The sequence below is a fragment of the Erwinia artemisiae genome (genome assembly GCF_051400835.1).
Classification (GTDB): domain Bacteria; phylum Pseudomonadota; class Gammaproteobacteria; order Enterobacterales; family Enterobacteriaceae; genus Erwinia; species Erwinia aeris.
Genome location: NZ_JBLFFM010000001.1, coordinates 263,182 through 316,631 on the forward strand (window position 1 = coordinate 263,182; position 53,450 = coordinate 316,631).

The following is a 53,450-nucleotide window of genomic DNA, read 5'->3' on the forward strand; positions in this document are numbered from 1 at the left end:
AGATATTTAGATATTTAGATATTTAGATATTTAGATATTTAGATATTTAGATATTTAGATATTTAGATATTTAGATATTTAGATACCCATTACTCTTTTGATTCGATCAAGTGCCTGTTTTCTGCACAATAGGCCGTTATTCCCACCGTTTACAGCATACGTTACGCCCCGAAAGTCGTCTTTATCTGCATAAGGATTAACATGTCTCATACGCCAGAATTCACAAGCCGTTCTTACTGCAATATCAAGATCGACTGCTACTCCATCCGGATTGTTAACCAGATCTTCATGTAAGGTTTTATCATATTTGTCATAATTTCTCGGCCGGTTAAATGAAACATTACCCGACCCATATATTTAATACTGATAAATTTTTAAATGGTTTAGGAATGCATAGACGGATGAGTGTCTATGCTGGATGTAGAACTGGAGATGGAAGCGAGAATTTGACACGACTGCCCGCATTGCTGTGGGCAGATATGCTAAGTAAAATTTTTTATGGGAGTAAGGACAGTATAACGGCAGCGAATAAAGAAATCAGGTAAAGTACAGTTGCAGTCATCCACATTGCAGATAAATACTTCATCCACGGTTGAATTTCTAAACGATTTTCTTCAAAAAAACTATAAGCTGGATCGTTCTGCTTGAGTAAGAAAATCTTTTTTTTCTTGCTCAATTTAATAAAAAATCTACTCATTGGGAAAACACCAAAAAAACCTGTCATGTGGTTAAATGAGTTTGGAGCAGGGAAAGTGTATTTTTCCTTAAACAGCGAAACTAAATTTTCATAATTATTTTTGTTAGCCAGGTAGAGAAAAAAAGATAAAAAAATAAGCCCACTGGCAAATAACCCTGAAAATAATCCTGTTCTGGATAATATATATTCAATCACCGATTTACTCCAAAAACATATCGACCATTTTTTCGCCTGCCACGCTACCAGCGTAGCCTCCGGCGATAGATCCGACGGCCGCGCATGCAACGCCACCAACTCCTACTGTAGCCACACCGACTGCGGCACAAACCCCAATCATAGCGCCACTTCCCCATGCACCACCGGCCATCCCCCCACCTGTACTGAAAACAAACTTTGCATATTCTTTGAAAGCCACTTTCCTGCATTTCACTTCTCGCCCTGTAGTACAAGCCTTGACCACTTCGTTTGTTGTACCTAAAAATGAAAAGCCTATTCCAATATAGCCTCCAGCTTTGAGGAAACGTGCCGCTCTGGCCGCATTACCAACATAGTAAGAATAACCCGGGATACCACTCATACCCACAGTTGACCATTCATGCACAATTGAACGGCTGGAGAGATTCAAAGCCCGCTTCATATTTTCATACTGCCGGAATTTCACGGTATGTCGGGCAAGGGATTTTAATAGCGGCTTGTTGACCAGCTCCTTTAACTGATTCAGCAACTGATTACGCTCGACAAAAAACTGCTGGCTGATTAGCGTTCCCTGCGTCCTGAACTGATTCTGGTAACTGGCCTCGATTTTTTTCAGCGTTTGCTCTATTTGAGAAAAATATTTTTCTCCCGCATCGCCAACCGTGCCGAAAATTTTATCACCGGCATAGGTCAGACCTGCAATCATACCATAGTGTTTTTGCATGAATTTTGCCTCTTCAACACTGACGGCCGCAACAGCGTCACTGGTCTTTTGCCGCGCCTGTTGCAAAGGCTGCAACATCTGATTAGTCAAAGGAGATTCCGGGTCGGCTACAATCAAAATCTGGCCAGGTTTCAACCATTGAGTACCGGCGTTTAGCTTCATAAACAGGCTTGCTGCCGGAGAGCGGACATTTCTGAACAATTCACGCGCCTGAAAATCAAGATTTCCAGGCCTCTCAACTACACAATATCCAGGGGTGACATTACGTGCCATGCTTCCTTGCTCCCTCTAAGTGATTGCTACAGGCGTGGCAACGCCATCGCCTTTGAAAAATCTGTAGGTAATATAAGTAATTCTACTGCGTTACGCAAAAGGTGTTACAGCCTGCCAGAAGTGGTTAATACGGCATGTGTTGTTAATCATCAAAAGCTGGCTTTGGCATTTTTTTGCTTTTAGCCCTGTGGCAGACGTGCCGGGATACGCTTGCGCATTAATTCTTGGTCGGTTTAATATATGATGGCGGGCAGTTTTTTTGTTATCATTTGATTTTCTTTGGAAATATCCTTTTGCAGTTTTAATATTGTTGTTAACTTATTTTATTGAAATATGCATGAACAACAAATAACTAATTGAAATATTTGAAGAATACCTGACCTGAGAGTAGATTTATTGGTGCTTTTTTAAGTACTAAAGGGCAAAAATATATGTTGTTTAAAAAACGATTTATAATGACTATCGTTTTATTTTTTTGCAAAAAAGCGGCAGCAGACGACCGTTGCTGGCCTGCCTGGCGCTGGATGAGTGTCATTATCGTATCAACTATGGTGCGTGATAAAACAGTTCCTACAGTCGCCACAGGCAAGTTGCTTACGTCGCATGAATTTCTTAACGCTACGCGGATAATAGCCCCTGGTAACAGCACGCGGTTTGCTAAGGATCGGGAGAATGCCGAATAAACATGTAGCCAAAGTCGCCGATATCAACGCCAGGCGGCGACTCTGGAGCCAGGCCAGTAAAAGCGGGATTACTTAACTAGTTTAATGGAACACTTGCATAATAGATTTTATCAACACCCGCTATTTCTTTAATGGATCTGTTATGTATTCAACAGGCCATTTGATGAATGCGAAAATTATATAAGTTATAAAGTTTAATCCTGGAAAAGCCAGCATCACTCCCATTTTCCAGTCAAAGCCAGCTTTTCTGGCAATTTTAAATGAAGGTATTGCCAGTAAGGAATATACTACCAGCATTATTAGCAAGCTTATTGGTGAGCCTTGATGTGCCTCTTGCATTTTATTATCTCCATGTAATTGTAGAAATCCTTAAATAACTGACAGGTGGTAATTTTATAACTATCAGAAGATTAAATAATGTCAAATACCTCCATGCCACTCACGCTACCCGTCCAGCACTGCACTATGCCGCGCCAGCTCGTGCGTAACGGCAAAAAAGCCGATAGCCGACGATAGATTATAACGCCCTACGTTGCACCGCACACAGTTAATTTAGGTGCGTTAACTAAAGGTAAAACACACTTTCATTAATGTGTACATGAAAGCATGTTTTTAAGGGCTTTAAATGCAGTGAAATTTAATATCTCATTGAATTGAAAGCCTAAAGTTTTAATAAACCAACGCCCTATCGGAGGGCATACTATACCCCTTTATACTGTTTTGGTTTGATGGTGTTCTCATTATTTTTTGTCTTCATATCAGCCATTTGCTCAGATTTAGGGCTTTATTGCGCTTTATCGGTTTTTACTTTTATCGCCCCCAATTTAGGGTTTTTGTGTACACTAATGTGTATACGGAAAGAGGGTGTACACATTGCTTACAGACACAAAACTTAGAAAGTCACTCGGTAAACGTCGCGATAAAGTTGAAATCATTTCTGACTCTCACGGGCTTAACGTCAGACTAACCATTAACGGTGGCGTAACATTTTTTTATCGTTATCGCTGGCAGAACAAGCCCGTACAATTAAGCATAGGAGATTATCCTTCTATATCCTTATCGCAAGCAAGGGAGCGGAGGCAACAATTTCGCTCATGGATAACAGAAGGTTACGATCCGCGCAGACAAGTTGTAATGGAAAGAACAAAAAAAGTTCACGCTCTTACTGTGAACGAGGCTTTTGAATATTGGGAATCGCACTACTGTAAACCTGAAGGCCTCATTAAAATCCATAAAAACAGGCAAAACTTTGAAAACCATATAAGCCCTATCCTTGGCGATATGGTTGTTAATCAAACAACCAAAGCTCACTGGCTCAGCTTGTTCGACGGAATGGGGCGGCGCGTAGTTACCGGAGAAATGCTGGGCCTGATGTCCAGAGCTTTCAGATTCTGCTCAAACCGCGGCGTTATTGAAACGAATCCTCTCGAATCGTTAAAGCGGTCAGATGTCGGTATGGCTGCAGCAATGAAAGATCGCAAGCTCTCAGATGATGAGTTGCGCGCGCTCTGGGATGCTCTGGCTGATATGCCTGCAAGACAGCAAATAGTGATGCGGTTTTTGATCATCACTGGCTGCCGCAGTACAGAAATACGCACATCAAAATGGGAGTGGTTCGATTACAGAGCTAAAACCTGGACGGTTCCAGCGAGTGAGTATAAAACCGGGCGAACTGTCCGCCGCGCTCTTCCACAGGTTGCTGTCGATCTGTTAAGGGAACATCAGAAAACGTCCGTCACCAGACACGTCCTGACCCGATCTCGTTACAAAGGTCCGGAAGACGATAAGCCGCCAGCGCAGCCGAATATTGCTTTTTTTTCTGCTCAGATAATATCTAAAACAGGAATGAAGGCCTGGTCACTACATGATCTAAGAAGAACGGTTGCGACACGCCTTTCTGAATTGGGCGCGCCGCCTCACGTCATAGAAAAACTGCTTGGCCATCAGATGGGCGGAGTTATGGCTCGCTATAACCTTCATGATTACCTTGATGATCAGCACCACTGGCTAGAAGTGTGGACTGAGCATCTTGAGAAAATCATTGGTCGTCCTTTGGTGGCGCGTTAACCTCTTCCTCCCATTTCAATACATCAGATGTCCGCCAGCGTTTAGGACTTCCGCCGATTGTAGGTTTTGGAAACGGACGCTTAAAACTAGCCGGCATTCGCGCTGGTGTACTCCAAAAATAAAGGGTGCTACGGGAAATTTCGTACCGCTCAAGCACATCTCTGGTAAGCATTATTTCTTTAAAAATCATTTTTTATCTCCTTATCCACCACGCGCACGAAGTAGACCAGCCATTGACGGGCCGGGTATCTGCCAGGCGGCAGCGCGGTGATGAGTTTGGTGTATTTGTCTAACAGAAGGGTGGTAATGCGGTCGTGCTCGGATTTGGGTTTGCCTTTCTTGGCGCTGATAATTTCCTGTCTGCAACTTCGGGCGACTGACCGCAGGGCATTTTCAGTCGGCGCGTCCATTAAGCAACTCTCCGCTGCCTCTCTGCCCGCGCCAGCCGTTCTGCATCTTCCCGGCACTCCGGCGAGCAATAGCTTGTGCCTGGCTGCGACTTCTCACCACAATCCCCATTCCGACAAACCGGCGACGGCGGATCTGGCAGCTTGCGATTCTTCAGCGCCAACGTGCGCTCCCATTCTTCACGTTCAAATGCTTCATTTGCGATATCACACATGGGTAACCCCTTCATTTGTCCGTAAAAAACCGCCAAACGGCGGCTGAACAGTTATCTTTTGATAGTGCTTTAGTCAATATCAAGGTCAGTAAGATCTTTGATTCTTTTCTTGGCATACCCCATCGCAAGCGACTTAGAAATCTCCATTAGCGTGGTTAATCCTTCATTCTTGAAGTTAGTTTTAATCGTTTGCCAAACCTCTTGCTGCCTAAGATCAGCAATAAAGTCATGCCCGCGTGAAGTCAATCGCAGAGGAACATTTATAGTAAATGCTATTCTTGCGCTTGGATGCCCAGATTTTACAATCTTTTGAAAGCTTTTACCTTCACTCCCATCAGTCCGCGCTATCAAATCATTGTCGCCAAGAATCCTCATATGGAAAATGAATTTAGCAGATTCTATGTCAATGCCAGCTTTTTTTATTTCTTCCAAAGTAGTATCTGGGCCTTCTGAATCTTCAAAAGTTATGAGTAAGTCTTTGAGGAATTGTTGATCGATTTTCATATTCATTCCGATGTGAAATGTCGTGACATTTATATCACCAAATTAGTTTCGTACGCGCCACCTTTTTCAATGACGCCTAACACATAGTATTCGATCATTTCATAACTCCTGTTGAGTCAACGGCGCTGACTGCTGAAATTTAGGCAATGAAAAACCCCGCCGAGGCGAGGTTGCTTCGATCTATGAATGCTTACAGGATTTCACTAGCTCTTGTTTTGGGGTTTTCGCTTTCCATAGCATTCAACAGAGCATCAGCATATCTGATAGAATCAGATGCACAATTTTCCGCAGTCATACTACCTTCTGCATCTGAAGCTAAAAGACCTTGCATAGCCATACCAATTAGCCACTGCCTGTAATTCATATCGGCGACATTCGTTTTTTTATGACTCACGTTGCACATTCCTTACGGTAAGGCGGGGCATTCCCGCTTAAAAAACATACTCCAAACTGCTCAGTCTTTCCACACAGCCCACGCTATCAGGGCTATGAATGCGAGGTTGATAGCTATCATTCGCACAGGCCATAGCGAGATGAACAAACCTCAGTGTCAAGACTGGCCTTCACTAAGTCGTAAACCTTTCCGCCTCGTCCCGTTTTCGCCCATTCGACAACATCATCAACTGAGGGCGCGCCCATGCCGCCACGGGTTCCATAGAATGCTGACCAGTCGATGTTCTGTACGTCAGGTGTTTTGCCGTAGAGCTGTACTGAACGGCCAAGCGGCAATGAAAACTGTTTCATCCACGCCGGGCTGAATGTTCCAACACTCATCCAGTGAACCCAACGGCTGACCAGCCTTACTTTCTGCTCCCACTGCCTGTGCTTCTCAATGTGCTCCGGATAGCGTGCGGCGGTTTGCGAAATTTCCTCTTTGTTGCACAGCACGCAGTTCATGCATCCGACGCGCGCAGCACCTTCGAGATACAGCGGGTTAGGCTTGATACCGAAATATTTGTGAAGGGCGAACACGTCCGTTGCCGTCCATTTATGGATGGGCAGGAAGTTATAGAGGAAATCCGGGTCACGGCGATCGCCTTCAAACCTGTTATAAGCAGCGCGCTTGCTGGATTCGTCACCGCGCACACCTGACCATTGAACAACGACTTCTCCGTCGTTCAGTAGTGGGGCGATGGCCTGGTCAAATGCCACCTGAATTTTCAGCTCGTCCGTACAGAAGCGGTCGCGCAGCATTGGGAATTTGCCGTGTAGTAGTGCTGCATCAAGAAAGCTGTTGCCGCTGGGGTGAAGCACTGACAAAGCAGCTTCTAATGGGCTCGCCGCATCAATGCCCCAGCGCTGAGCCGACTTGCGCCAGGCGTCTGCGAATTTTGTATCGGTTGCCGCCAGAGATGGCATGATGATCCCGCGATACGCGCCCATTCGTATTGCCTGCCGCTTCGGCCAGTTCTTCTGAAGCGACGCACGTCGTTTATCGAAATCCTGCTGGCTATAAGTCTTCTTTACTATTTCAACCGGCTGGCAGCCAATTTGCTCGTGGATTTTGCTGGCAAAGTCGATCGTGTATTCGTGCTCGTTATCGGTATCTGCCATCACAGCTCTGACCTTGTCGCCGAACAGGTGATGAGCGATGGCCAGTGTTGCAGTGGAGTCCTTTCCGCCAGAGTAGTTAACCCTGATTAAGTGGTCATCCGGGATGCGATGTTTCTGCAAATATCCGGAGTATGCGGTTTCTACTTCACGTACCATTGATGATATGTCATTAGGAATAATGAGTGCTGCGGAGGCATTGCTCATGCCACTCTCCTTTGTTGTTCTATACATGACGGCTCGCGCTCCCACTCTTCACGTTCAAAGGCTTCATCTGCGATATCACACATGGGCAACTCCTGAAATTTGGGCAATAAAAAACCCCGCCGGAGCGAGGTTATTAAAAATTCAATTAAGCTAAATTTTTACTGGCCTTACATAGACCCCAAAAAGATAAGGCACACTATTAACAAATCCCGTTGGTGATAAATCAGTTACTTCAAATTCTTCTTCTTCACCATTAACGTTAAGAATAAGTATTTCACCTATCTGAGGTTCATTATCCAATGTCATAGGCAGCGTTTCTTCTATTTCAGCAACTGCGACTAATACCTGTACACTCATATTTTTCTCCTTTGGATGACCGGGATAGTACTGAGCCATTTACATACGCAATGCTGCTCATTTTTGCCAGCAAGTCACACCGCCAAGGGCTAAAAATGCTGTGATATCACACATGGCATACCTGATATGTGGGCGTTAACAAAACTGCCGCAATGGACGATCAAGGGATGAGTATTAAATTTAAGCATTCATAAATATAAAGTGATTAGGAGACTCTTCAATTAAAAAAAGATCTTGGAAACCATCGTCATCGAATTCAAATGTGATGCCTTGATCTTTCCTCCAACCTGAAAATAGCTTGGTTGTTAACTCGTTTTTAGAGACAATCAATGTGGTTTCCACTCTTTTCGCGGTATCTGAACCGACAACAGATTTGGTTAAATCTGCATTAAATTCAAAACCGCTCACTTTAACTTTAATTACACTCACGTATTTATTTCCTTATTAGGATATGGCGAAGATTATATTTTTCGACTTGTCTATAAAAATTTTACCGCCTTTTCGCTCCTTTGCCATAAATAAAGGTAAAGTTGGGACGGCGATCAATAATTTGCTCTTTACTCAGCTGCTACATGATTTTCTCTTTCAGGCCAGCATTAGCGCAGCCATCGCGGCCGCGCCGGTACATTGCGATTTTCTTCATCGTTGCCTCATTACTTGATGATTAGCGATGGCTTGCCGATTTTTATCTGTGCGCCCGGGACGTCTTTACCTGCGTCCAGCAAGTGCTTAATTGCAAGCTTGTCGGGCTTGATGGTTGTCTCGTATTCAACGAGTTCGGCGGGCAGGGCGCCCGCGTCGGTGATATCGACAGATTTAGATGGCGCGCGAACCGATACTTGATGCAGGCCGGCAGTAACCTTTTTCTTTCCGGCCAGCTCCAGCGATTTGGCGATGTACTCTTTGATGCTGGCGATCTGGTTATCAGCGGTTTTGGCCCGGGCGGCCAGCGATGCTGATTCTTTCTTCAGTGCCTCAGAGTCCGCGGACAGGTTTTTGCAGATGGCCAGCAGCTGGCTTATTTTGTCGGCCAGTTCGCCTTCAATGCCTTCCAGCGTGTCGGCAATCATCTCCGGCTCCATGTCAGAGTCCATCAACCGGGCGTAGTCGTTGGCTACTTCATACAGTTTGGTCATTGGTAGCCGCCTCTAATTTAGCTTTGCACTCGGCATAGATTTCTTGCACGTTGCGTTGCAGTGGGCTGCCGGTCGTCATTTTGTAGGCCTGCTGGAAGAGGGTTTTCAGCTCTGTCATGCCTTCAGCCAGCGGCATCTGATCGCACAGTTCGCCAACCTGATTCTGGAAAGCTTCGGCGCGCTGCTGTTCATCCATCACCACTTTTTCCTCCGGCACATGCTCCATTACCGGCTCCGCATGAATGCCTTCATCCTCGTTCAGGACGTGAATAGCAGTATCCAGACGATCTGCGCGCGGCCAGTATTTGCTGGCGCGTTTAACAATGGTCTTGCGGGCCATCTCTTCCCAAAAGTTTTTCCACGGCCCATTTTTCGCCTTGCTGGTTGCCTCTGTGGCTTTGATTTCTGCCAGGCTCATTTCTTCCGTTAGATAGTCACCGCCCGGTGTTTTCACCGTGCAGTAACCGCCAACGACCACGCCACGATCGCCGAAAGCGTTATATTTGTGCGTAGGCGCCGTATCCAGCCCGTTCGATTCGTAGGTGTCGTTGGAGTAAACCAGCTTGCACTGGCCCCACAGGATGCAGCCTGCCGCTTGGGCGAGATGAAGCAGGCCCATATAACTGATGTCGAGGCAAACCACACCCTTTCGTGGTACCAAATATGCAAGCTTGCTGGCCGGGTTCAGCGTGATACCGATGGCGGCCACGTTGATAATCGCGTTCTGTGCGCTAACTGGGTTAGAAAATGCCGTCTCGGCAAGGTCGTTATTTTTTTGGAAGGCCTGTATAGCAAACTGGCTTTCTTTAGCCCATGTGACGTTTGGCGCTGTAAGGGCGCCACAGAAGAAAGGTTCCTGCTGCTTTACGAATTCAACAATATTCACGCTACATCTCCCATAAACTTCGCCTCGCCATAAAGCTCCTTCGCTTTAGCCAGGCATACTGATTCAACAAAAATTGCATAGGCATCCTGCGCGGCGTCAGAGTCGAGGCCGACACGGTAGGGCGACATACGCAGCGATGGCCGGTAGAACTCCATAGCGCACTCAGGGAAATCACGGGCCAGCTCGTCGGCCTTATCGCGGATCCAGTCGTCTTTATCCACCTGTGCTGCTTCCGCGTTTTCCTGAATTTGTTGAACGCGGTCGTACATTGAAAATCTGCTCACGGGCGGCCCTCCGCGCGGAGGATTTCCCACAGCCGCTGCAACCAGCTTTTACGCGGCGGAGGGGTAAAGCTGGCGCTGGTCAGGATGTTGGAACGGTGAAACTGGATGGATTTAAAAGCGTCGAAAGCAGGGCCACCCACGCGGGCAGCCCCAGCAGTTGCAAATTGCATGGGGGACTCCTGAATTTTAGTTAAAAAAATGCCCCAGTGGTTTAGGCCGGGGCGGTGCGTTTAGATGAACAAATGCAGCTGTAATGTTTAGCAACAGCTCAAGCGTATTTTTTCCCATAATGTTGGTATGGTCTAACTTATTCATGAAAATTTGACTTAATTACCGCTTACGCTTGCTGTTATTTCAAGGGCTGCCATGATTGACACTCTTGCAAATTTGCACGGCCAAAATAAGGAATATTTATGTGCCGTATAGAATTTAAATGCCCTTACTGTGGGGCAAAAAAATTTATTTTTACGACTAACAGTAAAAAGAAAAATACTGGTCATGGGGCTATTTGCTGCGGCTGTGGAAGGCGGGCAACTCCCCGTTGCGTCCTCCTCAACGACCAGCCTCAACACACTGTTTAATCGATAATATCATGTGGCTTGGTTACGTCTTATTTGTAATAAAACGGGCGTGGTATAACGGTATTACGCCAGCCAACAGGCTGTTGATGCAGGTTCAAGTCCTGCTGCCCGTTCCATTTTTATACTCCTGTTTTAGGATTGTTTTATCTTGTAACTATTGGGCTGTAGCGTAAAATTGCTCTTTTGCAAGGGGGTTTTATGAAAAATGTCGTTCTAAGCATGTTGGCTAAAATTTCAAAAATAGATGCCGAAACTAAACAGCTTACGGCTCGTGTAGAAGCACAATCGCTACTGATCAGTGCCCTTGTATTGGCTGTCAGCAAACAGGGCGGCGTCACAGAGATGGTTGAAAGCGCGAACAAAGCTATCAACACAGTGATTGAATCCGCTGACTCCGATGATGTTCTCAAATCTGATGCAGCCATCCTGCTAGCAGAGCTTCAAGATTTACTCACCATATCAAGAGCTGTAGACCGGGCCGAGCCTGAAATAAATCACGATGGGCTTACCGAAATTGCAGGTCTTTCCACACCATCTAAAATTAGCCAGTAGAAAATTTCCGCTGCCATAGCTATTTGCATTAGATGAGCGGGATTGATTTACCGCTCATTTTCTGGCGGGCATTCGTGATCTGGCCGTAAGGGTTATTCACCTTGCGGTAGGCTGGATTTTCCATACTGACGAACTCGGCTTCCTTATCAGTTTTCACTCGCCAGTTCGGCGCCTGGTTAACCGCTGTCAGTACTCGATCGGAGCAGCCAGATAGAGCTGCTTCAACCTTGCGGCCTAACCGTGCGTCTCTCTGTTTTTCAGCCCGGTGCGCTGCTGCGCGCGCCAGATTCTTTTGCTTATTGCGTGGCATGGTTGCCTCCTGTAATTGGCTTAGGTGGTTCAACCAACCCGCCCTGGTGTTGGCGTTCTGTTGGTCAGTTGAACCCCAAAGCCAACTTCACTTTGGTGGGGTGTATCACCCTCAGTTCTGATTGTTAAAGAGCGTAACTTCCGTTTCGTAACTGCCAGCGTCCTGCTGTTGAGGTAAAGAATACTAAGGGTATTTAAAATAGTAAATACCCTTAGTATTTATTTTTGCTATGCTGGATGAATACTGTTGATATTAAAAGCAATTTATTTTTCTGATGGGCACATCACAGGCAAGAGGCAAATCACAGACGTAAAAAAACCCGCCGAAGCGGGTCTATCCATACTCATGCTGTGTGGAAAAAGCCAAAGGCTAAAGCAGAACAATCTCTCTTGTAACTACAACTCGTCAATGTGTAGTGCGAGAAATATAGACCATCTGATAAAAAATTCCGGGAATTTACAGGCTTTTTTTAAATACAGTGCCATTAACTAGTAATTTAATTTATATGATTTATTCTATTTTTTTAGCCACGAGATAGAAGCATTAACTACTACCCATAATGTATCGCAGGCGCAAAAAAGCCCGCGCGAGGCGGGCAAACGGTAGCTGTCATCGTTTTTTGTAGGTCGTATGATAAGCGTTCTGGCCGGGCAGGCATTGATTTTCGTCAAACAGATTCAGGGATGCGCCAAAAGGATACAAAAAAGCCCACTCGGGGCGGGCTACAAGGGTGTAAAATCTGCGCGGTTGCTAGGGTCGGCTGCTATTTAGCATCAACAATATATAGCCTATTTATTTGACCCTTTTTCACAGTAGCCTTCGCAGTAATCGTGAAGGCAGATGAGGGATCACCTTTCGTCGAAATATAGGCACTTAATGCATTGAGGTAGGGATTATTTTTTTTGTTGGCCGCAGGATCGCTGATCTCAGAAGTTATCCGCTTTCCGGATTCATCCCCCTCTAGTAATATTTTTGCGGTCATATTCTGTGCATCAAATTCTGTAAGGTAAGCGCGGTACTCTGTCAATCCTAAAACTTCATCATCATCAAGTTTGTCGATCTGAGATTTGTCGCTCTCATCTACACTCAAAAGGCATCCATCTTTGTTAGTAGAAATGCTAATTTTATCACACGTATTACCAATCGGAGAAACTGCCTGCCGGACGGCTGGACGCAGCTCTACAGCCATCTTATCAATCACAGAGATTAATTTATCGATGGTGCCAGAATCCTTGTTACCAAGCGCCTCAATGGCTTTTTCCAGAACCTGCTGTAGAGCTTTCATTTCATCTTTCTTATTAGAATTTCTCGCAAAAATATACTGAAGTATTGCTCCCAGTATAGTTGCCGCGATCCCTGAGAACAACTGGTTCTGGGTTACAAAATTTAAGGCGGCTTCGAGGGTGAAGCAATTTGCTTTAGCCTCTCTCGCGTACACCTTAACTTCCTGATAATTGGATAATTTACTATATTTTTGTGTGGCTGAAAAAGACGCAGCAGTAGATAAAACTTTAGAGAACCCTTTAAGAGACTCTCCTAGACAGTTGAGGTCAATTTCATGATTTTCAGCATCCTTACCGTCGTACCGCAATGATATTTTTATATCCTGTAAAGCACTGTCTTCCATAACTTATTCCTCAAATATATGTTGTTTTGTTTACCCGAACGTCTCTCCCGGTCACTGAGCATAAGCTTCAGGCTTTACGTTTTCGATACAGCCATAAGGCTACCAGAGCGGCCACGGTAGAGATTGCAGCTTTAGCAGCAATGACCGTAAACTCAAAGTTGTCCATAGCTTCCTCACCATCCCCACTGATGTGGATGTGATGATCAACGAAGCTGCCTACTAAACTATCAGGCATAAGAAACATTACGGCGAAAAAAACGACAAAGAAAATGATAACTTTCATCTTGCTTCACACTTAGAGAAGTCTGGTACACCCCGAACATCAATCCGACCATAAGCCATGAGGCCTTTGCCACCTGGAACACGAAATTTTTTACGGTTAAGCAATGATTTTCTTAAGACTTGAAATTCAGACGATTTGTAAAAAGTAACACATCCCCATGATACGCCGGAGCCATCAGTATTAAGAGGATGTAGTCGGAAGCTTCCACGGCGGACACCGTTTACAAAAACATAGTCGCTCATGGTTTCTGCACTATATAGTCCAAACCATTCGGAATGGTGGTTTTTATAAAGGTGGTATAGATCAATTGCTTCTGCGCGTAACTGATTCAGGACGCTCCCCGTTGGCCTGTCGACAATCCAATAAGTGCCGGGTGGAATTGCAGCCTTTTCTATGTCTGAACAGTTGGGTTTGTTAACAAACCGCTCAATGCCTGACAGAACGTCAAAAGAGCCAACACCATAACAATTTAGCTTTAAGGTTTTACCATCTTTAGAAAGCTTTCCATAATCCATCATGCAAATCTGCACTTTAATGCTCCTCAAATTAGCTGTGTACCTATATCCTTTAACGTAGCTGCCCAAAACAGCCCTATGTTTACCTCAAGCTGCATGCTAATGATTTGACAAATGTTGGCCCATTTAACCAAACGTTTCTTCCGGCCATTGGGCTTTAACCACCTTACCAATGATGCGGATGCAGTGGTCGCAGTCGATCGTCCTGTATGCCGGATTTAGTGGTACTAAGTAACTTACGCCCGAATCCTTATCGTACTTCTTGAAGGTTGCCTCTGAATCGCCGTTGGCAGCAGCTACACAGAAATCGCCAGGCACAACAGTTACAGCCGGATCAACCAGAATCAGCATGCCTTCCGGGAAGCTCGGACGCACACCCTGCGGTGCCGTCATAGAGTGACCCTTAACCTCAAGCCAGAATGCTCTCTCGCTGGCTTTCTTCGTTGTCGATACCCATGCCTTAGCATCGCTGGCGGTGTAACTACCTACCTCAGCAAAAGGGCCCGCCTGGACGTGGGCGAAGAGAGGGTACTCGTAAGCAGAGCATGATGAGGGCTGCTTGATGGCTTCATCTGAATTGCTTGAAGAATACGCAGAAACCTCTTTGGAAAGAGCTTGGCTGAATTCAGATATGGGCGCTTGAAGAATTTTGGCAAAACCCGAAGCGATAGGGACGTTTAGCCCTATACGGCCGTTAAGGTAATGTCCTACCGCGCCCTGTGAAATCCCCAGTTCGTCTGCGATTGTGTACTGAGTAACACCCAATTGTTTTTTCTTAGACTCATACAGAGCCTTGAGCCGCTTAGCGTCTTCAAGCTGTTCTGTCGTCAGGGGCTTCTTGTTTTCCATGTTGTAATTGTAATACCAACAGTACTCATAAATGAAATACCTGCACTATTGAATATATAGAATACCTGTAGTATTCTTTTGGCAAGTAACCTCAGGAGTGAATTGTATGAATCGAATGACACTTGAGGATTACGCGAAGGTTCATGGTCAGGCTAAAGCAGCCAGGGACTTCGGCGTAATTCAGTGCGCAATCAGTAAGGCCATTCGTACCGGGAGAAATATTTTTGTAACTGTTCTGCCGGATGGAAGCGTTAAAGGGGAAGAGTTGAGGCCTTTCCCAAGCAATAAAAAATAGCTCTACCGCTCTTTAAACAATCTGGCTGCGGGTGATTCACCCCAAACAACAACATGAAGGCTTACGGCCTTCGCACGTAATTAACTATTCAACATAGAAATCATACGAAATGGAAAACGCAAGTAACAGCAAGTTGATTAACCAGGTGGAGACTGAACTCCGATCCCGGCTGACGCACAAGGGCCAGCGCGTTCTTGCTGCTGAAGCCGGATGGCATGAATCGAAGGTGAGTCGATTAAACCTGCGTGATATGGCGACGGTTTTCGTGCTGCTGGAAAAGGTATGGGAGACAAGCCTGATCGCTGAGGTTGCCAGGCAGGCAGTTGAGGCGGTGATAGGAAAAGAAAAAGCCCCGAACTGCGGGAACAGTTTCGAGGCCTGATGCGAAAAGACTGGATCAATTCACAGGAGTAATTATGACAACGCTTTCGCAGCTGTACAAGCAAAAAGAGAAAAACGGAACCGGCACTACCGTTAAAAAGACTTTCATGGTGCCGATCAGCGAACTTTATCTGGAAGAGGGCAGCAACATTCGTCCGGTCGATCAGGAACATGCTGAATACATGCGTGATTGCTGGATTGACGGTTCAGATCTGCCGCCGCTTTCTGTTGAGGTGACCGAGCAGGGCATCAAGGTCATTGACGGCCAGCACCGTTTTATCGGTGCAAAAATGGCTATCGATTTAGGCCATGATATCCCGCGTATTGAGTGTAAGGATTTCGTCGGTACCGAATTGGATAAGCTGGCGCATATGGCGAAATCCTCGCAGGGTAAACCGATCACGCCCCTGCAACGTGCTGGCGCATACAACCGCGCTAAACGCCAGGGGCATAGCCCAGCGGAAATAGCCAAAGCATTTGGGCGATCGGTTGCGGATGTAGAGCTGCATCTTCAGCTTCTTTCCTCCGGTGATTTGCTTATCGGGATGGTTGAATCTGGCGAAGTAGCTGCAACTACCGCCGTCGCATTGTCGCGGGAGCATGGGCCAAAAGCTGGCTCAGTGGCAGCTGAAGGGCTGGCGAAGGCCAGGGCGGCAGGAAAATCCCGCCTCACGAAATCTGCTGCCATGCCGCAGTTCAGCGCGAAGAAAGCGCGGCGTCTGGTTGAGCTGCTGGTGGATGCTGAACACGAACGAGATGGGGGCTTTGACAACCTGATCCTTTCTCATGGCACAGCAGAAGAAATTAACCGCATTCTGATAGAGTACCGCGCCGGGATTGCCCCATCAACACAGTAAGGCCGTCACCATGAGCATGAATTTAATGGCTAAAGCCATGAGCATCACCGTTGGCAACCCATTGAGAAAGTTGGTGCTGATTAAGCTTGCTGACAACGCCAACGATAAAGGCGAGTGCTGGCCTTCATACCAGCATATTGCTGATCAGTGTGAAATCAGTAAGCGCTCAGTAATGCGCCATATTGACGATCTCTGCGAGTTTGGATTCCTACGAAAAGAGTATCGGCTTGGGCCAAAAGGGAACTCCAGCAATATCTACCATCTGAGTTTAGATGGTGACAGAGAGTCACCACGGGTAGTGACAGAGAGTCACCCCCCTGGTGACAGAGAGTCACCACCCCCTAGTGACACAGTGTCACCCAGAACCAGTCACTCTTTTGAACCAGTAAAAGAACCTATAACCCCTAAATCCCCTAAAGGGGAATCGAAAGGTTTTAACCCCCTTGAGGTAACTATTCCAGAATGGCTAAACGAACAAGCCTGGAGGGAATGGGTTCAGTACCGCAGCCAGTCGAAGAAGCCGATTAAAACGGCACTGACGGTCAACAAGGCATTCAACCTGCTGAAAGAATGTTTTGACGAAGGCCACGACCCGGAAGAGGTGATCAATACCAGTATCGCGAACGGCTATCAGGGCCTGTTCAAGCCGAAGTTCCAAAGCCGCAAGCAGCAGCAATCCAATCCGCAAACCCCACACTGGAACAGCCGTGAAGGCTGGGAGGATTTCTTATGAGCCTGAAACTCGTAGAGGCGATTAACAATCGTGACGGATCCGCTATGGCTCGTATGGCTGGTGGGAACTACGAACCAGAGAAAATCATCAGTAGTGAAGCTGAACAGCTGGTTGACTCGCTGTTTCGCCAGCTGAAGCAAATCTTTCCGGCAGCGATCAGCACCAGCCTGCGCAGCGAAGCGGAAGAGAAAACCACAAAACGCCAGTGGATTGCCGCCTTTGCCGAAAACGGCATCAAAACCCGTGACCAGCTGGCGGCAGGTGTCCGACACGCCAGGGCGAGTAACTCCGATTTCTGGCCGTCGCCCGGGAAGTTCATCGGCTGGTGCAAAGACAGCTCGGTAATCCTCGGCGTTACCGTGGAAGAGGTCATGCACGAGTTTCACCGCTACAGCCGCGAGAAAGGACTCCACACTGGCGGCGCGGAGCGCTTCCCCTGGTCAAAGCCGGTGATGTACTGGATTGTCTGCGACACCCGCCGCGCCATGTACCAGCGCCAGCTCAGCGAGGCTGAAGTCGAAAAGTACGCCGCGAAGCAGCTGGATGAATGGTCGAAAAAGGTCGCTGCCGGCCAAAGCATTCCCGATCCGGTAGTCAGCCTGGAAGTTAAGCGCGACGTGATGCCGGTTAACGACCAGCCCACTGGTGACGATTTGAAAATGCGCTGGATGCCGGATGCTCGCGTTCTCGGTTCAGTAACCCCGGCACAGTGGCTTTATTCAGAATATGAGCGCCGCAAGTCGGTAGGGCTGGTGTGAAATGACACAACAATTTGAGCAGCAGGTAAGCCAAAGAAAGGGGCGGGTTTTGAAAACTTACAGCGTAAAGCTTTGTTATTTTTATGCGCCATTAAGTTTAATTTGTCATAAGTGGCGCTATTTATTTTATCTAACATAATGAATATTCTGTCGTTAAAAAATACTGGCTTCCCAAATGCGTGAGGGTTTCATGGACAGTAGGTTTATAGCGGTGATTGCTCTTGAGGGAAAAGCTCTTGAATGGGCAGCGTTAAAATCTATTGGTGGCCAATGGCCCGCCAATCTAAACGGGCGCTGGGACAAGGCAGGGTTCTTGATAGGTAACCTGCATATTTTCATCAGCGGAGGCGGCCAGAAAGGGACATTTGTGGCTTTTATCGATGAACGCACACCGTCAACAGGGCATGACTTACCTGAAGCCGTTTTCAGAGCCGTTGTTCAGTCAGTGATGGGTAATCTGGTGCTTATACCCGGATCGGTGTTTGAGGACGATTCAAACCAAAATTTATCAGGAGAAACCTATGACAGCTGAAATTATCTCAATTAAGCCTCGTGCAGATCATCTATCTGAAGTAAGCGCAGGCCTGGCTCTTTTAAAAATGTTCCACAAAACCGGCGGCCACAACCATCAAACTATTGAGCTGATTATGGCGAAGATGGAAGATGACCTGGCTAAGGTGCAGGAGACCATCAACCGGAGGTGAGCCGTGCAGGACTTTTGTTTGCACAAATCCACCCTGGGGCAGTTTACCAAACACATCTTCGAACTCGTCTCTTCCGGCAAACGCTGGCGCATCAAAATCACAGAGTGGCGTGATCAACGCAGCATCCCTCAGAACTCCCTACAGCACATGTGGTACGCAGAGCTAAGCGCTTATTTGATTTGGCGCGGCAAGCCCTTTGCTTCTCCTGCATGGGTCAAGGATGCGATGAAACACACCTATCTGGGCTACGAAACGCGCGAGATGGTCGACGTGGTGACAGGTGAAAGAACTCAGGTACAAACGCTACGGCACACCGCAGAACTCGACACAGGCGAAATGCACCACTTCCTGACGCAGGTTGAAGCATGGGCCCTCAATGTAGGCTGTAGGCTGACTGTGCCGGCTGATAGCGAATACAATCAACTCAGAAAAAAGCAGGTCGCATGATGAAGGCACCCGCGCATAAGCCAAAGCGACGGCGTTGTAAAATATGCCGCGAATGGTTCCACTATCACGATTTTCGAACGTGGTGGTGCTGCCCTGAACATGGAGCGCGATTCGCTCTTCAGAAAAGGGAGGCAGACCGGGAGAAGAAAAGAAAGGATGAAGCACAGCAGGAAAAACGAAGCATCAAAATCCGCAAGCTAGCAGTACAACCCCTCAGTTATTTTCATAAGCAAGCTCAAAAAGCCTTCAACGAATTCATCCGCACTCGAGACGCCGGGCAGCCCTGTATCAGTTGCGAGCGCAACACAGGCGCGAAGATGAATGCCGGTCACTACCGCACGGTAGGCGCCAGCAAAGAAACCCGTTACGACGAAAGCAACTGCCACCTCCAGTGCGAGCACTGCAACTCGTATCTCTCCGGCAATATTGGTGAATACAAGCCAAGGCTCATAGCGAAGATTGGGCAGGCTGCTTTCGATCGCCTTATGGGCCCGCACGAGCTTAAAAAGTGGAGACGTGAAGAGCTGCAGGAGCTGGCAACTCACTATCGGCGGAAAACCAGAGAACTGATTAAACAAAGGAGCAAAGCGGCATGAGTCTTGAAGCTACTGTAAAATACCATTTCCCGAAAGGTCAGAGTTTCAGCGGTACAGCGCCAAATACCTCTCCGGATACGCTTACAGGTACTGATTACATTGCCGGGATGGGAATGGCAATGGCTCGCGCCCCCCTGGGGTACAGCGCATTTATGGGCAAAGTAGGGGTAAGCAAGAACGACGCTCGGCGCGCCGTTTCCCTGTTAACTGAATATGCACTTCAAACCTGCGATAAGGTTGCCGCCTTACGCAAACTCAACAGCAAGATTAAACCAGCAGTTATGCAAACGCTCGCAAGTTATGCTTACCTGGACTATTGCCGCAGCGCGGCCAGCTTGAAGCCGTGCGAGTGCTGCGGTGCTACCGGCTTTATAGCGGCGGAAGTCGTGACGATGAAATCCATGCTTTCTGGTCACGGCCGTCGTGAGGTACGCGAGCAAATTCGGGTGCGTTGTAAAGCATGTGCTGGCAAAGGTGTAATCTCCTCAGCGTGCCGGGATTGCAGCGGACGTGGTCGCGTAGTTATGCGAAAAGAAACCGAAAGGCAGGGTGTTCCGGTAATGGGTGACTGTAAGCGCTGCTGTGGTCGTGGTTATGAACGCATTCCGGCAATAGAAGCATACAGGGCTATCTGCACGATAACTGAAAATATCAGCCTGGCAACATGGGACAGGAGCGGGAAGCCGTTTTACGATCGGCTAATCGGAAAGCTCGAGGTTGAAGAGTCATGGGCTAATACCACATTAGCCAAGTTTATTGTATAGAGTGGTATGAAGTAGCTTGTTATTTTATCGCGAGCTATTTACTTTTCAGTAAGCTGGGGGTATATTTCCTAACAGTTGAAGTTGCGTGCATTGTTAAACGTATTATTTAAAGAAAGCCCTGGCCTGACCGCCGGGGCTTTTTCTTTCTGGGGCTTTTTTGGTGTACTACAATGATAGTCGTGGTGAATCCCCCTTTGCGGCGGGGCGTATCAGTTAACATTCTTCTGAATGATGTCAGTAAACAAGTCACGCAAGCTTCTGAACTGGGGAGTTTACCGGGAGGCACCCGGCACCACATCTATCAACTGAACTGACAATAATACCGAGTTGGGCGGGCGCCTGTCATTTTGCAGGGTTCAATCAGAGCAGTTTTCAGCCCCTACTTTAGTCCAGTTGAAGTTATCTCAGATGCCAGGCACAATGCCCACAGATTAGATGTTTTAATCAATGCTACAAATTGCCTGGAACATTTATCTCTTTTCTGCCACAGATGAGAGAATCAAAAGGCAAAAAAATAACCCCACTTCATTAGTCGTTGGAGACAAATTAGGTGAAGTGGGGGTGCCAATACGGCCAACACCAGGGAATACCCATAAGAATAATCTAGAAAAAGCAAAAATAATAATTTTTTTGATACACAGAGCCCGCTTTTGCGGGCTTTTTTGTGCCTGCGATTTGTACCTTCAAAACCAGCCTTAAGGTTTTCCTCCTACTTTCAAAAAATTAACTATAAGCCGCCATCCTGCTGACGGCCGGAATCAAATGTATGCCGCCAGAAAAGGATCCGGGCTTTTGGGCCAGCGTACTGCTGTGGCTCTACAGCCACAAAACAGAATGGGGATATGCCGGAGTAGCGGGCATGTTTTCACTACTACGCAGTGCTTATGCAAAAAGTCCCTGGAGTAAACGAGTGCTGGATGCTGTTTCATGCAGCGCCCTGGCATTTTTCGCCGCGCCCACGCTTCAGGTTATAGGCGCATTACTCAACTGGAACGTACCGGACGCGGCCGCGCAGGTATTCGCGATCTATATCGGCTATGTCGGCAACGACTACATCAGCGCCAGGCTTCACAGCTGGATAGCCACGAAGACGGGAGGCACGAATGAAAATCAGCAATAACGGCATTGCATTTATCAAGCGTGAAGAGGGCGAGCGGCTGCTGGCATATCCGGATTCGGTTGGCGTCTGGACTATCGGTGTGGGCCATACCGGCACAGTAGACGGTAAGCCGATCGCAAAAGGGATGACAATCACGCCCGCGCAGTCAACCAGCCTGCTGTTAAGCGATCTGGCTTGGGCGGAGTCCGCCATCGGCAGCAATGTCAAAGTGCCGCTGACGCAGAATCAATACGACGCGCTTTGCAGCTTCGTTTTCAACGTGGGACGCAACGCCTTTACCGGTTCAACGCTGCTGAAAAAGCTCAACGCGAAGGACTACGCGGGCGCGGCTGACCAGTTTTTGCAGTGGAAACGCGCCGGCCAGTTTGCGGATCTGCTTCTGCCGCGCCGTAAGCGAGAAAGGGAGCTTTTCATCACATGAAAATTATCGGCTTTATTCGGAATTACTCGCACCTCATCGTGATCGGCCTGATATGCGTGTGCCTGTGGGGACTGAATGCCCGCAACGCTCAGCTGACGGCCACCAATGACCGGCTGGAAAAGCTGGCAAACAGCAAAGACGATCAGATTAACGATCTGCGTTCTAAAAACGATGGCCTGGCATCTTCAGTGAATGACCTGGTCACAGCAGTGAATAAGCAAAACGCCGTCATGTCTCAGGTAGTCGAGCAACGGGCAGAAACAGCACAGCAAAACAGGAAGCTTCAGAGTGAAATTAAACGTTACCTTGCGGCGGACAAGTGCGCTGTTGCTCCTGTTCCCGCTGGCGCTGCTGACCGGTTGCGGGACGCAGCAAAAGCCGCTGGTGGAGCACCGGACAATCAGCCAGCCAAACCTGCCGCTTCCCGCTGAGTTAACCGCGCCGATTGATGTGCCGCCGGTGCCAGACAACATGACGTTCGGCCAGGCGGTTGAGCTAAGCGCTGAATTATACGGCGCTCTCAGTCAGGCCAACATCGACCGGGCGGCGATCCGCAACATTGAATCAACCCGCATGACAAACCCCAAGAAGAATTGATCCTCGCAACACAGCAATATCAGCCTCGCATCTGCGGGGCTTTTTTATGCGCGTCGCAGCGCAATTTAACCCCGAGCCTTTCAGTAAGCTGAGCCTGAGAATTGCCGTTATATGGTGGCGACCATCTCGGGGGCGGCTCTTCTGTGCGAACAGGCTCATCTTTCTAAAAGGTAATCGCGATGAAAAATTTACAGGTTGTTCCTGATTTTGACTTTCGCCAGCTGGTTGGCGCTGCTGATGGCGAGCCGGTAACGGACACATTCCAGATCGCTAAGGCATTCGGTAAGCGACATCAGCATGTCATAAGAGCTATCGAAAACTTGCAGTGTTCCCCTGAATTCTCGACGGCCCATTTTTGGGCCTCCGAGAAAATCAATGAGTTAGGCATTTTCGACAAAAAACAGAAGTTCTACCGAATGGATTTCAGTGGCTTTGTGATGGTAGTAATGGGATTCAGTGGCCCGGCTGCCGCGCGTGTCAAAGAGGCGTACATCAATGCCTTCAACTGGATGACGGCAGAGCTACGCAAACACAGTGAAAGCTATGAGGCAGAGCGTAACGCTGTAATGCTTGAGTACATGAAAGAGAAGGACGTAGCGAGCATGTCTGGCCGCCTGCTTAATCGCTGGGGAAAAGTGAAGAAGCCTTCGCTTTTGGCGAGAATGGATCGGATCGAGAAGCAAGGGCAGATAGCGCTGCCCGGCATCACGAAGTGATCATCACAAGGCGCATTTGCGAGTGCGCCTGATGATGAGCTAACTTGCGTGGACACTATTTAGCCTCGCAGGAATTTTGTATGCTCCAAATTTTGACACAGTATGCATAACTGCCTTTATACTTATCGCTCACCATTGGGGAGCGAGCATGAAAGACGTTGGCATCGTAAAAAATCCATTAACAATCATTGCAATATTTGCAGGGTTAGTGGAAATCAGTGCGACAACCGTTTTGCCATTCATATCGGAAACTTTACAAGGGAAATTCATTTGGTTTTTGATGGTTTTTCCGTCAATGCTTGTTGTGCTCTTTTTTATAATTTTATTTTTCAAGCCTGCTGCACTTTACGCTCCCAGTGATTTTACTGATCAAGAATCTTTCATGAGAATTCACGAAAAGAACAAATCGACTGTGAGCGACAATAACGTAGTGGGTGATTCTGGAATGATAATAATTTCTGGTAGAAAAGCATGAAGAAAGTTAATGGCGGAATAATGGCCAATAAGCGAGTGTCACTTGATAACACCTTGTATGACGGCGTCACATTCAAGAATTGCACGATGGTATATACGGGCGAAGGCGGTGACATGGGGCTGCAAAACTGCATTTTGGAAAACTGCGGTTGGGAATTCAACGGAGCTGCAGCTAATACACTTAATTTCTTGGAAGGTTTATCAAAAGGAATGGGCCCGTCTGGAAAAGATTTGGTTAGAAAGTTACTAACAAGAGTTTTAGATGATTTGTAAAAAAATAAACCTCCCTCGGGAGGTTTTTTATGGGGACACTTATGCCTACAGCTATCCCGCGCGCATGCCGTAAGCTGGGCTGCCGTAAGACAACAACTGACCGCTCAGGCTATTGCAATGACCACAGGCATGAAGGATGGCAACAGCATCAGCGCGGGCAGAATAGGCACCAGAGAGGATACGGCAGTAAGTGGGACATCATCCGCGCCCGCATCCTGAAGCGTGACCGGCACATCTGCCAACAATGCCTGAAGAACGGCAAGCCTGTACCGGCATCTACCGTTGACCATATCAAACCCAAAGCCCACGGCGGGACAGACGATGACAGCAACCTGCAATCATTGTGCTGGCCGTGCCATAAGGCCAAGACGGCAACCGAAAGAAGTCGTCAGGGTACCCATCAGTAACCTGCTGAAATGTAAAGAAATATCATCAAATGATAGTAATTCTCATCAAGGCGGCCGAGGGGGAGGGCGGGTCAAGAGTTCAGAGCCTGCGCCCCAAAGTACCGCCGCCTGAGTTTTTCTCGCATCGCCGCAGGTTAGAAAACTTTTTTATGGGTACCCCCAATGTACCCTCTCAGTGGAGTTTCCCCCATGTCCGGACCACCGAAAACCCCGTCACACCTGGTTTTGGTGAGGGGGAACCCATCCAAGCGACCGGTAAACCAGAACGAACCTAAGCCAGAGAAAGGGGTACCCAACACTCCGAAGCATCTCGACAAAATGGGCAAGTACTGGTTCCAGCAGATTGCCCAGGAACTTGACGGGATCGGCGTGCTTACCCAGCTTGACGGCAAAGCGCTTGAGCTGCTGATCGAAGCCTATACCGAATATCGCCGCCATTGTGAAACGCTCGATACGGAAGGTTATACGTACCGGGTGGAGACACAAACCGGCGACGTAATGATAAAAGCGCATCCGGCCGCCGCGATGAAATCAGATGCCTGGAAACGAATTCGCGCCATGCTGTCAGAGTTCGGAATGACTCCGGCCTCGCGCAGCAAGGTTAATGCTGGTGGCCCCGATAAGGTCGATCCGCTGGAAGAATTCCTGAAAGCGAGGGACTGATGGCAAAGGTAGCAGACGGCATCCGCTACGCCGAGCGCGTGATAAGCGGCGAAATCGTTGCGTGTAAATATGTGAAGCAGGCCTGCGCCCGGTTCCTGGACGATCTGGCGGTTGGTGAACAGCGTAACGTGTTTTTCAGCGAAAGCCGCGCGCAGCATATCCTCAATTTTTATAAATTTGTGCCGCACGTAAAAGGCGATCTGGCCGGTAAGCCGATTGACCTGATGGACTGGCACATCTTCATCCTGATTAATATTTTCGGTTTCGTGGTGCCGCAGATAAACGAGCTGACGGGCGAGCAGGTGCTGAACAGTAAGGGCAAGCCGGTCATGGTTCGCCGCTTCCGCACGGCCTATAACGAGGTGGCGCGTAAGAACGCCAAATCAACGCTTTCCTCCGGTATTGGCCTGTATATGGCGGGTGCCGACGGGGAAGGCGGGGCCGAAGTGTATTCTGCCGCTACCACACGGGATCAGGCGCGTATCGTTTTTAACGATGCCGTGAACATGATTAAGCAGTCCCGCGCCGCGCTGGGCAGGCTGTTCGATTACAACAAGCTGGCTATCTTCCAGGAGCGCACCGCGTCAAAGTTTGAGCCGCTTTCCAGCGATGCCAATAACCTCGACGGCCTGAATATCCACTGTGCGATCGTGGATGAACTGCACGCGCACCGCACTCGCGACGTGTGGGACGTGCTTGAAACCGCAACCGGCGCCCGCTCGCAGTCCCTGCTGTTTGCCATCACCACGGCAGGCTTTAACCGCGAGGGTATCTGTTACGAGCTGCGCGATTACGCGGTGAAGGTGCTGAGCGGCGTGGTGGATGACGACACTTTTTTCGGGATTATCTTTACCCTGGACGAGGGTGACGAGCCTTTCGACGAAAAGGTGTGGCAGAAGGCCAATCCGGGCCTGGGCATCTGTAAGCGCTGGGACGACCTGCGCCGCCTGGCGAAAAAGGCTCAGGAGCAGGTTTCTGCCCGCAACAACTTTTTCACCAAGCATCTCAATATCTGGGTCAGCGCCGAGTCCGCATGGATGGACATGGTGAAGTGGGAGGAATGCGCGCCGCTGGCGCCAGTACACGAGTTAAAAACGTACCCGATGTGGGTCGGCGTGGATCTGGCAAACAAGATTGATATCTGCGCGGCGGTAAAAGTGTGGCGGGCACCGGCGGGGCACGTGCACGCAGACTTTATGTTCTGGCTGCCCGAGGGGCGGCTGGAACGCTGCTCCCGACAGATGGCCGAGCTGTACCAGAAATGGCGCGACAGCGGCCACCTGACGCTGACGGACGGTGACGTTGTGGATCACGCCGTTATCAAGGAAGACCTGCTGAAGTGGATTGCCGGTGAAAACCTGCGCGAAATCGGTTTTGACCCCTGGGGCGCAACGCAATTCAGCCTGTCGCTGGCGGAGGAGGGCGTGCCGATGGTGGAGGTGGCGCAGACGGTGCGCAATCTCTCTGAAGCCATGAAGGAAACGGAGGCGCTGGCCTACGCCGGGCGCCTGCACCACAACAATCACCCGGTAATGACGTGGATGATGAGCAACGTCACCGCAAAGACCGATAAAAACGACAACGTGTTCCCCAATAAATCGACGCCAGAGGCAAAAATAGACGGCCCGGTCGCCATGTTTACCGGGCTCAGTCGTCTGATCCTCAACGGCGGAGAAGAGCCGCAGGACTTAAGCGGCTTCTTTGATAATCCGATAATGGCAGGTTTCTGATGAAAGAGAGCAAACAGCCCGGCAAGGTGAAAAGCGCGCTGCTGAACTGGCTGGGCGTACCGATCGGACTGACTACCGGTACGTTCTGGCAGGAATGGATGGGCCTCAGCAGCAGCGGAAAGGTGGTGTCAGCTGACAAAGCAATGCACCTCTCTGCGGTATGGGCCTGCGTCCGGCTCCTGAGCGAGTCCGTTTCCACGCTGCCGCTGAGAATTTACGAACGCCAGCCGGACGGCTCGCGCAAGCCCGCCACGACGCACCCGGCCTATCAGGTGCTGTGCCGCCGCCCGAATATGGAAATGACGCCGTCGCGTTTCATGCTGATGGTGGTTGCCAGCATCTGCCTGCGCGGCAACGCGTTTGTCGAAAAAAAGATGATCGGCAACCGTATGGTTTCGCTGGTGCCGCTGCTGCCCCAGAACATGGTGGTGAAGCGACTGGATAACGGCAGCCTGGAATACACCTATACCGAGGTACAGGCGCAGCGCGTTATTCCGGTAAAGAACCTGATGCATATTCGCGGCTTTGGCCTGGATGGCGTCTGCGGCATGATGCCGATGGCCGAAGGCCGGGACGTGATCGGCTCCGCAATGGCCGTTGAGGAATCGGCGGCAAAAATATTTGAAAACGGGCTGCAAAGCTCAGGATTTTTGTCTGCCGATCAGGCGCTGGATAAAGACCAGCGCGAGCGGTTACGCGGCTACATGCAGGCGTTCACTGGATCAAAAAACGCCGGAAAGATTATGGTACTGGAAGGCGGGCTGAAATATCAGAACGTCACCATGAATCCGGAGGCAGCCCAGATGCTGGAGTCCCGCGCGTTCAGCATTGAGGAAATCTGCCGCTGGTTTCGCGTGCCGCCGTTTATGGTCGGCCACGCCAACAAACAAAGCAGCTGGGCGTCGAGCGTTGAGGGGATGAACCTCCAGTTTCTGACCAACACGCTGCGGCCGCTGCTGGTGAATATTGAGCAGGAGATTTCGCGCTGCCTGCTTGACGGTGACGAAGACCTTTTCGCGGAATTCTCCGTTGAAGGCCTGCTGCGTGCCGACAGCGCCGGGCGTGCCGCGTACTACACGACTGCGCTGCAGAACGGCTGGATGTCACGCAATGACGTGCGCCGTCTTGAGAACATGCCTCCGATTGAAGGCGGCGAGCTTTACACCGTCCAGCTGAACCTGACGCCACTGGAAGACCTGAAAGCCAATGGCCAGGCCGCTCAGGCCGCGCAGCTGCGGAAACTGCATAACCATATTTTCCCCGACATACCTTTTGAGCAATCCCCGCTGAAACAGGCGGCCTAGGAGCTAATCCCATGACACTGAAAAGCCTTCCGGAAGCACCGGCGGGGCGGCCTTCTGCACTCTCAAAACGGGATTTGCCGTCCGCCGCGATGGAGCGCTGGAACGGCGGCATCAGGGCCGCAAGCGCTGGCGACAACACTATCTCTGTTTTCGACGTAATTGGCGCCGACTACTGGGGCGACGGCGTAACGGCCAGCCGCATTGCCGGGGCGCTGCGCTCAATGAACGGCGCGGACGTCACGGTCAATATCAACTCGCCGGGCGGCGATATGTTTGAAGGGCTGGCGATTTATAACCTGCTGCGCGAGTACAAGGGCAAAGTCACCGTCAAGGTGATGGGCCTGGCAGCATCTGCGGCTTCAATCATCGCGATGGCCGGTGACGATGTACAGATCGGACGTGGCGCTTTCCTGATGATCCACAACTGCTGGGTCTATGCGATGGGCAACCGTCACGATCTGGCGCAAATCGCTGCGGATATGGAGCCTTTCGATAAGGCGATGGGCGATATCTACGCAGCGCGCACGGGCCTCAGCATAGAGGACGTGGCCGCAATGATGGACGGCGAAACCTATATCGGCGGCAGCGATGCGGTGGATAAAGGGTTTGCCGACCGCCTGCTTTCCGCTGATGAAATCGCAGACGACGACGACAGCCCGGCCGCTGCGCTGCGCAAGCTTGACGCGCTGTTGGCGAAGACCGACACCCCGCGCTCCGAGCGTCGAAAACTTCTTAAAGCTTTATCCGGCAGCAAGCCTGGCGCTGCTGCCGATCCTGAAGGTATGCCGGGCGCTACCGACGAAATCAATCCTGAAAATATTACACAACTTCAAAACGCGCTGGCCGCGTTCGGCAAATAAGGAATCACTATGTCAGATGTAAATGAGTTACTGAAAAAAGTCTCTGCGAAGCTGGAAGAAGTTTCCGGCACCTTCAGTCAGAAAGCCGAAGACGCGCTGAAAGAGGCGAAAAACTCCGGCCAGCTCTCTGCCCAGACCAAGGACGCAGTGGACAAGATTGCCACCGAGTTCAACGCGCTGAACGAAGCGAATAAAACCCTGAAGGCTTCCCTGGGCGAGCTTGAACAGCATGTTGCCAACATGCCGCTGGCAAGCGCGAAAAAGGTCGTCGAGTCCGTGGGGCATACCGTAATCAGTTCTGAAGCGCTGAAGGCATTTGCCGCCAGCGTGGAGGGCGGTAAGCGCGTCAGCGTGCCGGTTAATGCCGCGCTGCTGTCAACAGGCGTCGCTGATGGCGTGGTTGAGCCTCAGCGCCAGCCGGGTATCGACACCGCGCCGAAACAGCGCCTGTTTATTCGCGATCTGATCGCACCGGGCCGCACCAGCGCGCCGGCCATCTTCTGGGTACAGCAGACCGGCTTTACCAATAAGGCCGCCGTGGTGCCGGAAGGCACGACCAAGCCGTACAGCGATATCGAATTCGCCACGCAGATTACGCCGGTGACCACCATCGCGCACATGTTTAAAGCGTCCAAGCAGATCCTGGACGACTTTGCGCAGCTTCAGTCAACCGTGGATGCTGAGATGCGCTACGGCCTGAAGTATGTCGAAGAGCAGGAAATTCTGTTCGGTGACGGCACCGGTGCGCACCTGAAAGGCATCGTGCCGCAGGCGTCCGCGTTTAAGGCAGCGTTCAGCGTTGAGCAGCAGAACGGTATCGACGATTTACGTCTGGCGATGCTTCAGGCGCAGCTGGCTCGCTTCCCGGCGTCCGGCCACGTTCTGCACTTTATCGACTGGGCGAAGATCGAACTGACCAAGGACACGCTGGGCCGCTATATCCTGGCGAACCCGTCCGCGCTGACCGGCCCGACGCTGTGGGGGCTGCCTGTTGTGGCCACCGAGGCCGCCGCGTTCCAGGGCAAGTTCCTGACCGGCGCATTCAACGCGGCCGCGCAGCTGTTCGACCGTGAAGACGCCAACGTGGTCATCTCCACCGAGAACGCCGACGACTTCGAGAAGAACATGATCTCTATCCGCTGTGAGGAGCGACTGGCGCTGGCCGTCAAGCGCCCTGAGGCGTTTATCTACGGCACCTTTACCGCACCGGCAGCCGCTGGCGCATAACCCACTGACGGCGGCCTGCGGGCCGCCAGCACAATGAGGACAGAGCCATGAAACTGCGATCCATCAAGCCCATCTATCACCAGGGCGAAGTACTGACCGAAGGCACCACGTTTGAAACCCTGGAGCAGCACGGGCGCGAGCTTATCCAGCGGGGCTATGCCGAGGAGCCGGGCGCGAAAAAAGAACCCGGTGATGACGGCAACCCCAAAGGCAAGGCGAAAACGAAGTAAGGGGGAATTATGCTGACCGTTGATCAGGTAAAGCATCACTGCAACATCGAACAGGATTTTACCGAGGATGATACCTGGCTGGCGGCCCGCATAAAGGCGGCGGTGCGGTACGTGGAAAACTCTACCCGCCGCACGCTTTATGAAGATTCCGCCGATCCTCTTTATCTGGCCGATCCGGACGCGTTGCTTTACGGCGAGGACATTGAAACCGCCATGCTGATGCTGATTGCGCACTGGTATGCCAATCGCGAAGCGGTGGTGACCGGCGTCAGCGTGGCCACGCCTGATTTTGCCGTTGAAGCGTTTCTTCAGCCCTACCGGATTTATGGCGTATGAGGGCGGGATCGATGCGTTACCGGGTGACGCTGCAAAAACCCGCCAGCGGACGCCTGCCGTCCGGCCAGCCCGCTACCGGCTGGGAACGTGTGGCAAGCTGTCGGGCTTCCATAGCCGACGTGTCGGGGCGTGAGCTGCTGAACTCCGGCGCCGAGCTTTCCGGTACCACTACCCGCATCTGGATACGTAACAACCTGCGCGCGGCCATCTCAACCGGCTGGCGCGTGGTGCATAATCCGCCGACCGGCGCCGGTGAGGTCTACGACATCAAATCAGCCATTACTGCCGAAAACGGTACCCGGCTGGAGCTGCTTTGTGAGAAGGGGGTGAAAAAGTGATTGATACACTTCTGGATTTCTCCGGCCTGACTGATATCGCCAGAGACCTGGAAACGCTCAGCCGCGCGGAAAACAACAAGGTGCTGCGCGACGCCACGCGCGCCGGTGCCGGTGTACTGCGTGATGAAGTCATTGCCAAAGCGCCCGTTCAGACCGGAAAGCTGAAGAAAAACGTTGTTGTGATGACCCAGAAGGCGCGGCGCCGGGGCGAAATCTCTTCCGGCGTACACATCCGGGGCGTGAATCCCGGTACCGGCAACAGTGACAACACCATGAAGGCCAGCAACCCGCGTAACGCCTTCTACTGGCGCTTTGTGGAAATGGGCACGTCAAAGATGGCGGCACATCCTTTTGTGCGTCCGGCTTTCGACGTCAGGCAGGAAGAAGCCTCTCGCGTCGCGCTGGCGCGGATGAATCAGGCCATTGATGAGGTGTTGTCAAAATGACGGAGGCTGATATTTACCCCCTGATTGGCAGCCTGGCGGACGGGAACGTATTTCCTTACGTTGCGCCTTCCGGCACCGCCGCGCCGTGGGTGGTTTTCCTGTTGCCCACGTCCGTATCCGGCGACGTGTTTTGCGGTCAGGCCGAAACGGCCGGCACGCTGCAAATTGATGCCTGGGCGCAGTCCATTGATGAAGCGCGTGCGATCCGCAGCCAGATCCGCGAGGCGATCGCGCCGCTCAGCCCCGTCTCGCTTAATGAACTAAACGACTACGAGCCCGACACGTCGCTTTACCGCGCCACGCTTGAAGTTCAAATCTGGGATTAACCCCGAACAGGCCGCCACCGGGCGGCTTTTTACTATCCGGAGATAACCATGTCCTCAAAGTATGAAAAAACACAGGGAACGAAAATCAACGTTTCCGCCGATGCGGCCACGGAAGCCAACCCGACCGGCGCCACCTGGCAGAGTATCAACTGCTCCACCAAAGAGCTGAGCTATACCGGCGGACAGAAGTCCGATATCGAAACCACCACGCTGTGCTCCACCGAGCAGGAAATGACGAACGGCCTGGCCGCGCCCGGCGAGGTAACGCTGTCCGGCAACTGGTCAGCGGATGAGGTCGGGCAAAGCACGCTGCGCACCGCCTATGAAACCGATGCGGTGCACGCGTTTCAGGTGATTTTCCCGTCAGGTAATGGCTACGCCTTCCTGGCTGAAGTGCGTCAGAACAGCTGGAGCCTGTCCACTGCGGGCGTGGTTACCGCGTCATTTACCCTGCGTGTTAAAGGCAAACCGGTAGCGATCGTCCCGGCACCGGCCGCAGCATAAAAACGGCGGCTCAGGCCGCTTTCTCCCGCATCAGTCAGAGAGTAATAAGATGGCAAAGAAGGCATCAACCAACCCTTTACGCGCGCTGGCGCTGGCACCTATGGCCGGGTTTCGCAGCAAGATTATCACCGTCCCTGAATGGGAAAATACCAGCGTAAAACTGCGCGAGCCGTCAGGTCAGGCCTGGCTGGAATGGCAGCAGATCATTAACCCCAACCCGGAAGGCGAGCCGGAAACGCTGACCGCCGCCGAGCGCGCGCTGCGCAACAAAAGCGCCGACGTGGTGCTGTTTATCGACGTGCTGCTTGATGAAGAAGATATGCCGGTGTTTACCGCCGAAGATAAGCCACTTATTGAAAATATCTATGGCCCGGTACATGCCCGGCTGCTTAAGCAGGCGCTTGACCTGAGCACGTCACAGGCGGCCGCCGAGGCAAAGTAAAAGAGCCCGGCACTTTCTTTCTGATGACGCTGGCCCTGAGGCTGGGGCGTACCCTCCATGAGTTAAAAGAAACGCTGACCGCCAGCGAACTCCGGATGTGGATTGAATACGACAGGGTGAACCCCATCAGCGACCGGCGCGGCGACATTCAGACCGCCCAGGTCGCCACTGCCGTTCTTAATTCGCAGGGTGCGAAAGTCAAAATGGAAGACGTTCTGCTGCAGTGGCGCGAGCCCGATCCGGTTGAAGAAAGTGGCGGGCTTGAAGATTTCTTTGCTGCGCTGTCCGGTTAATGCATTTACAGGGTGATTTATGGCTACGCTGCGCGAACTTATTATCAAGATTTCGGCAAATTCCAGCTCGTTTCAGTCCGAGATTGCGCGCGCGTCGCGGATGGGCTCTGATTACTACAAAACGATGGAGCAGGGCGGGCGCCGTGCGGCGGCGGCCACGCGGGAAACGCAGCGATCGCTGGGCGAGCTTAACTCTCAGCTGGCGTCCGTCCGCGCTACCGCAACCGGCATGGCGGGCGCCTTCGCTGGCGCCTTTGCTACCAGTCAGCTGATCCATTATGCGGACACGTGGAACCAGCTCAGCGGCCGCCTTCGCCTGGCGTCGACTTCAGCGGATGATTTTGCGAATTCACAGCAAACGCTGATGACCATCAGCCAGCGTACCGGCACCTCGTTTGAAGCCAACGCGAATCTTTACAGCCGCATTGCTTCCTCCCTGCGCGATGCGGGCTATGCCTCTGCGGACGTGGCGAAAGTAACGGAAACAGTGGCAACGTCCCTGAAGCTTTCGGGAGCAAGCACGGAAGAGGCCAGTTCGGTGATTACCCAGCTCAGCCAGGCGCTGGGATCGGGCGTGCTGCGTGGGGAAGAATTTAACGCAATCATGGAAAGCGGCGGACGGCTGGCGAAGTTTCTGGCCGACGGCCTGCACACCACGATCGGCGGCCTGCGCAACATGGCCAACAACGGCGAGCTGACCACGGATAAAATCGTGCCGCTGCTGACCAACGTTGAGCAGCTGCGTAAGGAGTTCGACACGCTTCCGGCATCCATCAGCGGATCGGCTCAGAAGGTGGAAAACGCCTTTATGCAGTGGGTCGGCGGTGCTAACAATGCCGTGGGCGCGTCATCATCCCTGTCAGGCGTGCTGGATGGCCTGGCAAAAAATATCGATACCGTGGCAAACGTGACGGGCGCGCTGGTCGGTCTGGGCGTGGCGCGTTATTTCGGAAATATGGTTTCCAGCGTTACCACGGCGACCGCTTCGGTTATCTCAAACACTGCCGCTGAGGTCGCGCTGGCAGAGGCGCAGGTGCGCGGCACGCAGGTGAGCGTCGCCACGGCGAGGCAGGCAGTTTATCGCGCTCAGCAGGCAAGGGCGGCGGCATCCGGCATTGAAGCGCAAATAGCGGCTGAACGGCAGCTGGCAGCGGCGCAGGCAGGTCTAAATACGTCGATTGCCAGCAGGAGCGCGGCAGCCGGGCGCCTGACGGAAACGGCATCAGTAATGTCGCGTCTTGGCGGCGGCGTACTGGGTATCCTTGGCGGCTGGCCTGGCGTGATTATTGCGGCAGGCACCGCGCTTTATGGCGTATCACAGCACATGGAGCAGGTGCATAACGAAGCCGTGGGTTTCGCTGACAGTCTTGATGCCATTAACGGCAAGCTGCAAAAAATGTCGGTAGCCGGCCTGCGATCCACGTCTGCCGACGCGCGCGGCTCGCTGGATGCGCAGAAAAAAGACCTGGCTGATATCGACGAGCAGATCCGCAGGACGCGTGACAGTCTCCGCGGTATGCAGGACATGGAAAAGCAGTACGATGAGCATCCCTGGCTGGCGCGCATCAATAACCTGATGACGGCAGAAGAGCTGACGAAACGCCAGCAGGAAGCCACCGATCAGCTCAGCAGGCTGGATTACCAGCGTGAGCTGGCAGCATCAAAAGTTGAAGCCACGCAAAAGCTTGTGAATGACGCCAGCGACCTGGCTACGAAAAAAGCCATTGAGCAGGCGGGGGCCGTTTCGATTCTGAAAGGGGCTTACGATCTCCTCAATCGATCAATGAGCGCCACCGGTAGCGCAACGCCGCCGCAGTATGCCGGGCCGGTTGTTTCACTGGCAAAGGCAACGCCTCAGCAGGCGACTGCACTCGAAAAAGCGCGTCGCGATAACGAGCTGGCCAGCCTGTCAGGACTGCAAAAGTTACATGCCCAGCATCAGTATGAAGCCGACGATCTGAAGCTTACCGGCGCGCTGTATACGCAGTACGTTTATAACAAAGACCAGGCGGCCAAAAAGGATGCCGAATCAGCCCAGGCTAAAAAGGACGACACCGCCGCAACCAACGCCCAGAAGAAGGCGGCGCGTGAGGCTGCGCAGACGGCAGACCAGTATTCCCGAAAAATGGCCGATCTCAGCGTGGCGGTGGAAGTGCAGCGGGTGCGCGCCACGGACGGGGAAAAAGCTTCCGAACTCTATGCCGCGTCGCATCAGGCCGGTGTTAAATGGACGGACGAACAGCGAAAGGCCATTCGTGCCTCTTCGGTCGAGCTGGAAACGTGGACGCAGAAAGCGGACGCGAACGTTAAAAAGCAGCGCGAGCAGACCGAAGCACTGAAAGATCTGACCGACGCCGCGCGCAAATACCGTGATGACGCCGCGTTAACGGCAACCACTGCTGGCATGGGCGATCGGCAGCGCGATCGCTTCGGAGAGCAACAACAGGTTGAACGTGTCTTTGATAAAACCGACAAAGGTGCAGAAGCTATTGCGGTGCGTAATGCAGCACTGGACGCGCTGGATAAAAAATACCAGGCAACCGCTGCCGCAGAATCCAGCTGGCTGAACGGCGTTTCCCGGGGCTATGAAAACTGGCTCGAAAGCGCCAGCAATATCTCCGGCACGGTTTCACAGGGGATCACCTCCACGATGGACAGCGCGCTGGATAACATGGCGGCCGGACTGGCAGGAAGTAAGGCCGACTGGAAAAGCTGGGGGCTGTCTGTCGTGCAGATGATTTCCAAAGTCGCGCTACAGATGGCGATTGTAAATTCGCTTCAGGCAGCTGGCGGCTCCGCGCTGTCCGGTATATTCAGTGGGCTGGCAAGCGGTGTTGGCGGAGCCGCAACAGGCGCAGCCGGGGCAGCAGGCGGAACAGGCGCAATGGGAATGCCGACCAGCTTCAGCGCTTACGACGGCGGCGGCTTTACCGGCGCGGGCGGAAAATACGATCCGGCCGGTATTGTGCACCGGGGGGAATTCGTTTTCACCAAAGAAGCCACTGACCGGATCGGCGTACCCAACCTGTACAGCATGATGAAAGGCTATGCCAGCGGTGGCGTGGTAGGCGGTACGGTGGGTATCAATGCGTTTTCTTCCGGCGTAAATGCAGCTTCCGGTGATGGTATGAGCGGTATTCAGGTGAACGCACCTGTCACGATTATGCAGGATAGCGGGTCCGGCAGTTTCAGCAGCGCCAATACAGCCAGCACGGCGAAGCAATTAGAGGCCATCGTTCAGACTACTGTTACCGACAGGCTGAGGAAAGAAATGTCGCCTGGCGGGCTGCTTTACAGAAAGTAGTTTATTTTTGATAAAAAAGCTTCAAAAAGCGTATTAAATCAAATTCATAGAATTAATCAAAATAGCTTTATCATTTAATGCTTTAGGATTATTCTTAGGTGATTGCTTACTTATTGAAATATTTTAAAGGAAAATGATGAAAAGGTTGGTCGCTTTAGCTGTTACTTGTGCTCTTTTAACTGGATGCTTACATACTACCCCGATGCCTGTGCAAATTTCTCAGCCTGGTGATGAAATGATGTCTTGTCAGTCAATCATTTCTGAAATGGGGAATATGACTAATGAAGTTAAACAAAGTGACAGCGACCATACTAAACAAGTTGCGACCAACTCAATTTTAGGCGTGACAGGCTTTTTACTTCTTGTACCATGGTTTTTCATTGATACAAGTGATGCCCATACTGTCGAAGGTGGCGCTGCTAAGACACGCCTGAAAAAGCTGAATCAAATTTATACTGATAAAGGATGCGCCAAGTCCCAGCCGCTTGCCTTGGAAATGCCACGCTAAATTTAAATTATTACCTTTAGATAAACCCGCTTCTGGCGGGTTTTTTATTGGTCGGAGAAAATATGGCAATCGACACATTTACCTGGTGCCCTCAGGTGCAGGCCAGCGAGCAGCTGGCCGTTGCTACGCTTCAGGCTCAGTTCGGGGATGGTTATAGACAGGTAGCCAGCGCGGGCATAAACACGGCTGTGGAATTATGGGCATTGTCCTGCAATGGCAATAAAGCTGACATGCTGGCGCTGCGGGCGTTTCTGAAAGCGCACGTGCTGGCTTCTTTCTGGTGGACAAATCCCTGGGGCGAAAAGCACCTCTATCGGGTAAAGCCTGACTCCATCAATCCTAAATTCATCAACGGTAACTTTGCAGAAATAGCTTTCACTTTTGAACAGGCCTTTGTGCCTTAATTTCTCTCTCCGGTAACCGGGTCGCTCAGGCGGCCCTTTTTTATGGGCTGAATATGAGCTTCGCACAGGACATACAGCAGCTGGAGCCAGGCCAGCTAATCCAGCTGCTGGAAATTGACGGCACCGCCTTTGGCCTGGACAACATCCTGCGCTTTCACGCGCACAATATCAGCTCGGAAGGCTGGGCTTCGTTCGCCGCAGACGATCTGCCGTCAATTATCTGGCAGGGCAACGAGTACGAGCCTTATCCGTATGAGCTGAAAGGCCTGGAGCTTTCCAGTACCGGATCGCAGCCGACGCCGACGCTTTCCGTGGGCAACGTCGGGAACTACGTCACCGCGCTGTGCCTTCAGTTCGACGATCTGGTTAAGGCAAAGGTAAAGGTTCACACGACGCTGGCCCGCTATCTCGACGCGGCGAACTGGACGGCGGGCAATGCCAGCGCGCAGCCGACGGAAGAGCGCGTGCAGCTTTTTTATGTAAACGCGAAGAAAACCGAAACGCGTTCACAGGTGGATTTTGAGCTGTGCTCGCCGTTCGACGTGCAAAGTCTGCAATTACCTTCCCGGCAAATCACGCCGGTCTGCACCTGGTGTATGCGCGGCTGGTACCGCACCGGCACGGGCTGCGACTACAACGGCACGCGCTATTTCCTGAAAGACGGCACGCCGACGGATAACCCGGCGCTGGACGTGTGCGGCGGCCGCCTGAGCGACTGCAAGCTGCGTTTTGGCGACGATCAGCCGCTCCCGTTCGGTGGCTTCCCGGCGGCAAACCTGCAGGGGAGATAATGATGCGGAAAAAAATTATGTCGGCCATCACGGCGCACGTTGAGGCGGAATACCCAAACGAGGCCTGCGGCGTGGTGGTGCAAATTGGCCGGGCTCAGGAGTACCTGCCGTGCCGGAACATTTCTGACACGCCGACCGAAAGTTTTACCCTGGCGCCGGATGACTACGCGGCGGCGGAAGCTCAGGGCGAGGTGCTGATGCTCATCCATTCTCACCCTGACGTGGTACAGCTGGTGCCGTCAGAGGTTGACCGCATTCAGTGCGATCACTCCGGCGTGGAGTGGGGGATTATGTCGTGGCCGGACGGCGATTTCTGCACGCTTTCGCCGCGCGGTGAGCGGGAGCTGGCCGGGCGGCGCTGGGTATTAGGTCATGCCGACTGCTGGACGCTGGTTATGGACTATTACCGGCAGGAGCACGGGCTGGCGCTGAATAACTGGTCGGTGGATTACGAGTGGTGGAAAGACGGCAAAGAAAACCGCTATGACGACAACTGGCAGTCGGAGGGGTTCGTTGAGGTGCCGCGTGAGGATATGCGACCGGGCGATATGGTGATGATGCAGGTCAGCGCGCCGGTCACCAACCACGCCGCCATATATCTCGGCGACAACATCATTTTACACCACGCTTTCTGCAACCTGTCGGCGCGGGTGCCGTACGGAAAATACTACCGGGATCGAACGGTGCGCGTCGTGCGCCGGAAGGAGTTAATTGATGCTTAAAACACTGACGCTCGGCGGCGCGGCGGGCAAGAAATTTGGCAAAACGCACCGGTACCACGTGGCCGATCTGCGCGAGATGCTGCGCGCCATGTGCGCCACCGTGCCGGGATTCAAAAAGTACATGTCGAACGCGCATCTCAACGGCGTGCGCTTCACGTTCTGGTGCGGCGGCAACAACATCGGCCTGGCGGAGTTTGATATGTCGGGCGGCGCGGAAGAGTACCGCATGATGCCGGTTATCGAAGGGCGCAAAAGCGGCGGCGCGCTGCAAATTGTGGTCGGTGCGGTGGCGCTGGTCGCGGCATTCTTCACGGCCGGCGCTTCGCTGGGCGTATGGGGCGCAACGATGGGGCTGGCAACCGGCGCGGCGGCGGCAACGGGCGGAACCGCGCTTGCAATGACTGCCCTGACCGGGATGGGGCTGTCGATGATGCTCGGGGGCGTGGTGAGCATGTTGACGCCGCAGCCGAAATACAATATCGGCTCGGCCTCCAGCACCGATAACCAGCCCAACTACGCGTTTGGCGCGCCGGTGAACACCGTTTCAATGGGCTATCCGGTGCCGCTTCTGTATGGCAGTCGGGAGATTGGCGGCGCGATTATCAGCGCGGGCATCTTCTCCAGCGACCAGCAGTAAATCACATCAGCTTCAGGCCACCTCCGGGTGGCTTTTTTTATGGGTGGAATATGCAACTTCTTCATGGCGCGACGATGATCCAGGGCCGTAAAGGTGGCGGCGGCAGCGCGCATACGCCGGTGGAAGAGCCGGACGATCTGCTGTCCGTAGCCAAACTAAAAATGCTGCTCGCCATCTCTGAGGGGGAGATTCATGGCGAGCTTACCGCGCAGCAGATTTTCCTGAACGACACGCCGCTGGCTAATGATGACGGTTCATACAATTTCAGCGGCGTAAAGTGGGAATACCGCAACGGCACGCAGGATCAGACCTATATACAGGGCCTGCCGGAAATTGATAACGAGCTGAGCATTGGCGTGCAGGTAAAGGCCGCTTCGCCCTGGGTACGCCAGTTCACCGATCTGAATCTCGACGCAGTGCGCGTGAAGCTGAGCCTTCCGGCCCAGTATGCCTATAAAGACAACGGCGATATGGTTGGCACTGTTACCCAGTATGCGATTGACCTGTCTGTTGACGGCGGCGCATGGCAGAACGTCGTTAATGCCTCGTTTGACGGGAAAACCACGTCAGAGTACCAGCGCGATCACCGTATTGACCTGCCTTCAGCTACCTCCGGCTGGTCGGTTCGCGTCCGGCGCATCACCGCTGATTCCACCTCAACCAAACTGGTTAACGCCTTCAGCGTGTATTCAGTGGCAGAGGTCATCGACAGCAAGCTGCGTTATCCCAACACGGCGCTGCTGTACATGGAGCTGGACTCCAGCCAGTTTAACGGCAGCGTGCCGAAAACGACCTGCAAGCCTAAGGGCAAGCTGGTGCGGGTACCAACAACCTACGATCCGGCCACGCGCACCTACAGCGGCACCTGGTCCGGCGATTTCCGCTGGGCCTATTCAAATAACCCGGCGTGGATTTTCTACGACCTGGTGCTGGACGAGATTTACGGCATGGGAAACCGCGTCGATGCGACCATGATCGACAAATGGGAGCTGTACGCCATTGCGCAGTACTGCGATGAGATGGTGCCGGACGGCGCGGGCGGCACGGAGCCGCGCTTTACCTGCAACGTTTATATCCAGAGCCAGCAGGACGCCTATAACGTGCTGAAGGATATTGCGGCGATTTTCCGGGGCATCACGTTCTGGGGTAACGATCAGATTTACGTTAAAGCCGACGTGCCGCAGAACGACGTGGATTTTGTTTATCACGCATCCAACGTTATCGATGGCCTGTTTACCTACGCGGGCGGGACGTACAAAAACCGCTACACGTCCTGTCAGGTATCCTGGTCAGACCCGCAGAATCATTATTCCGACACGGTTGAGGGCGTTTACGATACTGACCTGGTCCAGCGCTACGGCGTCAATGAAACGCAGCTGACGGCCATTGGCTGCACGTCGCAAAGCGAGGCGCACCGCCGGGGGCGCTGGGCTATCCTGTCGAACGCGAAGGACGGGACTATCTCGTTTGGCGTGGGCCTGGACGGTTATATCCCGCTGCCGGCTGAAATCATTGGCGTGGCCGATCCATACCGTGCGGGCAAGCCGAACGGCGGCCGCGTCAGTGCCGTGAATGGGCTGAGTATTACCCTGGACCGCGCAGCGGATTATGCCGCTGGCGATCGGCTGGTGCTGAACCTGCCGGACGGCAGCGCGCAGACGCGTACCATTGCCTCTGTCAGCGCCGATAAAAAAACGATGCGCGTCAGCACTGCCTACAGCCAGACGCCAGCGGCGGGTGCCGTGTGGGCCATTGACAGCGATAATCTCGCTATCCAGTACTTTCGCGTGACCTCCATTGCATCCGGTGATGACGGCACTTTTACCATCTCCGGCGTGCAGCACGATCCAAACAAATACCGCTATATCGATGACGGTGTGAAGATTGACCCGGCGCCGGTTACCGTGACGCCGCCCGGCGTAATGCAGGCACCGAAAAACATCATCATCACGGAAGTGGATCACGTTGCCCAGGGCCTGACCGTGGCCTCCATGCAGGTGACGTGGGACAGGGCCGATAACGCCATTCGCTACAACGCACAGTGGCGCAAGGATAACGGCGACTGGGTGAACGTGGGTCAGGTCAGCTCGCAGGGCTTCACTATTCAGGGGATTTACGCCGGGGTTTATGACGTGCGCGTGCGGTCAGTGAACGCGATGGAGGTATCCTCGCCGTGGGGCTACGCCGAATCCACCACGCTTAACGGTAAAACAGGCAAGCCCGGTACGCCGGTCAGCCTTAAAGCGACCGACGACGTGGTATGGGCAATCGACATTACCTGGGCGTTCCCGGACGGTTCCGGCGACACAGCCTACACCGAAATCCAGCAGGCCACCACGGCAGACGGACAGAATCCGCTGCTGCTGGCAAACGTGCCTTACCCCGGCGTCAGTTACCAGCATGGGCCGATGCCCGCAGGCGTGCACCGCTGGTACCGGGCGCGGCTGGTAGACCGGATCGGCAATAAGGGTGACTGGACGCCGTTTGTCGGCGGCATGTCGAACGTGGATTCCACCTCGCTTCTGAAAGACGTCACAGATAAATTCCTGACCGCAGAGGATGGCAAGGCGCTGCTCGCAGAGCTGGAAACCGATCCGGAAGCGCTGTTGCAGAACATGCTGGCGACCTACGAAACGGTGGATCAGCAGTGGGCCAGCTACGGCGAGAACCGCGCGGGCATTTTACAGGCTCAGAAGGTGGCCGCAGATGCGGAAAGCTCGGTTGCTCAACTGGAAACAGATGTTGTGGCGCAGTATGCCGAGACGCAGGCCGCACTCCAGCAGAAGTTTACCGCTTACGCAGATGCGACGGGCGGCTCTGCAATTTACACGCTGAAAACCGGTTTGCGGTACGGCGGCACAAACTATGACGCCGGGCTTTCGGTCGCGGTGACAATCAACGGTTCATCAGTTGATACGCGCCTGGCGGTTAATGCTAACCAGTTCGTGGTTATCAGCGGCAGCGGCAGCAATCTCTATTCGCCATTTGTCATCAAAGATGGTCAGGTGCTGATTAACCAGGCATTTATCGGCGAGGGCTGGATAACCAACGCGATGATTGGAAATTATATTCAGTCCAATAACTATGCGGCAGGTTCAGCTGGCTGGAGGCTGGATAAAGGCGGAACTTTCGAAATAAATGGTTCCAACGGATCGGGCAGAAAGGTAATTACTGCAACTGAAGAACGGGTTTACGATGCAAACGGAACTCTTCGCATGCGTTCGGGCGTTTGGTGACAGGGGGTAAGAATGCCAGCAGGAATGCAGTGTTGGGATGAAACAGGGAAGTTGATTGTTGATATCGGTGATTATAACTGTCGATTTATAGGCGTGGTTAATGTCTCATGCCCGGCGAACATATCCGAGGTTACGGTTAGCTATGCGGGCATCACGGCGAACGGTAGCTTCGGTGTGGTGATTGCCACAAATTCCGGTGCGGGAATTTCTTCAATATCAGAATATGCCGTCAGGACTTACGACGGAGGGATCAGGGTAATAGGTATTTTCCCTTCCAACAGAGCCGCTACATTAGCAATTAATCTATATGGGTTTTTATGAGTGGATTTCAGGTCTTCAATGACAAAGGTGCAGTGGTAATTGATTCCGATTACTTCGGAACCTATTTCAGGGACAGTAAATCATACGGTGCCGTTACGGATACCGGCATCTATAACATAACAACCCCGATCGGAAATACCTCGGATATGGGATACGTGTCGGGCGCATATCCACTGGATGGAAATCTTCAATGGTTTAAATTCAGCAACGGCGCGAAAGCCGTTCTTTGCAATGGAAACTCCCCACTGGCAACTGCAAATGCAGGGACAATGGCCAGAACCGGTACGGACGTTCCGATCGTCAGTGGTTATCGTGATGTTTATAACGCTTCCGGCCAGCTGGTTTGGTCTGCTGTTTCTGCTGCAAAGATACCAAGAGTGATGGGTTTTTTTGATATTCCGGCAGGGTTCACTCTTGATACCAGCGTCTATTCTCAAAATATCGGAACCAATACATGGCTGCTTGCCAGTAACTGCCCGGCCAATCTTTCGTATGGAGACAGCGAAGGGTCGTTAACAGGCTACTCTGGGTTGTTTTTCAGGTTTGACTCAGGAAATCTCCAGGCTTACTGGATAAATCAGAGCCAGCGAAGTTGGGCGCAAACTTTCCAGCCTTATGGATTGCGCATACCATACGCAATTCTTTCTAACCTTTCATAATAAGAAAAGCAGATCTTCATGATAAAGTAATATCATCTATATGGCTGTTGATTAAGCATTCTCTCTGCTTTAGTTTATGGGGAAAAAGAGAGGATACATTATGAAGTCTTTACTTTTCCTTTTCGCAGCATGTGTGAGCTTTGCTTCTTTCGCAGATAATCATGGTATCAATTATCCAGAACGTGCCGAGAGGCTTCGCGTGACAGGGCATGCAAAAGTGCTGTATGACATCGGCAATGACGGACGTGTCAGCAATATAAGGTTTATTGAAGCAGAACCACGATATGTTTTTGAAAAAGAAATAAATAAAGGCATGCAGCGCTGGACATTTACTGAGAACTTTCCTCGCAGGGACGTTTCACACGAATTCACGTTTGCGGCCAGATAAACTAACCCCGATTTCACAGAACCCGGCCAATGTGCCGGGTTTTTTATTGTCCGGAGATAAATATGCCAGCAGGCACTATTACATTAACCAATGGATCAGCAACCGTAACCGGCATCAGTACGGCATTTACGACAGAGCTTAAGGCCGGAGATTTTCTGGGCGTCATCGTCGGCGGCGTGCCTTATACGCTGATTGTTACTACCATCGCTTCAAACACTTCACTCACAATAGCTTCATCATTTACCGGACCAACGACAAGCGGTCTGGCCTGGTACGCGGTACCCGCAACACTACAGACGGCGATTACTCAGCAGGCCATGAATGATATGTCGAAAGTCATTCGCGGCATGATCCAGGAAAAGGCCAACTGGCAGGGATTTTATACAGGTACCGGAAACACCACTATTAAGCTTCCAGACGGTACATCAGTAACCGGGCCAAGCTGGCCTGCAATGGTTAACACGATATCAGGCAAGCTGGACAGAAGCGGCGGCACTCTCACAGGTAAGATTGAACTGCCCGGAATAGAACTGAAGGGCGGCACAACTCCATATCTGGACTTTCACTACAATAATTCAGAAGCGGATTATACATCTCGTGTTTACGCCGAAACTGCTACAAGACTGGCTATAGCAAGTCAGTTAAGAGTTCAAAGTGATTTGCTGGTTAACGGAACGTCTCAATTCGATTCCAATCTTATGGTAGCGGGATATTCGCAAACAGGCCGCGATGTTTATTTAGGTTTAGGTAGTCCGGTAAATTCGCAAGGCCTTCATCTTAGATGGAATGAGCAAGCCGGTACGGGCATGGGGTCACTCGTTGTCAACCCGGGTGCAGGGAATGGCGGCTTCCAAATGAGGTTTGTAAATCCAGCGAACAACGTGCAGACAGGATCAGTATTATTTACTGCAAAAGGTGGTGTGCAGGCACAGGACTATATTTCATCCCCCAACCAGCTATGGTCACAGGGCGGCAGAGTAAAGTTTTTTACTGCTATAACCGGCCAGTATCTTGGAGTAAATATTGATGGTAGCGAATACGGCGTAAATATATTTGCATCAGATGAAAGGCTGAAAAATAATATTAAAGATGCCGCCCCACAAGGTGCATATGAAGCAATAAAGCAAATAAGGCTAAAATCATTTGACTTGAAAGTATTGCATGGATCAGATGATGACCCAATACATTGGGAGTACGGATTTATTGCACAACAAGCACAGGAACATCTTAAAGGCGCTGTAATAATGGATCGCCTGAGCTATTTGCAAATTGATCCACTGGCCCTGTGTGGTTACCTGTTAGGAGCAGTCCAGCACTTGCAGGATAAAGTAGAAACCCTGGAATCTAAGGCCGAAGCTACAGATGCAAACATTTCTGAATTGCTGAAACGCATGAAAGCCATTGACGGTCTTGACGCCTGATCGTAAAGCCAGCTGTCTTCAAAAAAAATGCTAACACACTTGTATTATTGAGATTTTTCTGCAAATCCAGCATTGTGAATCATTAGGGTTGCTTATGATAGGTTTGCAATATAACTTATATGCCTCTAATTTCATAAGGACTGCAAAGTGGATTATAATCAGGCACGTAAAACAGTCAGGCAGAAAAAGATGATAGGCGCGGTAATCATTCTAGTTTTTGGGTTATTGACAATTTTTGGTTTCATTAAATTTATATATATCCAAGCTATTCAAGGGAGTAATGGAGGTATAGATTTACTTCACCCTGTTAAATATTTAATAGCGGAATTGTATTACCTTCCGTATTTTCCAAGGTTTATCTGGCCTATCAGCCCAGCGCCTGACTTCGAAAACTCCCTATTTTCAAAAGGAAATTTATACTTTTATTTTGTATATGCTATGACATTCGTAGGTATGGCTGTCTATGCATCAGGTAGTGAACTGAATAAGGAAATAAAAGAAATCCTATCTGAAATAAGAAAGGAGGATATAAAAAGGACAGCTCGTGGAGAATCTCCTAGGCCTGATATTCGAGAAGACAGAAGTTTACCTGTGAAAAATGAAAGCTTCTTTAGTCAGGTAAATGAGCTATATATAGCTCCAATTGTCGTTGCTATCATATTATGGTTTTTAGGTATAGGGTAATTTAATAAAAAAGCCCGCTCATGGCGGGCTATCATTGATACGCGAAAAAAGCATCGTAATGACTGGAATTATTTATCATTTTTTACTAAGGTCATGAAATATTATCATTTCGATCATGTTAAGTGCTTTACCATCTCTTCGCTGAAGTATTTAGGAGCATGATTGGGAAACCAAATGGTGTTAAAATGCTCTTTAAAATTAGCTAAGTATTCATTAGGATAAAACTAGCAGGAAAAATCTTCCGTCCGGATACTCATGATCATAAGTGGGGAAGCTTTTGAGTTCAACCACCCTATTATAAAAGCCGCAATAGCCTGGCTCCGAAACCGTATAAATTAGAAAGCCCACGGGAGACGGTGGGCTAACCAGTAGCGGGCAGGAGCAGCACGGGCTAGATCTCGCTCCATGCCGGAAGATGATTGGCTTTTCCCCGCCATACCTCCAGCGCTGACATGAAAAGGCCAGCCGCTATCCCAACAGTGAGGATTGTCACTAACGCAGAAAAGAGATGCTCTTGCTCCCCCTTCCAAAAAACAAACCACATCACGATGCCCCAAAACGCAGTGTTAACGCTCGTCATGCACAGGAAGTTTGTCCAATAAGGCCCAAAGGGAGGAGGAGCAACATTGATGCCCATTTTCCATAAAAACAGGTGGCATGGGGGAGCATAGAGGCATTCCCACATCCCTTTTTTTTTCATAATGGCGAAAGCGCGATTTTTTTTGCGTTCAAAATCCAGATCTTTTTTCATTGATGCAATCCCCCATAATTTCCCAGGTTATTTAATCTTAGTATGAGGAAGAAAGCTGTCTCAATTTTTAAGAATTATCACAAATTTGGTAATAATGAATAAAAAAGACGTTATATGACGCATGCGGTAAAGGGTGCAAAAAAGCCCGCTTAGAACAGCGGGCAATGGTAGCGGATATCGTTTTTTGTAGACATATAGTAAACGCTATAGCCGAGCAAGCATTGACTCTTATCAAGACATAGTTCGATAAAAGTGGCGCCGGGCGTTTGGCATCGCCATGCTGCAGGTGATGAAAATCTGTAATGACCAGCTGCCGTTTTGATGAAACGGATTTGGGTCATGCAAAGGTTTGTGACCTTTTCTAGGCCCTTGCATGTTTTATCAAGATGGGAAATGTGGGCACGACCGTATGAGGTCAGTGACAAAAAAGAGAATAATGCCTGGTCACTATGGGTCTGAAAAAACACGCCTCCATCGATGTGTACATGAAAGCGTGTTTTATAGAGGGGTTAGTTAAATTTATTTTTTCAATTCATTGATTTTAAATGATTGTTTTATCGCATTGCATGCACTATCGGAGGGCATACCATTCCTTATGCTTCAGCGGCGTCGTCAGCGCGCCCAGAATATCGGCCAGCACGTTCACAGTAATCACCAGGCCGCCAACCATCATTACGCCTGCGGAGATCGCCGCGTAGTCCTGCTGCCTGATGGCGTCCACCAGCCAGCGTCCCAGACCTGGCCAGCTGAACACCACTTCAGTGATCATCGCCAGCGTCAGCATGGTAGAAAATTGCAGTCCCAGGCGAGGCACAACCGGCGGCAGCGCATTATGCAGCACGTGACGGCGGATAATGGTCAGTCGTGAAAGACCGCGAGTGGCGGCGGCTTTAATATAGTTTTGCTCCATCACTTCGCGCGTGCTGATACGCAGCAGACGCACCACTTCCGTAGTAGGCGCTACGGCCAGCGCTGTTACCGGCAATATCAGGTGCAGCAGCACGCTTTTCAACATCTCGTGCCGCCAGGGCGAATCGCTCAGCCAGGCGTCAATCAGCGCAAAACCGGTGATGTTTTTCATGGGATAAAGCAGATCGACGCGGCCAGAAACCGGCAGCCAGCCCAGATCCAGCGAGAAAAACAGCGTCAGCAGCAGCGCCAGCCAAAACACGGGCATTGAAAAGCCCAGCAGCGCCAGCGCGCTGATCGCTTTATCCTGCCAGCGGTTGCGCATCACGCCGGCGGCAATGCCGAACGGGATGCCAACGGTCATCGCCAGCACGAAAGCGAGAATGCACAGCTCAAGCGTAGCGGGGAAGACTTCTAACAGCTGCAGGGAAACCGGCTCGCCGTTAATGCTGGATACGCCGAAGTCAAACTGCATCAGCCCCTGATACCAGAACAGGATTGCATCACTAAACGAAGCGCCCTGTAGCGGCGCGTGGGGCGTAAAGTAACTCAGGCTGAAACCGACCACCGTCAGTAAAAACAGCGTCACCAGCCACAGCACCAGCCTTCTCAGCGTATAGATAATCATGGCTTCGTCCTTGGGTCGCGGTAAACGCCGGCAAAAGAGGCGTTACCGAACGGGCTGAGCACCAGGCCGTTAATATCATGGCGATAGGCCTGAAGCCGCAGCGAGTAGGCCAGCGGCAGCACCGGCAGCGACTGCGCCAGCATAGCCTGCGCCTTGCTGTAGTACTCGATGCGCGACGCCAGCTGCTGCGAAAGCAGTGCTTTTTGTAGCGTCTCGTCAAAAGCGGCGTCGCACCAGTGCGCAAAATTGGTCTGCGAGCCGATAGCGGCGCAGCTTAACAGCGGGCGGAAAAAGCTGTCGGGATCGTTACTGTCGGTAGCCCAGCCCGTTAGCGTCAGATCGTGATTCATCTCCATCAGGCGCGCTTCCTGAAAGCGTCCCTCGACGGGCACAATTTTGACCGTAACGCCAACCTGCGCCAGATCGGCCTGGATCAGCTCGGCGGTTTTCAGCGGGCTGGGGTTCCAGGCCTGCGAGGTGGCCGGTACCCACAGCGTCAGCTGGAGATCTTCCACGCCCAGCGCCTTAAGCATCTCACGTGATTTTTGCGGATTGTATTCGGTGACGCGCGCGTTGTTATCATAAGCCCAGGAAGCACGTGGCAAAATAGAAGCCGCTGTTTCCGCCGTGCCGTAGTAAACGGACTCCATCAGCCGCTCATTGTTAATTGCCAGCGCCAGCGCCTGACGCACCTCGGCGCGATCCAGCGGCGCTTTGCGCGTGTTAAACGCCAGATAGGCGATATTCATACCGGGCCGCAGCGTCAGCCGCAGGCGCGGATCGTCGCGCAGCACTGAAATCTGGCTGGCGGCAGGATAGGCCAGCACGTCGCATTCGCCGGTCAGGAGTTTGGAAAGGCGTCCGGTGCCGCCCGCGCCCATATCAATCACCACCATCGGCATGCGCGGCATGCCTTTCCAGTAATTAGCATGGCGGGCGAGGCGGATATACTGGCCGGTGCGGTATTCGCTAAGCTTAAACGGCCCGGTGCCGACAGGCTGGCGATCCAGCTGCTCCTGCCGATCGACTTTACTCAACTGCGCGGCATATTCCGCCGAAAGCACCGGCGCATAGTGGGTAGCCAGGTGCCACAAAAAGGAAGCGTCCGGTGCGTTCAGCCGGATCTCGACCGTGTCGCTGCTCAGCTTTTTCACGCTGGCGACGCTGTCGGCGAACTGCAGGCTGTCGAAATAGGGATAACTGCCGCCGTTAACGCCATGCCAGGCGGATTTGCGGTCGAAAATACGCTGAAAGCTGAACACCACGTCGTCCGCGTTCATAGGTCGGCCAGGGGTGAACCATGCCGTTTTCTGAAAAGGCACGTTGTGCCGCAGATGAAAGCGGTAGGTCGCGCCGTTATCCAGCGTCTCCCAGCTTGCCGCCAGTTCCGGGATCAGACGATAGGTGTAGGGGTCGACATCCAGCAGGCGATCGTAAAGCTGCGCAGCCAGCGTATCAACCACCAGCCCGCCGCTGACCAGCTGCGGATTAAAGGTGGTCGCCGCGCCGTTCACGCAATAGACAAAGCCGCTCTGGCGGATGTCTTCCGGCGGAGCGGCGGCAACCATAGCGCTGAACAGGCTAAGGCCGACAAGAAAAGTGCAGAGTAGTTTGCGCATAGGTCATCTGAAATATCAGGCAATCCTCACAGTGTACCGCACTCTTGGTGCTCCCCCAAAGTTTGCGGGGACAACTGACGTTTTTTCATACGCGGGCCGTTGTGTGCTTTGGGGTTGATGCTCCTTTGTTATTGATAAAAGGTCGCGAAGCGTTGGTCAAAACGTCAGGCGTTTTCTGGCAGCGAGCAAGGTCAGGTTGGCGAAATACGCCCGATCTTAGTGTGGTAATGAGAATTATTCTCAATAAATACTTTACAGCTATGTATGAGAATGATTATTATTCTTCTGCGCTTCAACGGTGGCTCTACCGGAGAAGGGCACGACATTGCTCACATTGCTTCCAGTATTTTTAGCCCGCCCTGCGCGGGCTTTTTTTTGCGCATTTTGCGGCGGTCTACGATCGTGCCGCGGTGAAAGAGAGGCCACGGCCGACTATACTGGTAGCTAAAAGGAGGCGCTTATGTCTGATAAAATCAAATTATTACAGGGTGATATCACGCAAATTCCCGTCGAGGCGATGGTCAACGCGGCTAACTCGTCGCTGCTGGGCGGCGGCGGCGTGGATGGCGCAATACATCGCGCCGGGGGAAAATCGATTCTGGAAGAGTGCAGGGCGATCCGCGCGCGACAGGGCGGCTGTAAAGAAGGCGATGCCGTAATAACGGGAGCGGGCAACCTGCCTGCCCGTTACGTTATCCATACCGTAGGGCCGGTGTGGAACGGCGGGCAAAACGGCGAGCCTGACCTGTTACGTAGCGCTTATCACCGCTGCTTCGACCTGATTGACGAGCATAAGATCAAATCCGTTTCATTTCCTAATATCAGCACCGGCATCTATCGTTTCCCCAAAACGCTGGCGGCAGAAATTGCCTTTGAAGCGATCTCCGCCAGGCTGCACGAGGCGGTAGAACAGGTCAATATCGTCTGCTTTGAGCAGGAGAGTTACGCTATCTGGCACAATTTGCTCCAGCAGCGCGGCTAAAATTGCCTATAGCTCGCCGTCTTCAGCGCCGATTTCCACGTTGTGCTTTTTCATCATTGCGCGTAGCTGGTGATAGGTGACACCCAGCAAATCCGCCGCGCGGCGCTGGTTGTAGAGCGCCTGCTTTAAACTCTTTTGCAGTAGATCCCTTTCCTGCTGATGCTGCCAGCGGCGGAGATCCAGCGGCAGCGTGGGCAGCCGCTCTGCCGCTGGCGCTGTGGGGGCGGCGTACAGGCGCTGAAAAGGATTGATAATAATGGTATCCAGCTCCTGATCCGTTTCGCTGTGACGATAGACAGAGCGTTCCACCACGTTTTTTAATTCCCGCACGTTGCCCGGCCAGCCATAGTCCAGCAGAGCCTGCCGCGCCCCCGGCGAGAAGCCGGGGAAGAAAGCCAGGCCCAGCTCCCGACACATCTGAATAGCAAAATGCTCCGCCATCACCAGGATATCGCTACGACGCTCGCGCAGCGGCGGCAGCTGCACCACGTCAAAAGCAAGCCTGTCCAGCAGATCGGCACGGAATTTTCCCTCTTCGGCCAGCTGCGGCAAATCGGCGTTGGTGGCGCAGACCAGCCGCACGCTGACCTGCAAAGGCTGACTGCCGCCGACGCGTTCCAGCTGCCCATATTCAATCACCCGCAGCAGTTTCTCCTGTACCAGCATCGGCGCCGTCGCCAGCTCGTCCAGAAACAGCGTACCGCCGTCGGCGCGCTCGAACCGACCCAGATGACGCTTCTGCGCGCCGGTAAACGCGCCGGCTTCGTGGCCGAAAAGCTCGGAATCCAGCAGATTCTCGTTCAGCGCCGCACAGTTTAATGAAATAAAAGGGCCCTGCCAGCGCTCGGAAAGATAGTGCAGCCGGCTGGCGATCAGCTCTTTGCCGGTACCGCGCTCGCCGATAACCAGCACCGGCTTATTCAGCGGTGCCAGACGTGAAACCTGCTCCAGCACCTCCAGAAAGTTATTCGACTCGCCAAGCAGGGTTTCTTTTTCCATTTTTTTCACCAGGTATTGGTTAATTACGCCACTTTAGAGAAACAAGGCGCGGCTGTAAACCGGCGTAATTAAGGAAAATCAATAAGATAAAAGTTGGCACGCGATTTGAATAGTAATACCCGTAACGCCAAAACAATTTAAGAGGATGAAGATTATGGGTATTTTTTCTCGCTTTGCCGACATCGTGAACGCCAACATTAATTCGCTGCTGGAAAAAGCAGAGGATCCGCAAAAGCTGGTGCGCCTGATGATTCAGGAAATGGAAGATACGCTGGTGGAAGTGCGTTCCACTTCGGCCCGCGCGCTGGCAGAGAAAAAGCAGCTGCAGCGCCGCATTGAACAGGCGGAGATCCAGCAGGCCGAGTGGCAGGAGAAAGCGGAGCTGGCGCTGCGTAAAGATAAAGACGACCTGGCTCGCGCCGCGCTGATTGAGAAACAAAGACTGAACGATCTGACCGCCTCGCTGACGCGCGAAGCCGAACAGGTTGAAGAAACGCTGACCCGTATGAAGGGCGAAATCGGCGAGCTGGAGAAAAAGCTGAGCGAAACGCGCGCTCGTCAGCAGGCGTTGACGCTGCGTCATCAGGCCGCTTCTTCTTCCCGCGACGTGCGTCGCCAGCTGGACAGCGGTAAAATTGACGAGGCGATGGCTCGTTTTGAATCCTTTGAGCGCCGCATCGACCATATGGAAGCCGAGGCGGAAAGCCACAGCTTTGGCAAAAAGAAAACGCTGGATCAGGAATTCGCCGATCTTCAGGCCGACGATGCCATCTCTGAGCAGCTGGCGGCGCTGAAGGCAAAAATGAACCGTAGCGAATAATCTTTGCCGGTGGCATTCCCCGGAATGCCCGGCATATCAATTCAAGGAGAATGAATGAGCGCGTTATTTCTGGCGATCCCGCTGACGATATTTATGCTGTTTGTGGCCCCCATCTGGCTATGGCTGCACTACAGCAAGCGTCAAAACAGTGATGCCACACTGTCGCAAGGCGAGCTACAAAGGCTGCAGCAGCTGACTCAGGATGCCCGCAGGATGCGCGAACGTATCAAGGCGCTGGAGGAGATCCTCGACGCCGAGCACCCTAACTGGAGGCAGCCATGAGCAGCAGGAAACTTTACCGCATTCCCGCGCGCGGCAAGGTAAAAGGCGTCTGCGCCGGGATTGCCGACTATCTGGATATCCCGGTACGGCTGGTGCGGGTTATCGTCGTGCTGTCGATGATCTTTGGTCTGTTTATGCTCACGCTGATCGCCTATTTTCTGCTGGCCTTTGTGCTGGACGAGAAGCCGCAAAGCGCGGAGGAAAACGCCCCGACGGCACATATGCTTTTAGACCAGCTGG

The 53,450-nt window shown here is 51.7% G+C and carries 72 protein-coding genes, 1 tRNA gene and 1 pseudogene (1 of these 74 running past the window's edge); 50 read left to right on the plus strand and 24 right to left on the minus strand.

All coding sequences use genetic code 11. The features are described 5' to 3' along the window. Positions 1-78 precede the first annotated feature (78 nt). The 4 genes from ACMGEE_RS01275 to ACMGEE_RS01290 all read right to left on the minus strand — a co-directional run bounded on the left by ACMGEE_RS01275 (position 79) and on the right by ACMGEE_RS01290 (position 2,911). Positions 79-357, minus strand: a complete 279-nt coding sequence (locus ACMGEE_RS01275) for a glycoside hydrolase family 19 protein (protein WP_436829741.1) — start codon at positions 355-357, stop codon at positions 79-81. Between the two features lie 139 nt (positions 358-496). Then, positions 497-892 carry a hypothetical protein gene (locus tag ACMGEE_RS01280; protein ID WP_436829501.1) on the minus strand — a complete coding sequence of 132 codons (396 nt, stop codon included), beginning with the start codon at positions 890-892 and terminating at the stop codon, positions 497-499. A 4-nt stretch (positions 893-896) separates the two neighbouring features. Continuing rightward, on the minus strand, positions 897-1,889 hold the full coding sequence (locus tag ACMGEE_RS01285) for a hypothetical protein (protein WP_436829502.1): 993 nt from the start codon (positions 1,887-1,889) through the stop codon (positions 897-899). An 803-nt stretch (positions 1,890-2,692) separates the two neighbouring features. After that, the gene (locus ACMGEE_RS01290; RefSeq protein ID WP_301251660.1) at positions 2,693-2,911 is read right to left on the minus strand and encodes a hypothetical protein; all 219 of its coding nucleotides are present in this window, start codon (positions 2,909-2,911) and stop codon (positions 2,693-2,695) included. A 534-nt stretch (positions 2,912-3,445) separates the two neighbouring features. Here ACMGEE_RS01290 and ACMGEE_RS01295 point away from each other — a divergent pair. After that, positions 3,446-4,639 carry a tyrosine-type recombinase/integrase gene (locus ACMGEE_RS01295; RefSeq protein WP_436829742.1) on the plus strand — a complete coding sequence of 398 codons (1,194 nt, stop codon included), beginning with the start codon at positions 3,446-3,448 and terminating at the stop codon, positions 4,637-4,639. A 179-nt stretch (positions 4,640-4,818) separates the two neighbouring features. On the opposite strand, the gene ACMGEE_RS01300 is transcribed toward ACMGEE_RS01295, so the two are convergent. From ACMGEE_RS01300 to ACMGEE_RS01345, 10 genes are all read right to left on the minus strand, one after another. After that, positions 4,819-5,049 (minus strand): hypothetical protein, encoded by a 231-nt coding sequence (locus ACMGEE_RS01300; RefSeq protein ID WP_436829503.1) that lies wholly within the window; start codon positions 5,047-5,049, stop codon positions 4,819-4,821. A 281-nt stretch (positions 5,050-5,330) separates the two neighbouring features. Beyond that, positions 5,331-5,765 carry a DUF2513 domain-containing protein gene (locus ACMGEE_RS01305; protein ID WP_436829504.1) on the minus strand — a complete coding sequence of 145 codons (435 nt, stop codon included), beginning with the start codon at positions 5,763-5,765 and terminating at the stop codon, positions 5,331-5,333. A gap of 190 nt (positions 5,766-5,955) precedes the next feature. Next, a complete protein-coding gene (locus tag ACMGEE_RS01310) occupies positions 5,956-6,159 on the minus strand; it encodes a hypothetical protein (RefSeq protein ID WP_436829505.1) in 204 nt (67 codons plus the stop codon). Positions 6,160-6,275: 116 nt separating this feature from the next. Continuing rightward, entirely contained in the window at positions 6,276-7,523 is a 1,248-nt protein-coding gene (locus ACMGEE_RS01315; protein WP_436829506.1) for a phosphoadenosine phosphosulfate reductase domain-containing protein, read from the minus strand. Between the two features lie 150 nt (positions 7,524-7,673). Beyond that, positions 7,674-7,880 carry a hypothetical protein gene (locus tag ACMGEE_RS01320; protein WP_436829507.1) on the minus strand — a complete coding sequence of 69 codons (207 nt, stop codon included), beginning with the start codon at positions 7,878-7,880 and terminating at the stop codon, positions 7,674-7,676. A gap of 180 nt (positions 7,881-8,060) precedes the next feature. Then, positions 8,061-8,309 carry a hypothetical protein gene (locus tag ACMGEE_RS01325; protein WP_436829508.1) on the minus strand — a complete coding sequence of 83 codons (249 nt, stop codon included), beginning with the start codon at positions 8,307-8,309 and terminating at the stop codon, positions 8,061-8,063. Positions 8,310-8,533: 224 nt separating this feature from the next. Beyond that, the gene (locus ACMGEE_RS01330) at positions 8,534-9,016 is read right to left on the minus strand and encodes a siphovirus Gp157 family protein (protein ID WP_436829509.1); all 483 of its coding nucleotides are present in this window, start codon (positions 9,014-9,016) and stop codon (positions 8,534-8,536) included. Then, positions 9,000-9,902 carry a recombinase RecT gene (locus ACMGEE_RS01335; RefSeq protein ID WP_436829510.1) on the minus strand — a complete coding sequence of 301 codons (903 nt, stop codon included), beginning with the start codon at positions 9,900-9,902 and terminating at the stop codon, positions 9,000-9,002. Before ACMGEE_RS01335 ends, ACMGEE_RS01330 begins: the two co-directional genes overlap by 17 nt. Beyond that, positions 9,899-10,186, minus strand: a complete 288-nt coding sequence (gene gamL, locus ACMGEE_RS01340) for a host nuclease inhibitor GamL (RefSeq protein WP_436829511.1) — start codon at positions 10,184-10,186, stop codon at positions 9,899-9,901. The genes ACMGEE_RS01335 and gamL overlap by 4 nt, the downstream gene beginning before the upstream one ends. Beyond that, on the minus strand, positions 10,183-10,356 hold the full coding sequence (locus tag ACMGEE_RS01345; RefSeq protein ID WP_436829512.1) for a hypothetical protein: 174 nt from the start codon (positions 10,354-10,356) through the stop codon (positions 10,183-10,185). Before ACMGEE_RS01345 ends, gamL begins: the two co-directional genes overlap by 4 nt. Positions 10,357-10,810: 454 nt before the next feature. Between ACMGEE_RS01345 and ACMGEE_RS01350 the strand changes: the two genes are divergently transcribed. Together ACMGEE_RS01350 and iraP are read left to right on the plus strand one after the other, a co-directional pair. Next, positions 10,811-10,883, plus strand: a tRNA-OTHER gene (locus tag ACMGEE_RS01350). An 82-nt stretch (positions 10,884-10,965) separates the two neighbouring features. Then, on the plus strand, positions 10,966-11,319 hold the full coding sequence (iraP, locus tag ACMGEE_RS01355) for an anti-adapter protein IraP (RefSeq protein WP_436829513.1): 354 nt from the start codon (positions 10,966-10,968) through the stop codon (positions 11,317-11,319). 28 nt (positions 11,320-11,347) lie between these two features. Here the strand turns inward: iraP and ACMGEE_RS01360 are convergent, their stop codons facing one another. The 5 genes from ACMGEE_RS01360 to ACMGEE_RS01380 form a co-directional block, all read right to left on the minus strand. After that, the gene (locus tag ACMGEE_RS01360; RefSeq protein ID WP_436829514.1) at positions 11,348-11,629 is read right to left on the minus strand and encodes a hypothetical protein; all 282 of its coding nucleotides are present in this window, start codon (positions 11,627-11,629) and stop codon (positions 11,348-11,350) included. 763 nt (positions 11,630-12,392) lie between these two features. Beyond that, positions 12,393-13,256: a DUF7946 domain-containing protein gene (locus ACMGEE_RS01365; protein ID WP_436829515.1), complete on the minus strand. Its 864-nt coding sequence runs from the start codon at positions 13,254-13,256 to the stop codon at positions 12,393-12,395. Between the two features lie 67 nt (positions 13,257-13,323). Next, positions 13,324-13,539: a hypothetical protein gene (locus ACMGEE_RS01370; RefSeq protein WP_436829516.1), complete on the minus strand. Its 216-nt coding sequence runs from the start codon at positions 13,537-13,539 to the stop codon at positions 13,324-13,326. Beyond that, positions 13,536-14,057, minus strand: coding sequence for a DUF2778 domain-containing protein (locus ACMGEE_RS01375; protein ID WP_436829517.1), 522 nt, complete (start codon positions 14,055-14,057; stop codon positions 13,536-13,538). Before ACMGEE_RS01375 ends, ACMGEE_RS01370 begins: the two co-directional genes overlap by 4 nt. A gap of 123 nt (positions 14,058-14,180) precedes the next feature. Beyond that, positions 14,181-14,903, minus strand: coding sequence for a LexA family protein (locus tag ACMGEE_RS01380; protein ID WP_436829518.1), 723 nt, complete (start codon positions 14,901-14,903; stop codon positions 14,181-14,183). Between the two features lie 106 nt (positions 14,904-15,009). Between ACMGEE_RS01380 and ACMGEE_RS01385 the strand changes: the two genes are divergently transcribed. The 43 genes from ACMGEE_RS01385 to ACMGEE_RS01595 all read left to right on the plus strand — a co-directional run bounded on the left by ACMGEE_RS01385 (position 15,010) and on the right by ACMGEE_RS01595 (position 46,220). After that, positions 15,010-15,198 carry a Cro/CI family transcriptional regulator gene (locus ACMGEE_RS01385; RefSeq protein ID WP_436829519.1) on the plus strand — a complete coding sequence of 63 codons (189 nt, stop codon included), beginning with the start codon at positions 15,010-15,012 and terminating at the stop codon, positions 15,196-15,198. Between the two features lie 109 nt (positions 15,199-15,307). Continuing rightward, complete coding sequence (locus ACMGEE_RS01390) at positions 15,308-15,580, plus strand: CII family transcriptional regulator (RefSeq protein ID WP_436829520.1); 273 nt, start codon at positions 15,308-15,310, stop codon at positions 15,578-15,580. Positions 15,581-15,614: 34 nt separating this feature from the next. Beyond that, positions 15,615-16,436: a ParB/RepB/Spo0J family partition protein gene (locus ACMGEE_RS01395; RefSeq protein ID WP_436829521.1), complete on the plus strand. Its 822-nt coding sequence runs from the start codon at positions 15,615-15,617 to the stop codon at positions 16,434-16,436. A gap of 10 nt (positions 16,437-16,446) precedes the next feature. Next, positions 16,447-17,169, plus strand: a complete 723-nt coding sequence (locus ACMGEE_RS01400) for a helix-turn-helix domain-containing protein (RefSeq protein WP_436829522.1) — start codon at positions 16,447-16,449, stop codon at positions 17,167-17,169. Further along, on the plus strand, positions 17,166-17,927 hold the full coding sequence (locus tag ACMGEE_RS01405; protein WP_436829523.1) for a replication protein P: 762 nt from the start codon (positions 17,166-17,168) through the stop codon (positions 17,925-17,927). Before ACMGEE_RS01400 ends, ACMGEE_RS01405 begins: the two co-directional genes overlap by 4 nt. 175 nt (positions 17,928-18,102) lie before the next feature. Next, a complete protein-coding gene (locus tag ACMGEE_RS01410) occupies positions 18,103-18,459 on the plus strand; it encodes a hypothetical protein (protein WP_436829524.1) in 357 nt (118 codons plus the stop codon). Then, positions 18,449-18,631 (plus strand): hypothetical protein, encoded by a 183-nt coding sequence (locus ACMGEE_RS01415; protein WP_436829525.1) that lies wholly within the window; start codon positions 18,449-18,451, stop codon positions 18,629-18,631. Before ACMGEE_RS01410 ends, ACMGEE_RS01415 begins: the two co-directional genes overlap by 11 nt. Positions 18,632-18,649: 18 nt before the next feature. Further along, positions 18,650-19,078, plus strand: a complete 429-nt coding sequence (locus ACMGEE_RS01420; protein WP_436829526.1) for a YbcN family protein — start codon at positions 18,650-18,652, stop codon at positions 19,076-19,078. Further along, on the plus strand, positions 19,075-19,674 hold the full coding sequence (locus tag ACMGEE_RS01425; RefSeq protein ID WP_436829527.1) for a recombination protein NinG: 600 nt from the start codon (positions 19,075-19,077) through the stop codon (positions 19,672-19,674). Before ACMGEE_RS01420 ends, ACMGEE_RS01425 begins: the two co-directional genes overlap by 4 nt. After that, positions 19,671-20,438 (plus strand): antitermination protein Q, encoded by a 768-nt coding sequence (locus tag ACMGEE_RS01430; protein ID WP_436829528.1) that lies wholly within the window; start codon positions 19,671-19,673, stop codon positions 20,436-20,438. The genes ACMGEE_RS01425 and ACMGEE_RS01430 overlap by 4 nt, the downstream gene beginning before the upstream one ends. 766 nt (positions 20,439-21,204) lie before the next feature. Continuing rightward, positions 21,205-21,558, plus strand: a complete 354-nt coding sequence (locus ACMGEE_RS01435) for a phage holin, lambda family (RefSeq protein WP_370734143.1) — start codon at positions 21,205-21,207, stop codon at positions 21,556-21,558. Further along, positions 21,542-21,979, plus strand: a complete 438-nt coding sequence (locus tag ACMGEE_RS01440; protein ID WP_436829529.1) for a lysozyme — start codon at positions 21,542-21,544, stop codon at positions 21,977-21,979. Before ACMGEE_RS01435 ends, ACMGEE_RS01440 begins: the two co-directional genes overlap by 17 nt. Beyond that, a complete protein-coding gene (locus ACMGEE_RS01445; RefSeq protein ID WP_436829530.1) occupies positions 21,976-22,410 on the plus strand; it encodes an Rz lytic protein in 435 nt (144 codons plus the stop codon). The genes ACMGEE_RS01440 and ACMGEE_RS01445 overlap by 4 nt, the downstream gene beginning before the upstream one ends. Next, positions 22,364-22,576, plus strand: coding sequence for an Rz1-like lysis system protein LysC (lysC, locus tag ACMGEE_RS01450; RefSeq protein WP_436829531.1), 213 nt, complete (start codon positions 22,364-22,366; stop codon positions 22,574-22,576). The genes ACMGEE_RS01445 and lysC overlap by 47 nt, the downstream gene beginning before the upstream one ends. 179 nt (positions 22,577-22,755) lie before the next feature. Then, positions 22,756-23,292, plus strand: a complete 537-nt coding sequence (locus ACMGEE_RS01455) for a Rha family transcriptional regulator (RefSeq protein ID WP_436829532.1) — start codon at positions 22,756-22,758, stop codon at positions 23,290-23,292. Positions 23,293-23,440: 148 nt separating this feature from the next. Next, the gene (locus tag ACMGEE_RS01460) at positions 23,441-23,767 is read left to right on the plus strand and encodes a hypothetical protein (protein ID WP_346545243.1); all 327 of its coding nucleotides are present in this window, start codon (positions 23,441-23,443) and stop codon (positions 23,765-23,767) included. Further along, a complete protein-coding gene (locus tag ACMGEE_RS01465) occupies positions 23,764-24,039 on the plus strand; it encodes a hypothetical protein (RefSeq protein WP_436829533.1) in 276 nt (91 codons plus the stop codon). Before ACMGEE_RS01460 ends, ACMGEE_RS01465 begins: the two co-directional genes overlap by 4 nt. Before the next feature lie 41 nt (positions 24,040-24,080). Beyond that, positions 24,081-24,446: an HNH endonuclease gene (locus ACMGEE_RS01470; protein WP_436829743.1), complete on the plus strand. Its 366-nt coding sequence runs from the start codon at positions 24,081-24,083 to the stop codon at positions 24,444-24,446. Between the two features lie 189 nt (positions 24,447-24,635). Next, positions 24,636-25,109: a phage terminase small subunit P27 family gene (locus ACMGEE_RS01475; RefSeq protein WP_436829534.1), complete on the plus strand. Its 474-nt coding sequence runs from the start codon at positions 24,636-24,638 to the stop codon at positions 25,107-25,109. Next, complete coding sequence (locus ACMGEE_RS01480; protein ID WP_436829535.1) at positions 25,109-26,839, plus strand: terminase large subunit; 1,731 nt, start codon at positions 25,109-25,111, stop codon at positions 26,837-26,839. Before ACMGEE_RS01475 ends, ACMGEE_RS01480 begins: the two co-directional genes overlap by 1 nt. After that, a complete protein-coding gene (locus tag ACMGEE_RS01485) occupies positions 26,839-28,143 on the plus strand; it encodes a phage portal protein (RefSeq protein WP_436829536.1) in 1,305 nt (434 codons plus the stop codon). The genes ACMGEE_RS01480 and ACMGEE_RS01485 overlap by 1 nt, the downstream gene beginning before the upstream one ends. A gap of 11 nt (positions 28,144-28,154) precedes the next feature. After that, positions 28,155-29,003, plus strand: coding sequence for a head maturation protease, ClpP-related (locus ACMGEE_RS01490; RefSeq protein ID WP_436829537.1), 849 nt, complete (start codon positions 28,155-28,157; stop codon positions 29,001-29,003). A gap of 9 nt (positions 29,004-29,012) precedes the next feature. After that, positions 29,013-30,230 carry a phage major capsid protein gene (locus ACMGEE_RS01495; protein WP_436829538.1) on the plus strand — a complete coding sequence of 406 codons (1,218 nt, stop codon included), beginning with the start codon at positions 29,013-29,015 and terminating at the stop codon, positions 30,228-30,230. A 47-nt stretch (positions 30,231-30,277) separates the two neighbouring features. Further along, a complete protein-coding gene (locus ACMGEE_RS01500) occupies positions 30,278-30,460 on the plus strand; it encodes a DUF7210 family protein (RefSeq protein WP_436829539.1) in 183 nt (60 codons plus the stop codon). Positions 30,461-30,469: 9 nt separating this feature from the next. Further along, complete coding sequence (locus tag ACMGEE_RS01505) at positions 30,470-30,796, plus strand: head-tail connector protein (protein WP_436829540.1); 327 nt, start codon at positions 30,470-30,472, stop codon at positions 30,794-30,796. 11 nt (positions 30,797-30,807) lie between these two features. Continuing rightward, the gene (locus ACMGEE_RS01510) at positions 30,808-31,134 is read left to right on the plus strand and encodes a phage head closure protein (RefSeq protein ID WP_436829541.1); all 327 of its coding nucleotides are present in this window, start codon (positions 30,808-30,810) and stop codon (positions 31,132-31,134) included. Next, positions 31,131-31,580, plus strand: coding sequence for an HK97-gp10 family putative phage morphogenesis protein (locus tag ACMGEE_RS01515; RefSeq protein WP_436829542.1), 450 nt, complete (start codon positions 31,131-31,133; stop codon positions 31,578-31,580). The genes ACMGEE_RS01510 and ACMGEE_RS01515 overlap by 4 nt, the downstream gene beginning before the upstream one ends. Further along, positions 31,577-31,906: a DUF3168 domain-containing protein gene (locus ACMGEE_RS01520; protein ID WP_436829543.1), complete on the plus strand. Its 330-nt coding sequence runs from the start codon at positions 31,577-31,579 to the stop codon at positions 31,904-31,906. Before ACMGEE_RS01515 ends, ACMGEE_RS01520 begins: the two co-directional genes overlap by 4 nt. A 48-nt stretch (positions 31,907-31,954) precedes the next feature. Beyond that, positions 31,955-32,410: a phage tail tube protein gene (locus ACMGEE_RS01525; protein WP_253453618.1), complete on the plus strand. Its 456-nt coding sequence runs from the start codon at positions 31,955-31,957 to the stop codon at positions 32,408-32,410. Positions 32,411-32,459: 49 nt separating this feature from the next. Continuing rightward, the gene (locus tag ACMGEE_RS01530; protein ID WP_436829544.1) at positions 32,460-32,852 is read left to right on the plus strand and encodes a phage tail assembly chaperone; all 393 of its coding nucleotides are present in this window, start codon (positions 32,460-32,462) and stop codon (positions 32,850-32,852) included. A 23-nt stretch (positions 32,853-32,875) separates the two neighbouring features. Further along, complete coding sequence (locus tag ACMGEE_RS01535) at positions 32,876-33,145, plus strand: phage tail assembly protein T (protein WP_436829545.1); 270 nt, start codon at positions 32,876-32,878, stop codon at positions 33,143-33,145. A 19-nt stretch (positions 33,146-33,164) separates the two neighbouring features. Further along, positions 33,165-36,449 (plus strand): phage tail tape measure protein, encoded by a 3,285-nt coding sequence (locus tag ACMGEE_RS01540; RefSeq protein ID WP_436829546.1) that lies wholly within the window; start codon positions 33,165-33,167, stop codon positions 36,447-36,449. A gap of 136 nt (positions 36,450-36,585) precedes the next feature. After that, the gene (locus ACMGEE_RS01545; protein ID WP_436829547.1) at positions 36,586-36,957 is read left to right on the plus strand and encodes a hypothetical protein; all 372 of its coding nucleotides are present in this window, start codon (positions 36,586-36,588) and stop codon (positions 36,955-36,957) included. Between the two features lie 62 nt (positions 36,958-37,019). Next, positions 37,020-37,361, plus strand: a complete 342-nt coding sequence (locus ACMGEE_RS01550; RefSeq protein ID WP_436829548.1) for a phage tail protein — start codon at positions 37,020-37,022, stop codon at positions 37,359-37,361. Positions 37,362-37,414: 53 nt separating this feature from the next. Beyond that, positions 37,415-38,152 (plus strand): phage minor tail protein L, encoded by a 738-nt coding sequence (locus tag ACMGEE_RS01555; RefSeq protein ID WP_436829549.1) that lies wholly within the window; start codon positions 37,415-37,417, stop codon positions 38,150-38,152. Positions 38,153-38,154: 2 nt separating this feature from the next. Continuing rightward, positions 38,155-38,874, plus strand: coding sequence for a C40 family peptidase (locus tag ACMGEE_RS01560; protein ID WP_436829744.1), 720 nt, complete (start codon positions 38,155-38,157; stop codon positions 38,872-38,874). Beyond that, positions 38,867-39,511, plus strand: a complete 645-nt coding sequence (locus ACMGEE_RS01565; RefSeq protein WP_316528873.1) for a tail assembly protein — start codon at positions 38,867-38,869, stop codon at positions 39,509-39,511. Before ACMGEE_RS01560 ends, ACMGEE_RS01565 begins: the two co-directional genes overlap by 8 nt. Positions 39,512-39,561: 50 nt before the next feature. After that, positions 39,562-42,747, plus strand: a complete 3,186-nt coding sequence (locus ACMGEE_RS01570) for a TipJ family phage tail tip protein (protein ID WP_436829550.1) — start codon at positions 39,562-39,564, stop codon at positions 42,745-42,747. A 12-nt stretch (positions 42,748-42,759) separates the two neighbouring features. Beyond that, positions 42,760-43,068, plus strand: coding sequence for a hypothetical protein (locus tag ACMGEE_RS01575; RefSeq protein WP_436829551.1), 309 nt, complete (start codon positions 42,760-42,762; stop codon positions 43,066-43,068). After that, positions 43,065-43,727 (plus strand): DUF8377 family phage-derived protein, encoded by a 663-nt coding sequence (locus tag ACMGEE_RS01580; protein ID WP_436829552.1) that lies wholly within the window; start codon positions 43,065-43,067, stop codon positions 43,725-43,727. Before ACMGEE_RS01575 ends, ACMGEE_RS01580 begins: the two co-directional genes overlap by 4 nt. 100 nt (positions 43,728-43,827) lie before the next feature. Continuing rightward, the gene (locus ACMGEE_RS01585) at positions 43,828-44,115 is read left to right on the plus strand and encodes a TonB family protein (RefSeq protein WP_436829553.1); all 288 of its coding nucleotides are present in this window, start codon (positions 43,828-43,830) and stop codon (positions 44,113-44,115) included. A gap of 62 nt (positions 44,116-44,177) precedes the next feature. Next, positions 44,178-45,536, plus strand: coding sequence for a tail fiber domain-containing protein (locus ACMGEE_RS01590; RefSeq protein ID WP_436829554.1), 1,359 nt, complete (start codon positions 44,178-44,180; stop codon positions 45,534-45,536). Positions 45,537-45,683: 147 nt separating this feature from the next. Beyond that, positions 45,684-46,220 carry a YniB family protein gene (locus ACMGEE_RS01595; protein WP_436829555.1) on the plus strand — a complete coding sequence of 179 codons (537 nt, stop codon included), beginning with the start codon at positions 45,684-45,686 and terminating at the stop codon, positions 46,218-46,220. 113 nt (positions 46,221-46,333) lie between these two features. Here the strand turns inward: ACMGEE_RS01595 and ACMGEE_RS21715 are convergent. The 4 genes and pseudogenes from ACMGEE_RS21715 to sapA form a co-directional block, all read right to left on the minus strand. Further along, positions 46,334-46,402 (minus strand): annotated as a pseudogene (locus tag ACMGEE_RS21715) (hypothetical protein); the annotation flags it as partial. Between the two features lie 209 nt (positions 46,403-46,611). After that, complete coding sequence (locus ACMGEE_RS01600; protein WP_436829556.1) at positions 46,612-46,971, minus strand: DUF6404 family protein; 360 nt, start codon at positions 46,969-46,971, stop codon at positions 46,612-46,614. A 571-nt stretch (positions 46,972-47,542) separates the two neighbouring features. After that, entirely contained in the window at positions 47,543-48,508 is a 966-nt protein-coding gene (gene sapB, locus ACMGEE_RS01605) for a putrescine export ABC transporter permease SapB (RefSeq protein ID WP_436829557.1), read from the minus strand. Next, positions 48,505-50,127 (minus strand): ABC transporter substrate-binding protein SapA, encoded by a 1,623-nt coding sequence (gene sapA, locus ACMGEE_RS01610; RefSeq protein WP_436829558.1) that lies wholly within the window; start codon positions 50,125-50,127, stop codon positions 48,505-48,507. The genes sapB and sapA overlap by 4 nt, the downstream gene beginning before the upstream one ends. A 460-nt stretch (positions 50,128-50,587) precedes the next feature. On the opposite strand from sapA, the gene ACMGEE_RS01615 reads away from it, so the two are divergent. Then, positions 50,588-51,109 (plus strand): O-acetyl-ADP-ribose deacetylase, encoded by a 522-nt coding sequence (locus tag ACMGEE_RS01615; protein ID WP_253453888.1) that lies wholly within the window; start codon positions 50,588-50,590, stop codon positions 51,107-51,109. Between the two features lie 6 nt (positions 51,110-51,115). Here ACMGEE_RS01615 and pspF read toward each other — a convergent pair whose 3' ends face one another. After that, entirely contained in the window at positions 51,116-52,108 is a 993-nt protein-coding gene (gene pspF, locus ACMGEE_RS01620; protein ID WP_301251663.1) for a phage shock protein operon transcriptional activator, read from the minus strand. A 154-nt stretch (positions 52,109-52,262) separates the two neighbouring features. Between pspF and pspA the strand changes: the two genes are divergently transcribed. The 3 genes in view from pspA to pspC are tightly spaced (at most 54 nt apart) and all read left to right on the plus strand, a layout consistent with a single transcriptional unit that may run on beyond the window. Then, positions 52,263-52,928 (plus strand): phage shock protein PspA, encoded by a 666-nt coding sequence (pspA, locus tag ACMGEE_RS01625; protein WP_253453892.1) that lies wholly within the window; start codon positions 52,263-52,265, stop codon positions 52,926-52,928. A gap of 54 nt (positions 52,929-52,982) precedes the next feature. Then, the gene (gene pspB / locus ACMGEE_RS01630) at positions 52,983-53,210 is read left to right on the plus strand and encodes an envelope stress response membrane protein PspB (protein WP_253453894.1); all 228 of its coding nucleotides are present in this window, start codon (positions 52,983-52,985) and stop codon (positions 53,208-53,210) included. Further along, positions 53,207-53,450 carry the 5' portion of an envelope stress response membrane protein PspC gene (gene pspC / locus ACMGEE_RS01635; RefSeq protein ID WP_253453896.1) on the plus strand. It continues 98 nt past the right edge of the window, so 244 of the gene's 342 nt are visible here — the first part of the coding sequence; it begins with the start codon at positions 53,207-53,209; its stop codon lies off the right edge, out of view. Before pspB ends, pspC begins: the two co-directional genes overlap by 4 nt.

Bases quoted from the DNA above. Each gene is read 5' to 3' on its own strand.
- ACMGEE_RS01285 (WP_436829502.1), bottom strand. From the start codon at position 1,889: ATGGCACGTAATGTCACCCCTGGATATTGTGTAGTTGAGAGGCCTGGA.
- ACMGEE_RS01290 (WP_301251660.1), bottom strand. From the start codon at position 2,911: ATGCAAGAGGCACATCAAGGCTCACCAATAAGCTTGCTAATAATGCTG.
- ACMGEE_RS01300 (WP_436829503.1), bottom strand. From the start codon at position 5,049: ATGGACGCGCCGACTGAAAATGCCCTGCGGTCAGTCGCCCGAAGTTGC.
- ACMGEE_RS01305 (WP_436829504.1), bottom strand. From the start codon at position 5,765: ATGAAAATCGATCAACAATTCCTCAAAGACTTACTCATAACTTTTGAA.
- ACMGEE_RS01315 (WP_436829506.1), bottom strand. From the start codon at position 7,523: ATGAGCAATGCCTCCGCAGCACTCATTATTCCTAATGACATATCATCA.
- ACMGEE_RS01320 (WP_436829507.1), bottom strand. From the start codon at position 7,880: ATGAGTGTACAGGTATTAGTCGCAGTTGCTGAAATAGAAGAAACGCTG.
- ACMGEE_RS01330 (WP_436829509.1), bottom strand. From the start codon at position 9,016: ATGACCAAACTGTATGAAGTAGCCAACGACTACGCCCGGTTGATGGAC.
- ACMGEE_RS01345 (WP_436829512.1), bottom strand. From the start codon at position 10,356: ATGCAATTTGCAACTGCTGGGGCTGCCCGCGTGGGTGGCCCTGCTTTC.
- iraP (WP_436829513.1), top strand. From the start codon at position 10,966: ATGAAAAATGTCGTTCTAAGCATGTTGGCTAAAATTTCAAAAATAGAT.
- ACMGEE_RS01360 (WP_436829514.1), bottom strand. From the start codon at position 11,629: ATGCCACGCAATAAGCAAAAGAATCTGGCGCGCGCAGCAGCGCACCGG.
- ACMGEE_RS01365 (WP_436829515.1), bottom strand. From the start codon at position 13,256: ATGGAAGACAGTGCTTTACAGGATATAAAAATATCATTGCGGTACGAC.
- ACMGEE_RS01370 (WP_436829516.1), bottom strand. From the start codon at position 13,539: ATGAAAGTTATCATTTTCTTTGTCGTTTTTTTCGCCGTAATGTTTCTT.
- ACMGEE_RS01375 (WP_436829517.1), bottom strand. From the start codon at position 14,057: ATGATGGATTATGGAAAGCTTTCTAAAGATGGTAAAACCTTAAAGCTA.
- ACMGEE_RS01380 (WP_436829518.1), bottom strand. From the start codon at position 14,903: ATGGAAAACAAGAAGCCCCTGACGACAGAACAGCTTGAAGACGCTAAG.
- ACMGEE_RS01385 (WP_436829519.1), top strand. From the start codon at position 15,010: ATGAATCGAATGACACTTGAGGATTACGCGAAGGTTCATGGTCAGGCT.
- ACMGEE_RS01390 (WP_436829520.1), top strand. From the start codon at position 15,308: ATGGAAAACGCAAGTAACAGCAAGTTGATTAACCAGGTGGAGACTGAA.
- ACMGEE_RS01395 (WP_436829521.1), top strand. From the start codon at position 15,615: ATGACAACGCTTTCGCAGCTGTACAAGCAAAAAGAGAAAAACGGAACC.
- ACMGEE_RS01400 (WP_436829522.1), top strand. From the start codon at position 16,447: ATGAGCATGAATTTAATGGCTAAAGCCATGAGCATCACCGTTGGCAAC.
- ACMGEE_RS01405 (WP_436829523.1), top strand. From the start codon at position 17,166: ATGAGCCTGAAACTCGTAGAGGCGATTAACAATCGTGACGGATCCGCT.
- ACMGEE_RS01410 (WP_436829524.1), top strand. From the start codon at position 18,103: ATGCGTGAGGGTTTCATGGACAGTAGGTTTATAGCGGTGATTGCTCTT.
- ACMGEE_RS01415 (WP_436829525.1), top strand. From the start codon at position 18,449: ATGACAGCTGAAATTATCTCAATTAAGCCTCGTGCAGATCATCTATCT.
- ACMGEE_RS01425 (WP_436829527.1), top strand. From the start codon at position 19,075: ATGATGAAGGCACCCGCGCATAAGCCAAAGCGACGGCGTTGTAAAATA.
- ACMGEE_RS01430 (WP_436829528.1), top strand. From the start codon at position 19,671: ATGAGTCTTGAAGCTACTGTAAAATACCATTTCCCGAAAGGTCAGAGT.
- ACMGEE_RS01435 (WP_370734143.1), top strand. From the start codon at position 21,205: ATGCCGCCAGAAAAGGATCCGGGCTTTTGGGCCAGCGTACTGCTGTGG.
- ACMGEE_RS01440 (WP_436829529.1), top strand. From the start codon at position 21,542: ATGAAAATCAGCAATAACGGCATTGCATTTATCAAGCGTGAAGAGGGC.
- ACMGEE_RS01445 (WP_436829530.1), top strand. From the start codon at position 21,976: ATGAAAATTATCGGCTTTATTCGGAATTACTCGCACCTCATCGTGATC.
- ACMGEE_RS01455 (WP_436829532.1), top strand. From the start codon at position 22,756: ATGAAAAATTTACAGGTTGTTCCTGATTTTGACTTTCGCCAGCTGGTT.
- ACMGEE_RS01460 (WP_346545243.1), top strand. From the start codon at position 23,441: ATGAAAGACGTTGGCATCGTAAAAAATCCATTAACAATCATTGCAATA.
- ACMGEE_RS01465 (WP_436829533.1), top strand. From the start codon at position 23,764: ATGAAGAAAGTTAATGGCGGAATAATGGCCAATAAGCGAGTGTCACTT.
- ACMGEE_RS01470 (WP_436829743.1), top strand. From the start codon at position 24,081: ATGCCTACAGCTATCCCGCGCGCATGCCGTAAGCTGGGCTGCCGTAAG.
- ACMGEE_RS01475 (WP_436829534.1), top strand. From the start codon at position 24,636: ATGTCCGGACCACCGAAAACCCCGTCACACCTGGTTTTGGTGAGGGGG.
- ACMGEE_RS01480 (WP_436829535.1), top strand. From the start codon at position 25,109: ATGGCAAAGGTAGCAGACGGCATCCGCTACGCCGAGCGCGTGATAAGC.
- ACMGEE_RS01485 (WP_436829536.1), top strand. From the start codon at position 26,839: ATGAAAGAGAGCAAACAGCCCGGCAAGGTGAAAAGCGCGCTGCTGAAC.
- ACMGEE_RS01490 (WP_436829537.1), top strand. From the start codon at position 28,155: ATGACACTGAAAAGCCTTCCGGAAGCACCGGCGGGGCGGCCTTCTGCA.
- ACMGEE_RS01495 (WP_436829538.1), top strand. From the start codon at position 29,013: ATGTCAGATGTAAATGAGTTACTGAAAAAAGTCTCTGCGAAGCTGGAA.
- ACMGEE_RS01500 (WP_436829539.1), top strand. From the start codon at position 30,278: ATGAAACTGCGATCCATCAAGCCCATCTATCACCAGGGCGAAGTACTG.
- ACMGEE_RS01505 (WP_436829540.1), top strand. From the start codon at position 30,470: ATGCTGACCGTTGATCAGGTAAAGCATCACTGCAACATCGAACAGGAT.
- ACMGEE_RS01510 (WP_436829541.1), top strand. From the start codon at position 30,808: ATGCGTTACCGGGTGACGCTGCAAAAACCCGCCAGCGGACGCCTGCCG.
- ACMGEE_RS01520 (WP_436829543.1), top strand. From the start codon at position 31,577: ATGACGGAGGCTGATATTTACCCCCTGATTGGCAGCCTGGCGGACGGG.
- ACMGEE_RS01525 (WP_253453618.1), top strand. From the start codon at position 31,955: ATGTCCTCAAAGTATGAAAAAACACAGGGAACGAAAATCAACGTTTCC.
- ACMGEE_RS01530 (WP_436829544.1), top strand. From the start codon at position 32,460: ATGGCAAAGAAGGCATCAACCAACCCTTTACGCGCGCTGGCGCTGGCA.
- ACMGEE_RS01535 (WP_436829545.1), top strand. From the start codon at position 32,876: ATGACGCTGGCCCTGAGGCTGGGGCGTACCCTCCATGAGTTAAAAGAA.
- ACMGEE_RS01540 (WP_436829546.1), top strand. From the start codon at position 33,165: ATGGCTACGCTGCGCGAACTTATTATCAAGATTTCGGCAAATTCCAGC.
- ACMGEE_RS01545 (WP_436829547.1), top strand. From the start codon at position 36,586: ATGAAAAGGTTGGTCGCTTTAGCTGTTACTTGTGCTCTTTTAACTGGA.
- ACMGEE_RS01550 (WP_436829548.1), top strand. From the start codon at position 37,020: ATGGCAATCGACACATTTACCTGGTGCCCTCAGGTGCAGGCCAGCGAG.
- ACMGEE_RS01555 (WP_436829549.1), top strand. From the start codon at position 37,415: ATGAGCTTCGCACAGGACATACAGCAGCTGGAGCCAGGCCAGCTAATC.
- ACMGEE_RS01560 (WP_436829744.1), top strand. From the start codon at position 38,155: ATGCGGAAAAAAATTATGTCGGCCATCACGGCGCACGTTGAGGCGGAA.
- ACMGEE_RS01565 (WP_316528873.1), top strand. From the start codon at position 38,867: ATGCTTAAAACACTGACGCTCGGCGGCGCGGCGGGCAAGAAATTTGGC.
- ACMGEE_RS01570 (WP_436829550.1), top strand. From the start codon at position 39,562: ATGCAACTTCTTCATGGCGCGACGATGATCCAGGGCCGTAAAGGTGGC.
- ACMGEE_RS01575 (WP_436829551.1), top strand. From the start codon at position 42,760: ATGCCAGCAGGAATGCAGTGTTGGGATGAAACAGGGAAGTTGATTGTT.
- ACMGEE_RS01580 (WP_436829552.1), top strand. From the start codon at position 43,065: ATGAGTGGATTTCAGGTCTTCAATGACAAAGGTGCAGTGGTAATTGAT.
- ACMGEE_RS01585 (WP_436829553.1), top strand. From the start codon at position 43,828: ATGAAGTCTTTACTTTTCCTTTTCGCAGCATGTGTGAGCTTTGCTTCT.
- ACMGEE_RS01590 (WP_436829554.1), top strand. From the start codon at position 44,178: ATGCCAGCAGGCACTATTACATTAACCAATGGATCAGCAACCGTAACC.
- ACMGEE_RS01600 (WP_436829556.1), bottom strand. From the start codon at position 46,971: ATGAAAAAAGATCTGGATTTTGAACGCAAAAAAAATCGCGCTTTCGCC.
- sapB (WP_436829557.1), bottom strand. From the start codon at position 48,508: ATGATTATCTATACGCTGAGAAGGCTGGTGCTGTGGCTGGTGACGCTG.
- sapA (WP_436829558.1), bottom strand. From the start codon at position 50,127: ATGCGCAAACTACTCTGCACTTTTCTTGTCGGCCTTAGCCTGTTCAGC.
- ACMGEE_RS01615 (WP_253453888.1), top strand. From the start codon at position 50,588: ATGTCTGATAAAATCAAATTATTACAGGGTGATATCACGCAAATTCCC.
- pspF (WP_301251663.1), bottom strand. From the start codon at position 52,108: ATGGAAAAAGAAACCCTGCTTGGCGAGTCGAATAACTTTCTGGAGGTG.
- pspA (WP_253453892.1), top strand. From the start codon at position 52,263: ATGGGTATTTTTTCTCGCTTTGCCGACATCGTGAACGCCAACATTAAT.
- pspB (WP_253453894.1), top strand. From the start codon at position 52,983: ATGAGCGCGTTATTTCTGGCGATCCCGCTGACGATATTTATGCTGTTT.